This is a genomic window from Sphingomonas lutea (assembly GCF_014396785.1).
Lineage (GTDB): Bacteria > Pseudomonadota > Alphaproteobacteria > Sphingomonadales > Sphingomonadaceae > Sphingomicrobium > Sphingomicrobium luteum.
The window spans coordinates 1,119,498-1,173,319 of record NZ_CP060718.1; the positions used below are offsets into that span (position 1 = coordinate 1,119,498).

Here is a 53,822-nt window from a genome sequence, read left to right on the forward strand (position 1 = left end):
AGGCAAGCGCCATCGACCCCGCGATCCGCGTCATGTTCATCACCGGCTTTGCCGCCGTGGCGCTCCAGGGCGGCCGCACCGCGCCCGAGGCCAAGCTTCTGTCCAAGCCCTTCCACCTTAAGGATTTGGTGATGGAGGTCGACCGCATCTTCCAGACCGAGGACCAGCACGGACGCCTCTAGACGCCGTAACCGACGCGGTTGCGTGCCACAGGTCGCCAAGCCAGTCGTCAAGGTCAACGGGATCGAACGGGTCGAGGCCCGACCCCGGAAACAGGCAGAATTCGCCGAACTGATAGCGGCCATCGATGTTGAAGAAATCGGTGCGGATGAAATCGTGCCCGGCCCCCAGGCGCTCGGCGGCGGCGAACATCGCATCGAGGTTCGCTGGGGCTGATCGGCGGCTTCGTTGCCGGGACAGGATGCGCCAATCGCGGTCGAGCTGCGTCCAGCGGTGCTGCGCGGTGCCGCGGCCCTCGTGAAGCTGGATCATCTCCGCGCGCCCGCCGAAGACGTAGATTTTGTAGTCCAGCGGCAGCCGATCGGGGAAGAGAGATACGGTTCGACGAGCAGCGCCCGGCGCGCAATGCCATAATGCCATTCGCCGAGCGCCGCGCCGTAGGTGCTGCGCATCCACGCAAAGCTGCGGATCCGCGCGCGGCGCCAATCGGCCATGTTGCGCACGACGACAAACTGGCCGCAGCCGTGATTGGCCTTGACCACGAATGGCATCGGCCAATGCGGTGTGCCCGGCAGGCGCTGCCCGTGCCACAGGACTGGAACGACATGCTGATCGCCCAGGCGCTCGGCGGCGATGGCCTTGGCCTGCAGCTTGTCGGTCAGGCGCGCGAGGGCCACGCGGCGATCGTTGAGCTTGCGCCACTGCACCCATTCGGTGAAGCGGCGCGGCCGCTCAAGGTCAGGCCAGCGGCCGTGCCGCCACAAATATAATAGCGACAGTGCCCGCGCCGTCGGCGGCCTGTGCGCATCGCCCAAGGCCCGCGGCAGCGCGGCCGCGGGCATCGTCAATCGACCTGCCAGTGGATCGGCTTGAAGCTGCCGTTGTTCGACTGCAGCGCCGAGCAAGCAGTGAGGCCGATGATCAGGTCCATGCGTGCCTCGAACACGATCCGATCGCCGGCCTTCGACAACGGCGGATCGACGCTGATCGCGCCTGACGTGCCGTCGACCTGTACGTTCATGAAGCAATTGAAGGCGGCGGGGATCATATCCTCTTCAATAGCATAAGGTGCCAGCGCCTGCGCGAGGTTGCCGAAGCAGCCCTGATGCGGGTCGCTGTCGCCATAGATGATCCGGAACGTGTCCTTCGAGCAGGGCGTGAGCAGGAAATCATGCCGCCCGACGCTGTCTTCAACGATGTCGAGCATGATGTTCGAACGGTTGGAATAAAGTGGGTCGCCGGCGGTGAGGAAAATCTTGCTGGCATAATCGAACGTGCGCCCCGCGCTGATGACCTCCCGCACGTCGGCGCGGTTGAAGGCGAGGAGGTCGGCCACTTGCTCGCCCTGGGGATCGATGATCGTCAGCCGCTGCCCACGGTCGAGCGTAAACGCCACGCCCGAGCGCGGCGCGATCTCATGCGGCATCGCGCTTGCTCCGCCCGCTGAACGGGCAGGTCCAGCCCGGTTCGACCGCGCGGCCGCTATACTGCCGCGCCGCCGAGACCGAGCCATGCGGCGCAAGCATCGGATTGGGCGATCCGGCCAGCTTGACGTCCCGGTCGATGATCGTTTCGCGCAGCCGGTCGTAGCGGCCTTGCGCGCGCAACTGCTCGAACTGGTCGTGGAGGTTGAAGACCAGCGCGGGGTAGGCGAAGCGCCGCGCGGGCCGGCTTGCCTTGGGATGGAGGCCGACGACGAAAAAGGCCTCGCCGCCAAAGCTCATCGCGAAATGCGGATCCTCGGGGTCGTGCGCGACGCGCCGGTCGGGCTGCTGGCCGAGCCATTCGTCCTTGGCCGTCAGCGAGTTCAAGCGCGTCCACAGCAGGCGTTCGAAGGCCGCTTCATCGTCAGGGGCGCCGGACGCGAAGATCACCGCCAGCGACTGAAACAATTGCGGGTCGGCGCGGTAGGAGCGGGCAAGATCGAGCAGCGCGGGTATGATGCGCAAATCGTCCCACGCCGAGCCGAGGTCGCGCGCGACGACGAAGCGCATCCCGGCGCGGTTGAGCGCGGCCTTGGCGCCCACGCAAGGAAAGCCCGCGCCGGCGATGAAGTCGGTGAACCGCCCAACGAGCGGATGATCGAGGTCGTTTTCAGGGGAAAGCATGCCGCCTCTCAACGAGGCTCGCATGGGTAAGTTGCGAACCAGGACCTTTGCCCGTAGCGGCGGCGCGGCAGGGCCATGCGATCCGCACGCCGCGACAGGGTTGCGCCAGCCCGGCTCGCCGCTTAGATGCGCGTTCGAGTGGGCGTGTAGCTCAGTGGTAGAGCACTGTGTTGACATCGCAGGGGTCGCAAGTTCAATCCTTGCCACGCCCACCATTTTTCCCAATCAGCACAATCGCTTGAGCCGCGTTTAGCGGCCGCGTTCGGCCTGTGGCGGTGGGCTGCTCGCCGTCGCTGGCTTGACGAATTTCAGCGTCATCCGGTCGCTTTCGCCGATCGCGGCATATTTGGCGCGGTCCTGGTCCTTGAGCGCGAAGCTGGGCGGCAGCGTCCAGACGCCGTTGGGCCAGTCGGCGGTGTCCCTGGGGTTGGCATTCACTTCGGACGCGCCCGCGAACTGGAATCCGGCAGCCTCGGCCAGCCGGCGCACGGTCGACACCTTGATGTAGCCGCTCTTGCGCTCGCGCTCGGCGTCGGCGCTTTCGGGCAGGCGGTGGTCTTCGATCCCGAGCACGCCGCCGGGCTTGAGCATGGCGTAGATCTGCGCGAACGCCTGCGGGCTGTAATCCGCCTTGTCGTCGCGGCGATAGCCCATCCGCCAATTGTGGACGTTGCGGAAGGTCAGCACCGCATCCGCCGTCCCCGCGGGGATTTCCGCGGCCTTGCCGTCGAACACGGGGAAATCGGCAACGGGCAGCGATCCATAAAGCGCCGGATTGGCGGCCTTGAGCTTGTCGATCCCGCTACGGCCCCAAGCCGGGGCGGCGAGGATCAGCTTGCCGCCGCCCGACGCGAGATAGGGCGCAAGGATTTCGGTGTACCAGCCGCCGCCCGGCCAGATTTCGACCACCGTATGGTTCGGGCGGACGCCGAAGAAGGAGAGTGTCTCGGCGGGGTGGCGGTAGGGGTCGCGTGCGACATTTGCGACGGTGCGCGTCGGGGCCTTGATCGCAGCGGAGAGGGCTGCGGAGTCGTTTTCCGGTTGCGCGCTGGACGGTGCGGCGACGAGCGCGAGCAAGGCTGCTCCGGCGAGGCTGATCAGGGCACGGCGTGACGGCATGAGTTGCTCCCTTGTTTTCGGGGGTCGGTTTAGGCGGGGCGGTCATGCGAGTAAATCGTAGGACGTCGATCCTGTCCGCTGGCGCGGCAGGTCGGCCGGCTTTCGCGCTCTCTTCGACATAAGGCCGGCGTCGCTGCGCGCCGGCGGCCTTATGCTCGGGCGCTCAAGCTACAGGCATGCCTCCAAATATGGCTGGTCAAACCCGTACTGCTTGGCCTTCTCGAGCGTGTACGGGCGCAGGCCCATCGAGCGATATTCGCCGATGATCTTCCCGTCGGGCGTCTCGTCGAGATATTCGAACTTGAACAATTCCTGCGTGACGATGACGTCGCCTTCCATGCCGATCACTTCGGTGACGTTGGTGGTGCGGCGCGAGCCGTCGCGGAGGCGCTTGACCTGGACGATGAGGTCGACCGAATCCGCGATCTGACGGCTGATCGCCTCCTTCGGGATCTTGATGTCCGACATCATCACCATGTTTTCCATACGCGCCAGGCATTCGCGCGGGCTGTTGGAGTGGAGCGTCGCCATCGAGCCGTCGTGGCCGGTGTTCATCGCGGCCAGGAGGTCGAAACACTCCTGACCACGAATTTCGCCGAGGATGATGCGGTCGGGGCGCATACGCAACGCGTTGATGACGAGGTCGCGGATCGAGATCGCGCCCTGGCCTTCGAGGTTGGCCGGCCGCGTTTCAAGCGGGAGCCAGTGCGGCTGCTGCAAGCGAAGTTCGGCGGCGTCTTCGATGGTGATCACGCGCTCGCCCGGGTCGATCATTTTCGACAAAGCGTTGAGCATGGTCGTCTTGCCCGAGCCGGTACCGCCCGAGATGATGACGTTCATCCGGCTGGCGCCCGCGATCTTGAGTATGGTCGCCATCTTGTCCGACATCGAGCCGAAGCCCTTCATCATGTCGAGCGTGATCGGCTTTTCCGAGAACTTACGAATCGAGATTGCGGTGCCGCGCAGGCTGAGCGGCGGCACGATGACGTTGACGCGGCTGCCGTCCTGCAAGCGCGCGTCGCAGAGCGGCGTGGTCTGGTCGATGCGGCGGCCGACCTTATTGACGATGCGCTGTGCGATCTGGAACAGATGCTCTTCGTCGCGGAACTGGATCTGGGCGAGCTCGAGCTTGCCCTTGCGCTCGACGAAGGTCTGGTCGGGGCCGTTGACCATGATGTCGCTGATCGCCGGATCGGACAACAATTCCTCCAGCGGGCCGAGGCCAAGCAGCTCGTCCACCAGCACCTTTTCCAGCGCGAACTGCTCGCGGCGGTTGAGGTTGATCTTGAGCTCGGCAAGCACCTCGCTGATGATCGGCCGGAATTCCTCGGCCAGCTCATCCTTGCTCAGCGTCGCCGCCGCTTCCGGGTCGACGCGCTCGAGCAGGCGCGGGAGCACCTGTTCCTTGATGCGGTGAACCGCGGCCTCGAAGCCTTCTTGCTTGCTGCTGGCGGCATCGCCGCTGGCGTTCTGGCGCGCAGTGAGGCGGTCCATCGCGCCCATTTGGGCGGGTGCGGCCTGGCCGCTTTCGGCGAGGTCGATCGATTCCGGCAGTTCCTCGATCGGCGGGAATTGGTCGCCGCCGCCAGGAAGTTCGGGTCCCGGGATCACGGGCGCCGACGGCCCGCCTTTCATCGGCTTAGCAACGCCGAAGCTCGGCCGTCCTCCGCCGCTGATCCCACCACGCTTGCCGAATGCGCTCATGCCATCCCTACCATCGGTTTTTTCGCGGAAACGTGGGTGGTGAATAAGAGAGAAACTTTTAGAAAAGACTAACTCCGTTTAGTCGAGGTGTGCGGGAGGGCTGCACGATGTGGCTGATCGCGTTGGCGGCACTGGCCGCAAGCGAACCAGGGAACGCGATGCCAAGCTGGCTGGCTGGTGGCTGGACGACCGAGTCCGCGGACGGAAGCTGGGTCGAGGAATGGTGGACCCCGCCCAAGGCCGGCCTGATGATCGGCGCAGGCCGGAGCGGCAAGGCCGGCAAGCTGGACTGGTGGGAGCATACGCGGATCGAGCTGGCCGATGGCAAGCTTCGGTTCTGCGCGCTCCCGAAGGGCCAGGCCGGCGCGTGCTTTCCAGCGACCAGGGTCGCGGCGTCGGAAATCGTGTTCGAAAACCCGGCGCACGATTTTCCAAATCGCATCGCTTATCGGCGCGAGGGCAAGGCGTTGTTCGCCGAAGTGAGCGGAAAAGACGGCGCCAACGTCCAGCGCTGGCGCTTCCGGTTGGTCGATTAGGCGGTTTCGCCCGCGCTTTCGGCAAGAACCGTAAGGCCGCGCTCGCTGACCTCGGCGAAGCCACCGGTGACGGCGATCGTTTCGGGCTGCCCCGTGGCGCTGCGGTAAACCGCGATGTCGCCATTGCGCAGCGTCGTCATGTAGGGCGCGTGGCCGGCCATGATGCCCGACTGGCCCTCAGTCCCCGGGACGACCACCATGTGGACGTCGTCCGACATCACCAGCCGGTCGGGGGTGACGAGTTCGAAGTGCAGGTCGGCCATCAGTCCTTGCTTTCAATCGCACGGTCGAAGGCGCCTGTGGCGGCTTCGAACTTGTCGCGGCATCCGGGATTGCAGAAGCCGACCACCTTGCCGCGATAGGTCGTCAGGCTGTCGGCGCCGACCGGCTTGCCCGACCAGGGACAGACGTCGTTGACGCAGTCCGCAAGGTCAGGCGTGCCGGCCATGCCCTTACGCGTCCTCGGCCAGCTTTTCGGCCTTGGCGACGGCTTCTTCGATGCCGCCGACCATGTAGAAAGCCGCTTCCGGAAGATGGTCGTACTCGCCGTTCACGACCGCCTTGAACGAGCGCACCGTATCTTCGACCTGGACGAACTTGCCCGGGATGCCGGTAAACACTTCGGCGACGTGGAACGGTTGGCTCAGGAAGCGCTGGATCTTGCGCGCGCGGCTGACGGTGAGCTTATCTTCTTCGCTAAGCTCGTCCATGCCGAGGATGGCGATGATGTCCTGCAGGCTCTTGTACTTCTGCAGCGTCTCCTGGACGGCGCGGGCGACTTCATAATGCTCCTGGCCGACGACCGCGGGGGTCAGAACGCGGCTGACCGAGTCGAGCGGATCGACCGCCGGGTAGATGCCCAGCTCCGAAATCGCGCGGCTCAGCGTCGTCGTCGCGTCCAAGTGGGCGAAGGAGGTGGCCGGCGCCGGGTCGGTCAAGTCGTCGGCCGGCACGTAAATCGCCTGCACCGAGGTGATCGAGCCCTTGTTGGTCGAGGTGATCCGCTCCTGCAGCTGGCCCATGTCGGTCGACAGGGTCGGCTGATAGCCCACGGCCGAGGGGATGCGGCCGAGCAGCGCCGACACTTCCGAACCCGCCTGGGTGAAGCGGAAGATGTTATCGACGAAGAACAGGACGTCCTGGCCCTCGACGTCGCGGAAATATTCCGCCTGCGTCAGGCCCGACAAGGCGACGCGGGCGCGGGCGCCCGGCGGCTCGTTCATCTGGCCGAATACGAGCGCGACCTTCGAGCCTTCGGGCGTCGGATTGCCGTCAGCATCCTTGGCGATAACCCCGGCCTCGAGGAACTCGTGATAAAGATCGTTGCCTTCGCGCGTGCGCTCGCCGACGCCGGCAAACACCGACACGCCGCCGTGGCCCTTGGCGATGTTGTTGATCAGTTCCTGGATGAGCACGGTCTTGCCGACGCCGGCGCCGCCGAACAGGCCGATCTTGCCGCCCTTCGCGTAGGGGGCGAGCAGGTCGATGACCTTGATTCCGGTGACGAGGATGGCGGCTTCGGTCGACTGGTCGACGAAGGCCGGGGCCTCGGCGTGGATCGGGGCCGAAAGATCCGACCCGATCGGGCCGCGCTCGTCGATCGGTTCACCGACGACATTCATGATGCGGCCGAGCGTCTTGGGGCCGACGGGCACGCGGATCTGGCTGCCGGTGGCATTGACCACCTGGCCGCGGGTCAGACCGTCGGTCGAGTCCATCGCGATGGTGCGAACGACATTCTCACCAAGGTGCTGCGCGACTTCGAGGACGAGGCGATTGCCCTGATTCTCGGTCTCGAGCGCCGAAAGGATCGGCGGAAGCTCGCCTTCAAACGCGACGTCGACGACGGCGCCGATCACCTGCGCGACGCGGCCGGTCAGGTTGGACGTCGCTATCGGCGTCTTCGACGCGTCGCCGGCGGTCGCTTTCGGCGCGGCCTTCTTGCGGGGCTTGGTCTCGGGGGCAGCGGTGGCCATCTGTGTCTTCCTTGCCTTCGTGTCGGGTTAGAGCGCTTCGGCGCCTGAAATGATTTCGATCAGCTCGGTCGTGATGACCGCTTGGCGCTGCCGGTTGTACTGGATCGACAGCTTGTTGATCATGTCGCCGGCGTTGCGCGTGGCATTGTCCATCGCGGTCATTTGCGAGCCGTAGAAGCCCGCCTGATTCTCGAGCAGAGCGCGATAGATCTGGATTGCGATGTTGCGCGGCAGCAGGTCGGCGAGGATTTCCTCCTCGTCGGGCTCATATTCGATCGCCGCGAGGGAGGCATTGCCCTTGTTCTCATTGGCGGCGGCCGGCTTCACGGGGATGATCTGGTCGACCACCGGTTCCTGCACCAGCGTCGAGCGGAAGTTCGCGTAGGCGAGGTGGACCACGTCGATGCCGTCCGTCTGATAGCGGTCGATGACATCCTTCGCGATCTTCTGCGCGTCGGCGTAGGTCGGCGCCTTCATCTCGCTCGTATCGTACTGCGCGATGATTCCCTTGGGGTAGAAGCGCTGCAGCACCGGGCGGCCCTTGCGGCCGACGATGTAGAAGAACACCGTCTTGCCGGAAGCGGTCAGCTCGTCAGCCGCCTTGCGCGCGGCGCGCACCACGTTGGTGTTGAACGCACCTGCAAGACCACGGTCACTGGTCGCGACGATGATTAGATGCGTGTCGTCCTTGCCCGTGCCGGTGAGCAGCTTGGGGCTTTGCGGCCCCGGCGTGACGTTCGAGGCCAGCGAGGCGATGACGCCGCTCATCCGCGACGAATAGGGACGGCCGGATTCGGCATTCTGCTGCGCACGGCGCAGCTTCGCCGCGGCGACCATCTTCATCGCCTTGGTGATCTTCTGCGTCGACTTCACCGAGCCGATGCGAAGTTTGAGGGCCTTGAGTGAGGCCATCTTACGCGAACTGCTTCCCGAACGCGGTGAGCGCGTCCTTGAGCGCCTTGGCGGTATCGTCGTCGAGCGCCTTGGTGTCGCGGATCTTGGCGAGCACTTCGGGCTTTTCCGAGCGCATGTAGCTCAGCATCGCGGCTTCGTAGCGGACGACGTCCTTGGTATCGACGGGATCGAGGAAGCCCTGCGTACCGGCGAAGATCGAGGCGACCTGCTCTTCAACCGGCATCGGCTGATACTGCGCCTGCTTCAAGAGCTCGGTAAGCCGCGCGCCGCGGGCCAGCAGTCGCTGGGTCGAGGCGTCGAGGTCGGAACCGAACTGCGCGAACGCCGCCATTTCGCGATACTGCGCGAGCTCCAGCTTGATCGAGCCCGAGACCTTCTTCATCGCCTTGGTCTGCGCGGCCGAGCCGACGCGGCTGACCGACAGGCCGACGTTAATCGCCGGGCGGATGCCCTGGTAGAACAGGTCGGTTTCCAGGAAGATCTGGCCGTCGGTGATCGAAATCACGTTGGTCGGAATGTAGGCCGACACGTCGCCCGCCTGCGTTTCGATGACCGGCAGCGCGGTCAACGACCCGCCGCCGAGGTCGTCGTTCATCTTCGCCGCGCGCTCGAGCAGGCGGCTGTGGAGATAGAAAACGTCGCCGGGATAGGCTTCGCGGCCCGGCGGGCGGCGCAGCAGAAGCGACATCTGGCGGTAGGCGACGGCCTGCTTGGACAGATCGTCGTAAACGATGACCGCGTGCATGCCGTTGTCGCGGAAATATTCGCCCATCGCGCAGCCGGTGTAGGGCGCGAGGAACTGCAGCGGGGCCGGCTCCGACGCGGTCGCGGCGACGACGATCGAATATTCCATCGCGCCATTTTCTTCGAGCGCGCGGACGATCTGCGCGACGGTCGAGCGCTTCTGCCCGACGGCGACGTAGATGCAGTAGAGCTTCTGCTTTTCGTCGTCGCCGGCGTTGGCCTGCTTCTGGTTGATGAAGGTGTCGAGCGCGACGGCGGTCTTGCCGGTCTGGCGGTCGCCGATGATCAGCTCGCGCTGGCCGCGGCCAATCGGCACCAGCGCGTCGAGCGCCTTGAGGCCGGTCTGCACGGGCTCATGCACCGACTTGCGCGGGATGATGCCCGGGGCCTTCACTTCGACACGGCTGCGGGTCACGTCCGTGAGCGGACCCTTGCCGTCGATCGGGTTGCCGAGCGCGTCGACGACGCGGCCGAGGAGGCCCTTGCCGATCGGCACGTCGACGATGGTGCCGGTGCGCTTGACGGTCGAACCTTCGCTGATCTCCGAGTCCGAACCGAAGATCACGACGCCGACATTATCGGCTTCGAGGTTGAGCGCCATGCCCTTGGTGCCGTTGTCGAATTCGACCATCTCACCGGCCTGGACGTTGTCGAGGCCGTAGATACGCGCGATGCCGTCGCCGACGGACAGAACGGTCCCGACTTCGGAAACCTGCGCATCGGCGTCGAAGTTCGCGATCTGATCGCGAATAACGCGGGAGATTTCAGCGGCGCGGATGTCCATGGGTCTGCTTAGCCTTTCATCGGTGCGTTGGGCATATGGGCCTTCAGCCCTTCATTGCCTGGGCAAGTCGGTTGAGTTTGGTGCGGATGGAAGCGTCGATCATCTGGCTGCCCAGCTTGACCACGATGCCGCCGAGGATGGCAGGATCGACCTGGGCGTCGAGATTGACGTCGCGGCCGGCGCGGGTGCGGAGTTGCTGCTTCAGCTGGGTGAGCTGATCGTCGTTGAGGGGTCGCGCGGTGACGACTTCGGCGGTGGTTTCGCCGCGATGCTCCGACGCCAGGCGGCGGAAGGCGCGAATGACGGCGCGAAGCTGGTTCTTGCGGCCGTTGCGCGCAAGCACGCCGACGAAATTGGTGGTGATCGGGTCGAGCCCAAGCTGCGGCCCGAGCGCGGCGACCGCCTGGCCAGCCTCGTCGCGCGAAACCAGCGGGCTCGCGATCAGCTCTGCAAAATCCTTCGAGTCGAGCAAAGCCTGGTTCAGCGCATCAAGGCTGCGGCTGACCGAATCGATCTGTTTCTGGTCACGAGCAAGGTCGAACAGAGCGGAGGCGTAACGCCCCGCTAAGCTGGCTCGAATGCCGCCGGATGTCTCCACGCGCGAAAAGCTCCAGAACTGGAATTGCCCCGATGCGAAAAACGGGGCGTGAAACGGCTGACGCCGCACGCCCCCCATCGGTTGGCGCGGCCCCTAGCAAGGGGTCGCGCGCGATGCAAGGCGGTGGTCGCCCGGATCAGATTTCGCGTGTGAAAAATCGCGTGAACGGGGTGTCGGCGTAGCCGCCGAACGGCCCGCAGGGAACGAAGCCTTCTTGCGCGTAGAGGCGCAGCGCGGCGGCGAAGGGCGCGGTGCTGCCCGTTTCCAGGCTGAGCCGGCGATATCCACGGCGTCGCGCTTCGCCGATGATATGGTGCAGCAGCGCCCGCCCAACGCCGCGGCCGAGCGCGTCGGGCGCCGTCCGCATCGATTTCACTTCGCCATGGTCAGGCGACAATTGCTTGAGCGCCCCGACGCCGAGAAGCCGGCCATCCTCGCGCGCGGACCATAAGGTCACTTCGGCATCGCGCAGGCCGTCAATGGGAAGGACGTGACACGCATCCGGCGGCGAATTCGACCGCATCTGCGCGAAATGCGAGTCGAGCAGCGCTTGGACGTCGGGACTGTCGAGATCGTCCTGATGGAAGGAGAAGCCGGACATTTTTCTCTTTTGACCGCAAGCTTGTGGAAGCGGGGCCTAAACCCGGCGATTATGGTAGGTCCATATTGATGCGAAATCTTGACCTGGCGATCGACCCAGACACGGCGTGGACGGCCTTCATGGACCGCGACCGTCGATGGGACGGCCGCGTCATCGGCGCCGTGAAGACCACCGGCATCTATTGCAAGCCAAGCTGCCCCGCGCGCCGTCCGAGGCGCGAGAATGTCGAATTCTTCGGCTCGGCGGCGGAGGCCAGGAGCGCGGGCTATCGCGCCTGCTTGCGTTGCAAGCCCGACGAGGTCGGGCGCGACCGCGATGCGGTGGCGAAGGCGGTGAAGCTGATCGAACAGGCCGAGGAGGCGCCGGCGCTCGCCGATCTCGCCGCCGCCGTCGATTACGCGCCGCATCATTTCCAGCGGTTGTTCAAGCGCGACCTAGGCGTATCGCCGGCAGAATATGCGCGCGCCTTGCGCAACCGCCGCGCCGAGGCCGCGCTCAAGGGCAACGGACGGATCACCGATGCCGTGTACGACGCCGGCTACCAGAGCCCGAGCGGCTTTTATTCGGATGCGAAGGAACGGCTGGGCATGAAACCCTCGGCGTGGCGCGATGGTGGGCGCGGCGAAACGATCCGCTGGACTCAGTTCGACAGCCCGATCGGCCCGATGATGCTGGCCGCGACGCCGCGCGGCATCTGCCGGCTGACGTTCGACGAGGACGAGGCCGCGCTGCGCCGCCTATTCCCCAACGCCACGCTCACCAAGGACGATGGCGGGCTCCGCGAGCTGGTCGAAGGCGCGCTCGCGGCCATCGCGCAGCCGGCCAGCGCGCGCGAACTGCCGATCGACGTCGCCGGCACGGCGTTCCAGGAGGCCGTATGGCGCGAATTGCGCAAGATCCCGCTTGGTGAAACGCGCAGCTATGCGCAGATCGCCGCCGCGATCGGCCAGCCCAAGGCGGTGCGCGCGGTCGGGACGGCGAACGGCGACAATCATGTCGCGGTCCTCATTCCCTGCCATCGCGTGATCCGCAGCGACGGGTCGCTTGGCGGTTACGCCGGCGGGCTCGACCGCAAGCGGCACCTGCTCGCGGCCGAAGGGTGCGGCGAACGCGCGCCACAGCTGCCGCTGGTCGAATAGCATCTTGCCGCGTGCCATCCGATCGGCTGAAAACGCCGCTTCGGGGGGACGGCATGCACGACGACAGCGACGAGGACGACTTTCGGCCGAACTGGCACAAGATCGCCGATTTTCCACTTGTCACGCTGCTGATCGCCACGACCTTGTTCGCGCTTGCGCTGGGCGGCGGCATCCTCGCCGGGCGCGCCTTGCCGCCGATGGACCCCTTGCTGTCGCTGGTCATCCAGTCGCTGGTGACGATCACGCTGGCAATGATCGTCTACAAGGTCGTCATCGCGCACATCGGCTTCATCCATAAGGACGAACTGCGGTTCGATGGCGCGTTGCGCGAGACGGGGATCGGGCTGGCTTTCGGCGCGGGCTTGTTCACGCTGATCGTCGCGCTGGCTGCGCTTCTCGACGTCTACAACATCATCGGCATGGGCTCGGCGCGCCAGCTGCCCAACATCCTGCTGGCGACGACGATCGTCCCCGCGGTGATGGAGGAGATGTTCTTCCGCGGCATCCTGTTCCGCTGGGTCGAGGAATTTACTGGAAGCTGGGCGGCGCTGGTGCTGACCTCGGCGCTGTTCGGGCTGGCGCACATCGGCAACGACAATGCGACCTGGTTCTCGTCCTTCGCCATCGCGGTCGAAGCGGGGGTCCTGCTGGGCGGTGCCTACATGCTGACGCGCAGCCTGTGGATGCCGATCGGCCTCCACGCGGCGTGGAATTTTACGCAAGGCTTCATCTTCGACGTGCCCGTGTCCGGCATCGATTCGCAGGGCATCGTCGAAGCCCGCCTGTCGGGTCCAGAACTGCTGTCGGGCGGGCAGTTTGGGCTCGAAGCGTCGATCCTCGCCTTGCTTGTCGCGACCGCGGCGGGTGTTTGGCTGATCCGGCGCGCGATGCTGGAAGATCGGCTAGTCGAACCGTGGTGGGTGCGGCGGCGGCGGTCACAGGAAGCTGTACGGATCGACGTCGACGCTGACGCGGGTCTTTGACCCCCATTCGACGCCCGCCAGCCAGTCGCGGATGACGTCCTGCACGTCGAGGCTCCGCCGCGCATGGACGAGAATCCGTTGGCGATGGCGGCCGCGCAGCATGGCGAGCGGGGCGGGCGCGGGGCCGAATACCACCATCCCGTCCACCTCCGGGGCGGCATGGCCGATGCGGCGGGCGACCGCCTCGGCCTCGCTCGCATCCTCCGCCGAGACGACGATCGCCGCGAGGCGGCCGAAGGGCGGCATTGCCGCATCTTTCCGCGCTTCGGTCTCGGCGGCGTAAAAGCCGGGCGCGTCGCCCGACACCAGCGCGGCGATCACCGGCGCCTCCGGATCGTGCGACTGGATGAGAACGCGCCCCGGCTTGTCGCCGCGCCCGGCCCGGCCCGCGACTTGCTGGATCTGCTGGAAGCTGCGCTCGGCCGCGCGCAGGTCGCCGCCCGCGAGGCCAAGGTCGGCATCGACCACGCCGACCAGGGTCAGATTGGGGAAGTGATAGCCCTTGGTCACCAATTGCGTGCCGATGACGATGTCGATCTCACCCCCGTCCATCGCCGCGACGAATTCGGCGGCGCGCTGTGGCGACCAGATGGTGTCCGAGGTGACGATCGCGGTGCGCGCCTCGGGTAGCAATTCGGCCACCTCGTCGGCGATGCGCTCGACGCCAGGCCCGCAGGCGACCAGACTGTCCTCTTCGCCGCACTCGGGACACGCCTGGGGCGGCGGCATGACATGGCCGCAATGGTGGCAGGCAAGGCGCCGGGTCAGCCGGTGCTCGACCATCCACGCGGTGCAATTGGGGCATTGAAAGCGGTGGCCGCAGTGGCGGCACAAGGTCAGCGGGGCAAAGCCGCGGCGGTTGAGGAACAGCAGGCTCTGCTCGCCCGCGGCGAGATTGGCCTCGAGCTCGCCGACTAGCTCCGGCGCAAGCCAGCGGCCGCGCGGCGGCGGGTCCTGCGTCAGGTCGAGGGCGCGGATGCTGGGCAGCTGCGCGCCGGCGAAGCGCTGCGCCAGCGTAACTTCGCGGTAGCGGCCGATTTCGACCATGTGGCGGCTCTCGATCGCCGGAGTCGCCGACGACAGGATCACCAGAATGTCCTCGAACTTGCCGCGCATCACAGCCGTGTCGCGGGCGTGATATTGGACGCCGTCTTCCTGCTTGAAGGTCGGCTCGTGCGCTTCGTCGACGACGATCAGGCCGAGGTTCCGGTAGGGCAGGAACAAGGCCGAGCGCGCGCCGACGGTGACCTTTGCCTCGCCGCTGGCGATGCCGCGCCAGTTGCGCCGCCGCTCCGACGACCGCAGCCCCGAATGCCACGCGACCGGGGCACAGCCAAAGCGCGCTTCGAAGCGCTTGAGGAACGGCTCGGTCAGCGCGATTTCGGGGAGCAGCACCAGCGCCTGCCGCCCTTGGCGCAGGCATTCCGCAATCGCTTCGAAATAGACCTCGGTCTTGCCGGATCCGGTGACGCCGTCGAGCAAGACGGGGTCGAAACCTTGGCCGATGGCTGCGGAAAGGCTCTGCGCGGCGGCGGCCTGCTCGTCGTTGAGGTCGGGCGCGGCGTAATCGGGGTTCGGGCAGGCGAGCAGCCGGTCGGCATCGACCGCCACAGGTTCGAGCGCACCGGCGTTGACCAGCCCGCGCAGAACGGCATCGCTGACCTGCGCGATGTCGGCGAGTTCGCGGATCGTGCCCTGGCGGCCGTCAAGCGTAGCGAGTGCTCGTTCACGCTGCGGGGTCAGGCGATCCGGGATTTGGCCGGTCGGCCGATATTCCGTGAGCTGGCGCGGGCCGTCGAGCGCGGCGGACGAGGGCAGCACCATCCGCAGTACCGCCGCAAGCGGCGCGAGATAATAATCCGCGGTCCATTCGCACAGCCGCCGCAGCGGCGCGGCGATCGGCCGGACGTCGAGCATGCCGGCCAGAGGACGGAGGCGATTATCCCCGACCTCCTCGCTGGGCAGCCGATCCGCTTCCCATACGACGCCGAGCATTTGACGCGGGCCGAGCGGGGCAACGACCACCGACCCCGGCTCGACATTCATGCCATCAGGTACGCGGTAATCGAGCGGCCCAAGCGCGGCGTTCAAGGTGACGATGCGGGCGCGGGGAGGCTCACAGGCCCTCCCCCTCGATGGGGGAGGGTTGGGCGGGGGTGCGGTTCGAGACAGCCGCGGCCTGTCCGGAGACGTCACCCCACCCCAACCCCTCCCCATCGAGGGGAGGGGCCAGAATCACTTCCCCCGCTTCTTGCGGTGGCTGTCGAGGTCCAGCACCGCAAATTCTTCGTCGGGCTGGAGCAGGCCGAGGCGGCGGGCAACTTCCTGATAGGCTTCCTCGACATCGCCGAGGTCCTGGCGGAAGCGGTCCTTGTCGAGCTTGTGGTTGGTCTTCGTGTCCCACAGGCGGCAGCCATCGGGGCTGATTTCGTCGGCAAGGATGACGCGGGCGTAATCGCCGTCCCACACGCGCCCGAACTCCAGCTTGAAGTCGACCAGGCGGATGCCGATGGCCGCGAACATGCCGCACAGGAAGTCGTTCACGCGGATCGCCATGTCGGCGATGTCGTTCATCTCGTCCTGGCTGGCCCAGCCGAAACAGGCGATATGTTCGTCCGCGATCATCGGGTCGTTAAGCGCATCGTCCTTGTAATAATATTCGATGATCGTGCGCGGCAGCTGGGTGCCTTCCTCGATCCCGAGGCGCTTGGACAGCGAGCCGGCCGCGACGTTGCGGATCACGACCTCGATCGGGATGATCTCGACCTGGCGGATAAGCTGCTCGCGCATGTTGAGGCGGCGAATGAAGTGCGTCGGCACGCCGATCGTCGCCAGCGCCGTGAAGATATGTTCGGAGATGCGGTTGTTGAGGACGCCCTTGCCGGCGATGGTCCCGCGCTTCTGCGCGTTGAACGCCGTCGCATCGTCCTTGAAATATTGCACCAGGGTGCCCGGCTCGGGACCTTCGTAAAGGATTTTGGCCTTGCCTTCATAGATTTGGCGGCGGCGGGACATCTGGGTCGCTTCACTCCAATGGCGGGGAAGCGGCGGCTATAAGCGAGGAGCGCGGTGCGTGCTAGCCCGCGCTCCTCCTCATCTCGGCGATCCGCGGATCAGCCGAGGTGGGCCTTGTTCGCGCTATCCCAGGGCGCGCTCCACTGAACGCGATGAAGCGAGCGGAAGGTGGCGTCGATGCGGCGCGCGATCCGCTTCAGGCCGCGGTCGATGCCGGCGTTCAGCTCCGTCCGTCCGGACTGGTAGCTGCGGTCGAAAATCTCATCCATCATCACTCGGTCCTTTCTTCAGGCAATGCAGGCTCAAAGCGCCAGCGGGAATGCGTCGATCAGGTCGTTGGCGGGCGGGCGAAGCGCCTGCTCGACCAAGGCCAACCGACAGTCGTGGGGGATGGCGCGCCACGGGCGGGCCGAGCGCTCCTCAAGTGCCCGCGACGATTGCGCCTGGGGGCCGTTTTCGCCGAACGCACGCGTATCGAGGCCATAAAGCATGGCGCAGTCCCTTTCCTTGTCGTTGGCCGCCGGCGAGAGGGCTGGGGAGTGGAGGGTTTCGCGCTCCGCCAGCGGCTGATCCTGATGTACGAATGCCACCGTCGTTTCGCCAATCAAACGCTCGACAGAATCGATAAATGAGGCTTATGGAGTCGCATGGTTCGACGACTGCCGCCGCTCGCTGCCATCCGCGCCTTCGAAGCGGCCGCGCGGACCGAGAATTTCACCGCCGCCGCGGCCGAGCTTGGTATGACCCAGGCCGCGGTGTCCTATCAGGTGAAGAGCCTCGAAGAGCGGCTGGGCGCACCTTTGTTCGTGCGCGAGAAGGGGCGCGCGCGACTGACTCCACTGGGGGCGCGCCTGCTGCCGTCGCTGACCGGCGCATTCGACGCGATCGAGGCCGCCTTCGCCAGCCATCGCGAGGAGGATGAGACGCTCCTGACCGTCACCACCACCCACACCTTCGCCAATACCTGGCTGGCGTGGCGGCTGGGCGGCTTCCAGATGGAACACCCCGACCTGGCGGTGCGGATGACAACCAGCAACGACGTCGTCGACCTGCGCGCGGGCGATGCCGATATCGCCATTCGCGCCGGCACCGCCGAGTGGGAAGGGCTCGAACGCCACCGCCTGTTCGAATCGGGCTTTACGCCCGTCGCCAGCCCATGCTGCGTTGCGGAGGCGGAACGGCGCCTCGGCCGTCCGCTCGAGCCGCGCGACATGCCGAGCCAGACGATGATCAGTCCGAGCGATAGCTGGTGGCAGCAATGGTTTACGGACAATGGCGTCGCCGTCGACGACCAAGTCCAGCGCCGGCCCGGCGTCCTGCTCGATAACCAGGCGAACGAAGGCCACGCGGCGATGGGCGGGCAGGGCTTCGCGCTGCTGACGCCCCTGTTGTGGAAGGGCGACATTGCCGCGGGGCGGCTGGTCATGCCTTTCCCAGACCGCGTTTCCGCGCGGGGCTGGGCCTATTGGCTGGTCTATCCCAAGGAGCGGCGCATGGTGCCCAAGGTCAAGCGCTTCCGCGAATGGCTGTTGGCCGAAATGGCCATGGCGCTGGCCGAGGACGATGGCGGCTGGCGCCATGCACATACGGCGGCGGCCGCCGAATAATCCACGGCTTTCCGCAACCGCCCCTTGGAAGCATCGCTGCGGGGTTGCTAGTCAAGCGCCATGCCTGACTCCGATATGTCCTCGGTCATCGAAACGCCGTTCGATGCCGCGCTGTCCGAACGCTACCTTGTCTATGCGCTGTCGACGATCACCGCGCGGTCGCTGCCCGACGTCCGCGACGGGCTGAAGCCGGTCCACCGCCGCATCCTGTGGGGCATGCGGCTGCTCCGGCTCGACCCCGCCGGCGCATACAAGAAATCGGCGCGCGTGGTCGGCGACGTCATCGGCAAATATCACCCGCACGGCGACCAATCGGTCTATGATGCGATGGTCCGCCTCGCGCAGGATTTCGCGCTCCGCTACCCGCTCGTCGACGGGCAGGGCAATTTCGGCAACATCGACGGCGATAACGCCGCCGCCTACCGCTACACCGAAGCGCGACTGACGGCGGTGGCGATGCAGCTCATGGCCGGGCTCGACGAGGGCTCGGTCGACTACAAGCCGACCTATAATGGCGAAGAGGAAGAGCCCGAGGTTTTCCCGGGCCTGTTCCCCAACCTCTTGGCGAACGGCGCGAGCGGCATTGCGGTGGGCATGGCGACCAGCATCCCGCCGCACAACCTGACCGAGCTGGTCGATGCCGCGGTGCATCTGATCGACAACCCCAAGGCCGACGACCGCGAACTGCTGCAGTGGGTCAAGGGCCCGGACTTCCCGACCGGCGGAATCCTGGTCGACGACGAGGACGTCATTGCCCGCGCTTATGTCAGTGGACGCGGCGCGTTCCGCCTACGCGCGCGGATCAGTGTCGAGCGCGAAAAAGGCGGCGGCTGGCACCTGCTGGTCAGCGAGATCCCTTATGGCGTGCAAAAGGCCAAGCTCATCGAGCAGATCGCGGCGCTGATCGGCGACAAGAAGCTGCCGATCCTGGCCGACGTCAAGGACGAGAGCGACGAGCAGATCCGGCTGATCCTTGAGCCACGCGCGCGCACGGTCGATCCCGATCTGCTGATCGACAGCTTGCTGCGCCTGACCGACCTCGAAATCCGCTTCCCGCTCAACCTCAACGTGCTCGACGCCACGCGCACGCCGGGCGTGATGAGCCTGAAGGAGGCGTTGCTTGCCTGGCTGTCGTTTCAGATCGAGGTGCTGGTGCGCCGCAGCCAGGTGCGGATCGGCAAGATCGACGAGCGCGTCGAGCTGCTCGACGGCTATTTGATCGCCTTCCTCAACCTCGACCGGGTGATTGCGATCATCCGTAGCGAGGACGAGCCCAAGCCGGTGCTGATTGCCGAATTCGCGCTCAGTGACACGCAGGCCGAAGCAATCCTCAACATGCGCCTGCGCCGGTTGCGCAAGCTCGAGGAAATGGAAATCGGACGCGAGCGAACGGCGCTGGCCAAGGAGCGCGAGGACCTCGCCAAGCTGATCGAAAGCCCGGCGCGCCAGCGCACGCGGCTCAAGCGCGATCTTGCCACGCTGATCGAAAAGTTCGGCGATGCGCGGCGCACCAGCATCGAAGTCGCGGCGGCGACGCGCGAGATCGACTGGTCGGCGATGATCGAAAAGGAGCCGATCACCGTCATCCTGTCGCAGCGCGGCTGGATCCGGGCGATGAAGGGGCATTTGGCGCTCGACCAGGTCGGGGACCTCAAATGGCGCGAGGGCGATGGTCCATTCATTCACTTCCACGCCCAGACGACCGATCGGCTGGCGCTGTTTGCGTCCAACGGCCGGGTTTACACGCTGGCCGGCGACAAGCTGCCGAGCGCGCGCGGGTTCGGCGAGCCGGTGCGCTTGTTCATCGACCTCGATGCCGAGGTGGAGATCGTCCAGCTGTTGAAGCTTGCGCCGGACAGCCGCTTGCTGCTTGCGTCGAGCGACGGCAAGGGCTTCGTCGCCACGGGCGAGGCGACGCTGGCCGAAACGCGCAAGGGCAAGCAGCTGGTCAATCTGCGGCCAGGAGCGAGCGTCGCGGTGGTGCGCCCGATCCCGGACGCCGCCGATACCGTCGGGGTGATCGGCGAAAATCGCAAGATGCTGGTCTTCCCATTGTCCGAATTGCCCGAACTGGCGCGCGGGCAGGGGGTGACTCTGCAGCGCTATCGCGATGGCGGGTTGTCGGATGCCGTTGCCTTCGCACTCGCGGACGGGTTGAGCTGGCCCTTGGGCGGCGAAAGCGGACGGGTGCGGACCGAAACGGATTTGAGCCCGTGGCGCGCGGCGCGCGGGGCCGCTGGGCGGATGCCGCCGATCGGCTTTCCGCGGAGCAATCGCTTTTCGTAAGCGCGCAGCCGGTTAACGGCCCCGTCGAGAGGAGAAAATTAACCGGTCTTTCGGATAAAGCGCGCCATGCAGGTTGCATATTCACGTGCCGAAGAGCGCGCCGGCGCGCGCGTCGATGTGCAGCCAATCCTTGTCGCCCCATCCCACGGCGACGATCATTGCCTGCTTGATGCGCTTCCGCTCGCAGCCGGCATCTTCTGCATGAAGTCGGGCAAGCTTTGGGTTCAGGCGCTCAATAAGCAATTCTTCGACCTGGCCTACTGCCACGGCTGTCCCGAGAAATTCTCCGAACTCTTTCATCATTATTCCGATGGCCTCGGCGGTGATTTCATTCGTTCGTTCCTTGCTGATCCAGCGAACGCGGTGGATGAGCTTGAGCTGACCGAGGGAACTGGCTTGAACCGCCGGTTCCTCAAACTGAAGATTGCTGCCCTGACGCCGGCGGCGGACAGAACGCCGCGTTGCCTGTTGAGCGTGGTCGATCGCACGATCGAAATTCAGGCCGAAAACAACCTTCGCGCCGAGATGCTGCGCGACAGCCTGACCGGCCTTCCCAACCGTCTGGCCTTCACCGAGGCCGTCGAGAAGGCCGGGGAAACTCTTAGCCGCGATCTCGGACATGCCGTGCTGGTGGTCGATATGCTGCGGTTCAGCCGCATCAACGAAAGCATGGGCGGAATTGCCGGCGATGAGTTGCTCATCACCTTCGCGCGAAGGCTCGTCCTCGCGCTGCGCGCCGGGGACATCCTTGCCCGTACAGGCGGGAACGAATTCGGCATCCTGGTTTCCTTGCGGAGGGGAATTGGCGACGCGCTGAAGGCGGCCGAACGCATTCACAAGGTCATGGCCGCCCCATTCAAAATCTCCGAGCTGGAAATCCGCGTTGAATGCGCGATCGGCCTGGCGATGATGCACGCGGGGCAGGACCCCGAAGAGCTATTTCGTAACGCGCAATTCGCAGTCAAGCAGGCCAAGGGCGCGGGCAAGCCGCAGGTTTATGAGCCGCAGCAGGCGACGGAAGCGCGGCGCCGCTTTTCAATCGAGACCGAGCTTCGCCGCGCGATCGAGAAGGAAGAGCTGAAGCTGTTCTATCAGCCGCTGATCAACCTCAAATCCGGCGAGGTTGCAGGTTTCGAGGCGCTGGCGCGGTGGGAGCATGAGGATCGCGGCGAGATCAGCCCGTCGGAGTTCATCCCCGTCGCAGAAGAAAGCGGCCTCATCCTTCACCTCGGCCGCTGGGCGATGGACAAGGCGGCGCACACCCTGGCGGATTGGGACCGTAAGGCAGGCAAGCCACTGCCGCTTTACGTCGGGGTAAACCTATCCGCGATCCAGGTCGCCAGGGACGATGTTGCAGCCCTCGTTTCGAGCGCCCTCAAGTCCAGCGGGCTCGCCGGCAAACGGATCACGGTCGAGTTGACCGAAAGCTCGATCGTCCAGGATCCAGCCCGCGCGACGCGGGTGTTCGAAGCCCTGAAAGCGCTCGATGCGACCGTCGCAATGGACGATTTCGGTACCGGCTACTCCAGCCTGGCCTATCTCCAGCGGCTGCCGATCGACGTGCTGAAGATCGACCGCAGCTTCGTCACCGGCATGATGGTCGATCCGGACAGCGTTGCCATCGTTCGCGCGGTGCTTGGCCTTGCCGAGGCGCTTGGCATGTCGACGACGGCGGAAGGGGTCGAAACGGTCGAGCTTGCGACCACCCTCGCGGCACTTGGCTGCGCGTCGGGCCAGGGTTTCCATTTTGCAAGGCCGCTCGAGGCCGAAGCTGCGTTTGCCTATGCCGAATCCCGGCGTCAGTGATGCAAAAATGTCCCGCTGCGGACCAAGAATTCCGGTGCCGGAACCCGCTCTGAATCCCGGAAGTTGAGCCCCTGAAACAGGGGAGAATGTCCGGCTATGACGCGATGGCGGGCGACACTCAGCATCTTGGCCGTCATTGCGGTCCCGGGCGCCGGCCAAGCGCAAAGTTTCGAACGTCACGCCGCATCGGATGCAGGCTCGAGCCGCCCCAAGCTCGATTTTCGACTGGTCGAAGAACCGCGCTATTCGAGCCGGCCGATCCACAATAGCGGAATGATCGCGCAGACTTCGGTCGCACCCAACGCGGCGATCGGCATCGGCTTGTTCAAGAGCAGCCAGCGCAAGCTGGATGCGGGGGAGTGGCGGGTGGACGGCCGTGCGAGCGGATCGCGCAAGGCCGCGGTTCGTTTCTCGCTCAAGTTCTGACCTGCGGCACGGCTTAATCTGGGAGATTGGGCGAACGCCGCTTGTGTGCGACTAATGGGTGATGCCCGAGTCCTCGAGTGACGTGCTGAAATCGATCATGGCTAGCCCGCTAGCCATGGTGCTGACCAACCCGCGCAAGCCCGACAATCCGATCGAAGTCGCCAATCGCGCGTTCCTCGACCTGACGGGTTATGCCGCGTCCGAAGTCGTCGGGCGCAACTGCCGCTTCCTTGCCGGCGAGAAGACCGAGCCGTGGATCAGCGCGCAGATCCGCAACGCGGTGGGAAATCAACGCCCGGTGTTGGTCGACATTCTCAACTACCGCCGCGACGGATCGCCCTTTCGAAACGGGGTCATGGTCGCGCCGCTGTTCGGCGAGGACGGGACGCTAAGTTACTTCCTGGGTTCGCAAGTCGATTTGGGGATGGACGAGCCGATGGCGCTGTCGGCGCTTCACGCGCGCGCGGCCGAGCGCGTCAAGGCGCTTCCGCCACGCCAGCGGCAGGTCCTGAAGGGCATGGCGTCCGGCCTCCTCAACAAGCAGATCGCCTATCAGCTTGGGATCGCCGAAAAGACCGTGAAGATGCACCGCGCAATGATGCTCGATCGCCTTGGCGTCGGAACCAGTGCCGAGGCGGTACGGATCGCAGTCGAAGCTGGGATCTGACTTTAAGGCTTGGACAGCGCCGCAGCGACTTCCGAATCGACGATTTCCGCGAACAGCGCGCCGGTCGGGAATCCGGCCTCGATCCACCGTTCCTCAATCTGCTTCAGCGTCGTCGCCACCAGCGGACCTTCGCGAAGGCCGCGCGCGATCAACGCGCCTCCGCTGGTCGGCAGCCGCGGCGCCTTCCAGCCGGCCAGCGACGCTGCTGCGGCACTATCGCCTGCAAGCAGCAACCGGTCGATCGCGCAATCGCTGCCCACTCGGTACGCCAGCACGCGCGGCGCGGAGCCGAGGTCGCGCTCGGCGGCGCAAACGAGGCGCTTTCGCGCCTTGTTGGACAGTCGCAGCCGGCCGCCGATCTTGTCGGCCAAGCCAGGATCGCGCGGCAGCAACGCCGCGAGCCGGCGAAGCGCATCGGGTACGACCGCAGCCGATTGCTCGGCCGCGATCAGCGCCCGCAGATCGGCAATGCGCGCGGGGTCGATCTCGGGCAGCACCGGGCGCAGGATCGCGCGGTCGAGCATGATTGCAAGCGTTGGCGCGGGATTGGGCAATCCCAGCAATTTCATGAGTTCGTCGGCGATCCGTTCCCGTGACAGCGCCATCAGATCGTTGGCGCGCGCGGTGCAGGCGTCGAGCGCGGGGCCGTCGGGCTCGGTCGCGCCAAAGCGGGCATGGAAGCGAAAGAAGCGCAGGATTCGCAAATGATCCTCGGCAATGCGCTGCAAGGGATCGCCGATGAAGCGGATGCGGCGCGCCTTGAGATCGTCGAGCCCACCGAAATAATCGTGGATCTGGCCCGTCAGCGGATCGGCCGAGAGCGCGTTGATGGTGAAGTCGCGCCGCGCCGCGTCCTCCTTCCAATCGTCGGTGAAGGCGACCGTCGCGCGGCGGCCGTCGGTGGAAACGTCGCGGCGCAGCGTGGTGATCTCGACCGGGTGCCCGTCGCTGACGGCGGTAACGGTGCCGTGGGCGATGCCGGTCGGCACGGCCTTGATGCGCGCCGCCTCGAGCCGGGCCACGACCTCCTCGGGCTTTAGGCGCGTGGCGAGATCGACATCGCTGACCGGCAGGCCGAGCAGGTCGTCCCGCACCGCGCCGCCAACGAAGCGCGTCAGCCCCTCATCGGCCCCGAGCGCGTCGAACAGGCGCTGCATGCCGCGGCGCTTGCGCCATTTGGCGGCGTCGAGCGTCATGAGGCGTGGAGCCGCCGCGCAAGGTTGATGGTCATTGCAGCCGTCGCCCCCAGATCCTGCGGCCGTTCCAGTCGATTTCGTAATAGTGGCGCTCCTGGCCTTGGAACAAGGCGCTGCGCCGCTGGTGGTTCGCGGGATCGAGCAGGAAGGCGAGCGGCGCTTCGAACCAGTCGGCGACCTCGGCCTCTTGCGCTTGCAGCGGAAGGTCCGGCGCCATGACTCCGATGACGGGCGTCACGGCATATCCGGTAACGGTGCGGTACGGCGCAAGATCGCCGATGACGTCGACGCGCGCCGGGTCGAGCGCAAGCTCCTCCTCGGCTTCGCGCAATGCTGCCTCGATGGCGGATTCGCCGGGGTCTATCCGTCCGCCGGGAAAGGCGATCTGCCCGGCATGCGTGCGCATGTGGTCGCGGCGGACGGTGAGGATGACGCCTGGGTCGCTGCGGTCGGTGACGGCGATGAGGACGGCGGCGGGGATGGCGGGTTCGAACCGTTCGCCGGGAAGATCGCTTTCCAGCAGGCGATTGGCGCCCGGAGCGGCGAGCGCCCGGCGAAGCTGGTCGTGGATGTTCATGCGCCGGGCATCAGCGTGAAGAAGGTCCCGTCGCTCCAGACTCCGGGCGGATCATTGCCTTCGGCCAGGGCGATTTCGGCCAGCTCGTAGTAGATCGCGCGGCTCAACTCGGCCTCGAGCCCGTGGCGCACGAGCACGCGCGGGGAGGGGCCGCCAGCCCCGTCCTCCGCAATCCGCAGCGGATGATCCGCGCCCAGGATGAGCGCGTCGCCACTGTCCAGGGTCAGGCCGATCTTGCGGTCGCGGCGCGTTCCCTCGCTCTGCATCTCGACCGCACGAAATGCCGTCGCCTCGACCTCGACGGTCAGCTTCTCCACGGGGGTGACGAGCACGTGTGACCCATCCGGCTCGCGCCGAAGGATGGTCGAAAACAAGCGCACCATTGCCGAACGGCTGATGGGCGCGCCGTCGTGATACCAGGTGCCGTCGCGCGCTATGCGCATCCGGGAATCGCCGCAGTGCGTCGGATTCCACCTGTCGACCGGCGGCAGGCGACGCATGTCGATCGCCGCTTGCAGCTCGGCCAGGCTGATTCCCTGCAGTTCGATCGGTGGTTGGCGCTCAGGCATTGGGGCGTCCTTGGATTGCTTCGCGCTGCGGCTCAAGGCAGGAGCCTCCCGATGCAACCCGAACAAGACCGTACGGCAATCGTCACCGGCGCCGCGAAAAGAGTCGGCGCGGAGATTGCCGGGGCTCTCCAGGCCGACGGCTGGACGGTGATCGCGCACGTCCGCGATCCAGGCGACACCGTGCCGGCGGGCATGCACAAGGTCGTCGCGGATCTAAGCCAGCCCGATTGCGCAGAGAGAATCTTCGCTGCGGCAGCGGGGCTTCCGACGGTTCGGCTGCTGGTCAACAATGCCGCGCGTTTCGCCGAGGATTCGATCGGCGCATTCAACCCGACCGAATTTGATGCGCACATGGCAGTCAACGCGCGCGCCCCGGCCTTGCTCATCGATCGGCTGGCGCGAGCGCACGACGGCGGCGACGCCCTTGTCGTAAACATTCTCGACTCCAAGCTGCTTGCGCCTAACCCCGATTTCGCAAGTTATACCGTGTCGAAGCAGGCGCTTGCAGGACTGACCGGGATCGCCGCGCGCGCATTGGCGGGGCGCGGCATCCGGGTGAACGGCATCGCTCCGGCGCTAATGCTGCGTTCCAGCGGCCAGTCGGCGGAAAATTTTGCGGAAATGCACCGCCGCAACCCGCTTCGCCGCGGCGTCGAGCCGAAGGATGTCGTCGACGCACTGCGCTATTTTATCGATTCCCGCTGCGTCACCGGCCAGACGATTACCATCGATTCGGGCCAGCATTTCCTGAACCTCGAGCGCGACGTGCAATTCCTGGAGACGTGATGGCTGACGACGACGCTCGCTTGTCCGGGATGGTGCCCGACCATCTCCAAGTCCGCTCGGCGCGGATCATTCTCGATTCGCTCGCTCTCGACGCCGATATCGGCTTTCACGATTTCGAGATTGGAAATCCGCAGCGCCTTCTCGCGACGGTGGAGATCTGGCTCGACGACGCGACGGCGCCTGCCAATGACGATCCCGCCGGCGCATGGGACTATGATTTCGTTCGCTCGCAAGTGCGCGAAATCGCGATGTTGCGACGGTACAATCTGCAGGAAACGCTCGCCCATGCCATCTTCGATCGGCTTGCAGCCCTGCATGGCATCCGGGATTTGCGGGTTCGTTTGTCTAAGCCGGATATCTATTCCGATGCGCGAGGGGTCGGCGTTGAGATTGCATCGTTTCACGCAGCTTGGCCGAACCGCTAGCAGCCTTCCGCCTGTGGAACAAAATTCGTTGCACGGCCTTTGAGCGAGGGATAAGGAAGCGCGCTTGTGGCCGATGATATGTTGATACATCGGTAGCAGGAATCACGAGACGGGGCGTCTGGGTCGCCCGGTCTGCGCCGTGGCCCCCACGGCTCGTCGAGGAGAATTGCGGGTTAATGTCTTACGCCCAACGCAAAGAGATCAGCGGCAACCGGACCCTGGCGATCATCCTGGTTCTCGTCCTTCAGGGCGCGCTTGGATATGCGATCGTTACCGGCCTTGCGTATAATGTCGTCAAGCAGGCCGTCGAAGATTTGAAGACCTTCGATGTGGAGGAAGAGCCGCCGCCACCCGAGGAACCGCCGCCACCGCCGGAAGACATGCCGGATGTTCCGCCTCCGCCGGTGACACCGCCGCCGTTGGTTCGGATGCAGGCGCCGGAACCGCCGATCGCCGTTGTGGAGACCCCGGCGCCGCCGCCCGTCATCCCGCCGGTCGTTCAGCGTCCGCCGCCTCCGCCGCCTCCGCCGCCGCCGCCGCGCAAGGTTGAATCAGCGCGTTCGCGCGGTAGCTTGGTGGGCCTTTTCAGTGCGGATGATTATCCGTCGTCGGCCGCTTCGGCGGGTGCAGAAGGTACGGTCCGCGCGTCGATTTCGGTCGGTCCCGATGGGCGGGTGACCGGTTGCAACGTCACGCAATCCAGCGGCAACAGCGCGCTTGATGCCGCGACGTGCAACATCATCCGCCGTCGAGCCAAGTTCACGCCGGCTCGTGACAGCAACGGCCAGCCCACTTCGGACACTGTTACGTCGCCGCCGATTACCTGGCGGTTAGAAGGTTAAAGCCACTTCATTCGGTTCAGGACTTCAAAAAGGAAAGCACAGTTATGCAAGCTCATGGCGGAGAAAACCCATACGGCCTGATCCCGGCACTTCAGCAGGGCGGTATCATCGCGTGGTCGGTGTTCGTCATCCTCGTCGGAATGTCGGTCATCTCCTTCTACATTCTCTTCACCAAGCTGATGCAGCAGCAGAAGATCATCAATCAGGGTCGGAAGGTCCGCTCCAGTTTCTGGAACTCGCCGAACCTTCGTGAAGCGGCGACCAAGCTCGAGGCGAAGAGCGCCTATCGCGCCATCGTGGATGACGCGCTCGTCGCGCAGGAACAGCACGGCAAGCTGACCGACCCGATCGACCAGCATGACTGGATGACCAATAGCCTGGCACGCAGCCAGGGCGCGATCGGCGCCCGGCTCGGCGAAGGTCTTGCCTTCCTTGCCACCGTCGGTTCGACGGCGCCGTTCATCGGCCTGTTCGGTACCGTCGTCGGCATCTACCGCGCGTTGATCAAGATCGGCTCGGCCGGTCAGGCGTCGATCGACGCCGTCGCCGGTCCGGTCGGTGAAGCTCTCATCATGACCGCGCTCGGCCTGGTCGTCGCGGTTCCGGCGGTGTTGGCCTACAACTGGCTGATCCGTCGCAACAAGTCGATCATGGAAGATCTGGCGGCGTTCACGAACGACCTTCACGGCTATCTGATGTCGAACGGTGCGGTGAAGCCGAACCTCGGCGGGACCACCGGTCCGGCGGTGCGCAACACGGCGCAGACCCGCACGGGTGCAGCGCCGACGCAGCCGGGCAGCGAGCCGGTTCGCCCCGGCCTGACGCCGACGGGTGCCCAGGCGACGCCGACGACCGCGAAGTAATCATCGAACCCGGGCCGGCGTTCGTGCCGGCCCGGTGTCGAGCCTGACGCAAGCGAAAGATTTGTCCCCATGGGAATGAGTGTAGGCCCCGCAGACGGTGACGACGACGTCGCCATCTCCGACATCAACGTCATCCCGCTCGCCGATACCATGTTGGTGATGCTGATCATCTTCCTGGTCACCGTTCCGGTCATCATCCAGACGGTGCCGGTGAAGCTGCCCAACGTGCGCTTCGAAGCGACCACGACCAAGCCGGAAAACGTCTCACTGACGGTCCGAAACGGGCCGGGCGGGTCCTGCGAGGTGTATTGGAACATGACCAAGGTCTCGCAGAAAGAGCTGCTCGACCGTGCGGTGAACAAGCTCGAGACGCTGGTCAAAGATGTTGGCGGCGTCGAGAACGTCACAGAAGAGAACATGCCCGAAGCGCACATCCGCGGCGACGTCGATACGCGGTACAAGTGCATCGGCGCGGCGATCATCACGATGCAGCAGGCGGGCTTCCAGCGCGTCGGCTTCATTTCCGAGCCCCCGCCGTTGGCCGGTGTGCGGTCTTAAGTAGGAGTATCTCGCCATGGCTATGCAAATGACGGGTGACAACACCCAGGGCGAGCCGATGATGGACATGAACGTCGTCCCTCTCATCGACGTGCTCCTTGTGCTTCTCATCATGTTCATCATCACCATTCCCGTGCAGTCGCACGCGGTGAAGCTGGATCTTCCGGTCAACGACCCCAACCAGGTGCAGCCGCCGCCGATCGACCCGGTCAAGAACAAGGTCGTCGTGAGTGCGGCTGGCCAGGTGCTGTGGAACGGTTCGCCGGTGAACCTTCAGCAGCTGCGCAGCTACCTTGACGTGACGCAGCAGATGAATCCGATCCCGGAGCTTCACATGCAGCCCGACGCTACGGCGCGCTACGAACTTGTCGACCAGGTTCTTGCCGTGACGAAGCAGGCCCGGGTTCAGAAGATGGGCTTCGTCGGCAACGAATATTATACGAACGTCTTCTAGAACGTTTGGTATTGATCCGAAGGAGGGCGGTCCTGCTTGGGCCGCCCTTTTTCATGCGAGGCTGGCGCAGGGACGGACCCCATGCCATTGCGAGAAAACATGACCGCTTCACGGAATTTCGCCGTCGTCATCCTGGCCGCGGGCAGGGCACGCGCATGCGATCCGATACGCATAAGGTTCTGCACCCGATTGCCAGCCGGCCCTTGCTGCTGCACCTGCTCGACCGCGTCGACGGTTTGGGTGCGGACAGGAAGATTGTCGTCGTCGGGAAGGGGCGCGAGCAGGTCGAAGCGGCGATCGCCGGCCACGGGGCGGAGATTGCCGTGCAAGCCGAGCAGCGAGGCACAGGCCACGCGGTTCAACAGGCGGCCAGTGCCCTTAAGGCTTACGAGGGTCCCGTCGTCATCCTTTATGGCGACACGCCGTTCGTGAAGGCGCAAACGCTGACGCGGATGCTCGATCGCCTCGACCAGGATGACCGGCCAGGTGTCGTCGTCCTGGCGTCGACTCCGCCCGATCCCCTGAAATACGGCCGGATCATCCTCGGCGCAGGGGATCGCATCGCGAAGATGGTCGAGTTCAAGGATGCCAGCGAAGCCGAACGTGCGGTCCGCTTGTGCAATTCGGGCATGATGGCGGTACGCGGCGCGGACCTCTTCCGGTGGCTTGACCAAGTGGGGAACGACAATGCCGCGGGCGAATATTATCTGCCCGACATCGTCAATATCGCGGGGGACGAGGGGCACGCCGCCGTGGTCATCGAAGGCGATCCCTATGAGACCGCTGGCGTAAACAGCCGCGCCGAGCTCGCCCATCTCGAGCTCGAATGGCAGCGCCGCCGCCGCGAGCAGGTGCTCGAGGAAGGCGCGACACTGATCGATCCCGAAAGCGTCTGGTTTGCTTATGACACCAAGCTCGGCCGCGACGTGACGGTTGAACCGCATGTCGTATTCGGGCCGGGCGTGAAGGTTGCCGACGGCGCGACGATCCACGCCTTCAGCCATATCGACGGCGCGTCGATCGGCGCGGGCGCAAGCATTGGCCCGTTCGCCCGGATCCGCCCTGGAACGCGCCTCGCCGCGCGCACCAAGGTCGGCAATTTCGTCGAGCTTAAGAAGGCCAGCGTGGGCGAAGGCGCCAAGGTCAATCATTTGTCTTACGTCGGCGACGCCGAAGTGGGCGCAAAGGCCAACATCGGCGCGGGCACGATCACCTGCAATTACGACGGCTTCGGCAAGCACCGCACCGTGATCGGCGCGGGCGCCTTCATCGGCTCCAACACTGCGCTGGTGGCGCCGGTCAACGTCGGCGACGGCGCGATCGTCGGGGCGGGATCGGTGATCACCGAAGATGTTGCCGCAGACAGCCTGGCGGTCGAACGCGCCGAACAGCGCGGCGTCGCCGGCTGGGCGAAGCGTTTTCGGGAGCGAATGACACGAAAGGCCACGCAATAGCTTGACGCGATATCATGATATGATATCGGTATATCATGACTCGCATTCTCGTGGATTTGCCAGACGACGATATCGAATGGCTTGATCGACTCGCGGCGGAGCAGGCAAAATCTCGGGCGTCGGTGCTGCGGGAGGCGGTTTCGGCTTACCGCGCCGACGCGCCCAAGGATTGGATCGACGCCGGCTTCGGCTTGTGGGCCCGGCACGGAATATCGATCGATCCTGCGACGTACGACCGGCAGCGTCGCGCGGAATGGACCCGGCCTTGGGACGACGATTATGAGGAAGTTCGCGCCGAATCCCCCGAAATGTTCACGGCGGAAGATGACCGCGAACGCGCGCATTATCTTGCCCTTGCCGCCAAGGCGGCCGGGCGGCGCAAGAAGTCCGCGGGATGAGCGGATATAGCTTCGACGCCAACATCCTGATCGATGCGCTGATGGATCACCGTCCGGCGCATACCGAGATTCGCCGCGCGACGGAGAGCGGCGCCCAGGTGTGGTTGAGCCGAATGGCATGGATCGAGGTCATGTCGAAGGGCACGGATGACATGCTGCGGGAGGCGCTGCGTTTCCTCGGCCGCTTCGGGATCGATGAGATCGACGAGGAGACGTCTCAGCGCGCCGCAGCTTTGCGCCGCGAGCGGCCGCGCCTGAAAGCGCCTGACGCGCTCATTCTGGCGTCGGCGCAGGTGCGCGGACGTGTCCTAATCACTCGAAACGTACGCGACTTCCCAGCCGTGATGCCGGGAATTCGCGTTCCCTACACCCTCTAGCAGGCGCTCTTGTCATGTGCGGAATTGTCGGAATTGTCGGAACGTCGGATGTCGCGCAGCGGCTGTTCGACGGGCTCAAGCGGCTTGAATATCGCGGTTACGATTCCGCGGGCATCTGCACCATTGAAGACGGCAGTTTGAAGCGTAGACGTGCCGAGGGAAAGCTCGACAATCTCGCGCGCGAGCTCAAATCCCATCCGCTTCACGGCGTCACGGGAATTGCCCACACGCGCTGGGCGACACACGGCGCGCCGACCGTCGGCAATGCGCACCCGCACATCGTCGGGCCGGTGGCGCTGGTGCACAATGGCATCATCGAGAATTTCAAGCCGCTCCGCGACGAACTGATCGCGGAAGGGCGCAAGTTCGAAAGCGAGACCGACACCGAAGTCGTCGGCCACCTGGTCGCGCGCGAGGTGGAAGGCGGGGCATCGCCGCAGGACGCCGTGGCGGCGGTCCTGCCGCGGCTTCACGGCGCATTCGCGATCGCCATCCTGTTCCGCGATCACCCCGACCTCATCATCTGCGCGCGGCGCGGCGCACCACTGACGGTCGGCTATGGCGACGGGGAGAATTATCTGGGATCGGACGCGCTTGCAGTCGCGCCGTGGACGCAACGCATCGCCTATCTCGACGAGGGCGACTGGGCGATCATCCGCCGCGACGGAATTGAGATTTTCGATCGCGACAACCAGCCGGTCGAGCGCGACATCGTCCAGTCCGGCGCATCCTCGGCGCCGGTCGAGAAGGGCAATTACCGCCACTATATGCAGAAGGAGATTTTCGAGCAGCCGATCGTGGTTGCCCAGACGCTCCAGACCTATGTCCGCCCGTTCGAGGGCGAGGTCGCATTGCCCGATGCGGATCTCGACCTGGCCAAGGTCGACCGCGTGACGATCGTCGCGTGCGGAACGAGCTTTTATGCCGGCCTCGTTGCCAAATATTGGATCGAGCAGTTCGCGCGCGTGCCCGTCGACATCGATGTCGCATCGGAATTCCGTTACCGCCAGCCGGTGCTCGAGCCGGGCGGGCTCGCGCTGTTCATCAGCCAATCGGGCGAGACGGCGGACACGCTCGCCGCGCTGCGTCACGCGCGTGATGAGCAGCAAAGGATCGCAGTGGTCGTCAACGTGCCGACCAGTTCAATGGCGCGCGAGGCGGATCTTCTGCTACCGACCCACGCCGGTCCCGAAATCGGCGTTGCGTCGACCAAGGCCTTCACCTGTCAGCTCGCGGTGCTGGCCGCGCTCGCCGCCAACCTTGCCCGCGCCAAGGGCCGGTTGTCGCGCGAGGAGGAAATCGACATCGTCGCGCATCTTCAGGAGGCGCCCGCGGCGCTCAACGCGGCGCTGGGGCATGACGATGACATCGCCGCGATGGCGTACCTCATCGCGCCGGCGCGCGACGTGCTCTACCTCGGCCGCGGGCCCGATTATCCGATGGCGCTGGAAGGCGCGCTCAAGCTCAAGGAGATCAGCTACATCCACGCTGAAGGCTATGCCGCGGGCGAGATGAAGCACGGGCCGATTGCGCTGATCGACGAAGCCGTGCCGGTGATCGTCATCGCGCCGTCCGGGCCGTTGTTCGAAAAGACCGTGAGCAACATGCAGGAGGTGCGCGCGCGGGGCGGGAAGATCGTCCTGATCAGCGACGCCAAGGGCATCGCCGAGGCGGGCGAAGGCTGCATGGCGACGATCGAGATGCCCGAAGTGCATCCGCTGATCGCGCCGCTGGTCTATGCCGTTCCCGTCCAGCTGCTCGCCTATCACGTCGCCGTGCTCAAGGGCACCGACGTCGATCAGCCGCGCAACCTGGCGAAGAGCGTCACGGTCGAATGAAGCATATCGGCATCCTCGCCCACAGCTTCGAGGGTGCGGGCCTGTGTTTCCGCACCGCGTGCCTGGCGGGTGTCGAGCGCCTGGGCGCGCACATGCACCCCGAGATCAGCATGACCTGCAGTCCGATGGCGCTGGCGATGCCGGCGTGGGAAAGCGGGGATCACGCGCCGTTGCGGACGATGTTCGGCAGCGAAGCGGCCAAGCTTGCGGCGGCGGGCGCCGACTTCTTCGTCTGTCCCGACAATACGGCGCATATCGCGCTGGAGCAGGACGGCGCGCCGTTCGCCATTCCCGCACTGCATATTGGCGAAGTCGTTGCCGAGGAGGCGCGGCGGCAGGGCTTCGCCAAGGTCGGGATCCTGGGCACCAAATATACGATGACCGGCCCGGTCTATCCCGCTGCCTTGGCGCGGCGCGGGATTGGCTACGCCGTGCCGTCGGGGGTGACCGAACCTTGGTCAACGACATCATCTTCGACGAATTGTGTCTTGGCCAATTCACCGACGAGGCGCGCAGCACCTATTGCGACATCATCGGCAAGTTGGCGGAGGAAGGGTGCGACTCGGTCGCGCTGGTGTGCACCGAAATCCCGCTGTTGATCACGCCCGACGTGTCGCCGCTGCCAACGCTCGATTCGACGCGGCTGCTCGCCCGCGCGGCGGTCGATGTGGCCCTGGGCGATGCGACCATGCCGATGTGGCGCGGAGGCCTGCCGAGCTAGGCCGCGGCGGCAGTTCGCGTCGCCTCAAGCTGCTGCACATGGCGGCTGAGGCGTTCGTAGAGGAAATCGATCACTGTGCGCACGCGTGGCGTGTGACGCACGCGTTCATGGGTGAAGAGCCACAGGACTCGCTCGTGATCGTGGCGCGGCGCCATGCAACGGATCAGGTCGGGATCGGCATCGGCGACGACGCAGGGCAGGACGGCGATGCCGAAGCCTGCGCGGACACCCGACAGCAGCCCGCCGGACGTCGCGTGATGCATCGCCACCTGCTGCTCCAGCCCCAACGCCTGGAGCCAGGCCTGGTAGTGGATCCACAAATTGCCGCCGCCGCCACCGATAAAGGAGTGCGATCGCAACTCCTCGATCGTCGTCGGCACGCCGTGGCGCTCGCCATAAGCGCGACTGCAATAAAGCGCCCAATCGTCGATGCACAGCCGCCGCCCGACCAGTCCGGCCGGTTGCGCCATCGCGGTGCTGCGGAGCGAAACGTCCGCTTCGCCGGCACCAAGATCGCGGACCTTCTGCGACGTGTCGAGTTCGATCACGATGTCGGGGAAGCGTTGGTGCAATTCGGTCAGCAGCGGCGTAAGCAAAGTGATGGCGTAAATTTCCTCGGTCGTGATCTTGACCGTGCCGCGCACTGCGCGCGCCTGCCCCGAGGCCGCGCCGGCAAAGTCGTCGATGGCCTGTTCGACCGCCCCCGCCTTGGCCAGCAATTCCTCGCCCGCGGGGGTCAGCGCGTAGCCCGCCTGCCGCTTCTCGAAGAGAGGGAAGCCGAGCGCCTGTTCGAGCGCGGCGATGCGCCGCGCCACGGTCGTCTGGCTGGTGCGCAGCGCCCGGCCCGCGCGCAGGGTACTGCCTTCACGCGCGACCGCGAGGAAGTAGCGGAGGTCGTCCCAATCCATCAGGCCTTGCCCTAGCTCCATTTTGCCGGTGCAGGTTCTGCAAATTTGCAGAACCATAGCACGACATCGTGGCTTACGTAAGTTGCATTTCAGGACTAATTGGACGGTCGCACTCGGAACAGGGAGACGCGACATGAAGGCCATTCACATCATCATCGCTTCGGCGCTCATTACGGCGACCGCACTCAAGGCCGTCCCGGCTTTGGCCGACCCCGTTGCCGACGATGTCGCGGTCAGCTTCGTGCGGACTGCTGACCTCGACCTCAACAGCCCGGTGGGGCAGCGCCAGCTCGACCGCCGCCTGGTCACTGCCGCGCGGGAGGTTTGCGGAAGCGTGTCGTCCGCCGACCTCGAAGGCCGCAACGCGGTGCGGTCCTGCGTCGATACGGCGCTTGCCAAGGCGCGCAGCGATGGCGCGCAAATGGCGTCGGCGCAGCGCGACATCATCGCCGTCACCGCCGCGCGCTAGACGTTACGATCTCTCCCAGAAGGGCGTCGTCAGCGGTGACGGCGCCCTTCGCTTGTGCGCGTCGCGGCGCTTGATTAGGCCAAGGCGATGGAAGTCACCGGCGGCTGTCATTGCGGTGCGGTCCGCTTCACGGCGACCCTGCCGGAGGCGCCGGTTCCTGCGTTGGACTGCAATTGTTCGGTGTGCCGGATGACGGGCTTCCTGCACATTGTCGTACCGCATGAGGACTTCGAGCTCCTGACCGGACGTGACTCGCTCGCCAGCTATCGCTTCGGCAGCGGTACTGCCGAGCATCTGTTCTGCCGTATTTGCGGAGTGAAGAGCTTCTACCAGCCGCGCAGCCACCCTGATGCCTGGAGCGTGAATGCGCATTGTCTGGACGCGCCGCCGGCCCTGGCGATCGAACCGTTCGACGGGCGCAATTGGGAAGCGGCAAAGGCCAACCTCGACGCACAGGACTAGCGCGGTTACGGCAGTCGCCGATGCACCATAATCTGCGCCTGACCGTCGACCGATCGGCACTGACCGCCAATTACCGCTGGCTCGCCGAGCGCGCGGGCGTTCCTGCTGGCGCGGCGATCAAGGCCAACGGCTATGGCCTCGGCGCGCGCGAGGCCGCGCAGACGCTGTACAAAGCCGGTTGCCGCGACTTCTTCGTCTCGACCTGGGCAGAAGCCGAGGCACTTGGCCCGTTCCCGATCGGCAGCAGCCTGGTGGTCCTTCACGGCGTCGGGCCGAAGGACATGAAAGCGGCGCTGGCGTCGACCGCGCGGCCCGTGCTCAACACCGCCGAACAGGTCGCCCGCTGGAAGGACAGCGCGCGCGACCGGCCGTGCGACGTGATGGTCGACACCGGCATGAACCGCCTCGGGCTGAGGCCGGACGAACTGGCGTCGCTCGACGGCCTGACGATCGAGACGCTGCATAGCCATCTTGCCTGCGGCGACGAGGATCATGCGATGAACCGGGCGCAGCTCGACCGCTTCCGTGGCATTGCGGCGGAGGTGCCTGCGAAGCGCTACAGCCTCGCCAATTCGGCCGGGATCTGCCTTGGCCGCGACTTCAGCTTCGACCTCGTTCGCCCCGGGCTCGCGCTCTACGGCGGCGTGCCGCGCGAGGAGGCGGAGGGAAATATCCGCAGCGTCATCCGCGTCGATGCAGAGATCGTGCAGCGGCGCACGATCCGCGCGGGTGAAAGCTGCGGCTATGGCGCGACCTTCGTTGCGCCGGCCGACACCGAGGCGGCGATCGTGAACATCGGTTATGCCGACGGCTATTTGCGCGGCTTCTCGTCGCGCGGATCGGCGTTTGCGAAGGAATTCGCGCTGCCGGTCATCGGCCGCGTGTCGATGGATCTGATCGCCGTGGATTGCGATGCGGTGCCGTCGCTCAAGGAAGGCGACTGGCTGGAGATCGACTACGACTTGCCGAGCGCGTCACGCCAGTCCGGGCTTTCGCAATACGAGCTTTTGACGGCGCTGGGCGCGCGCTTCGAGCGGCTTTGGGTCTAGCCTCGGGCGCCCGGGTCTTGGGCTGGTAACGGCACAGGTCCGCGACCGGGCAGCGCCAGCATTCTGGCAGCCGCGCCTTGCATGTGTAGCGGCCGTGCAGGATCAGCCAGTGATGCGCGTCGCGGCGGAACGGCTGGGGCACGATCTTCTCGAGCCTGGCCTCGACCGCTTCGACGGTCTTGCCGGGCGCGAGGCCGGTGCGGTTCGACACGCGAAAAACGTGCGTATCAACCGCGAACGTTTCCTCCCCAAAGGCGGTGTTGAGCACGACATTGGCGGTCTTGCGCCCGACGCCGGGCAGCGCCTGCAGTTCGTCGCGGGTCCGCGGAACCGCGCTGCCGTGGTCGCGGATCAGCGCCTGCGACAAAGCGATGACGTTCTTGGCCTTGGTGTTGAACAGGCCGATCGTCTTGATCGCCTCGCGCAGGTTCTCCTCGCCAAGTTCCACCATCTGCTCGGGCGTGTGGATGCGGGCGAAGAGCGGGCGGGTTGCGATGTTGACGCCGGCATCGGTCGCTTGCGCCGACATCACCACGGCGACGAGCAATTGGTACGGATTGTTCGATTCAAGCTCGGTCTGCGGCGACGGGTTTGCCTCGGCCAGCCGCCGGAAGAATTCGAAAATCTGGTCGCGGGTCACAGCGCCGACACGACATCCCGCATGGAATAGAGCCCGGCCGGCTTGCTCGCGAGGAAGCGTGCCGCGGCCAGCGCGCCGCGCGCGAAGATCATGCGACTTTCGGCGCGGTGCGACAGGATGATCCGCTCTTCCGGGCCGAGGAACAGTACGTCGTGATCGCCCGCAACGGTGCCCCCGCGCAGCGCGGCATAGCCGATCGCGCCGACTGCCCGCTCGAGTCCGGTCCCGTCGCGGCCGCGTTCGGCCTTGACCTGACCGCCACGCCCGCGCGCTGCCGCATCGCCGAGCAGGAGCGCGGTGCCCGATGGGGCGTCGGCCTTGTGACGATGGTGCGTCTCGGCGATCTCGATATCCCAGTCGGGTCCAAGGACTCGGGCGGCGCGCTCGACCAGATCGGCGAGCAGCGCAACGCCGAGCGAGGTGTTGGACGCGCGCAGCACCGCCACGCTCTTGGCCGCTTCCGCGAGCTGGGCGTCCGCGTCTGGGCCAAGGCCCGTGGTGCCGACGAGGATCGGGACGCCTGCAGACGTTGCCCGATCGAGGCTGTCCTGAAGTGCATTCGGCACCGAAAAATCGATCAGCACGTCGCCGCTGTCGCTGCTGAGCGCGAACCCGGTATCGTCGGCAATGGCGGCGGCGATCGCCTTCCCCATGCGGCCGTCGGGCGCGAACAGGGTGATGCGGATCGGCTGATCGGCGGTGCGCATAGGCAAGCGGCTTAGCGAAGCCGTTCCTGCAGGGCCAGCGCTGCGGCGGGCGCCCGCACCTTGGCGCCGTTGATGAAAAAGACGTAGGCGTCGCGGCCGGCGGCCTGCCACGCCCGCGCCTGCTCGGCGAAGCCGTCGAGCGCGGCATCATCGTACCCCGTGACGACTTCCTCGCGCATGCGCTGGAGGCGGGCGTAGCGGAAGCTCGCGGTGTCGACGTCGATCGTCGGATAGACGTCCGAATCCTCGAGCACGACCGCGATGTCGCGCGCGCGGCAGAGATCGAAGAATGCCTCGTCGTCGAAGCTGGCGTGGCGCGGCTCGAACGCGTGGCGCAGTTTGAGATCGCCGATCTGGTCGGGGATCAGGTCGATGAACGCGGCAATGTCGTCGCGGTCGAAGGTCTTGCGCGGCCCAAACTGCCACAGGATGGGGCCGAGCTTGGGCCCAAGCACCTCGAACCCCTGGCCCAAGAAATTGGCGATGCTTTCGCCGCCCTCGGCAAGTTTGGAGCGGCTGACGCAGTAGCGCGAGGCCTTGATCGCGAACTGGAAGCCGTCGGGCGCGGCATTGCCCCATTTCTCCCAGCTTTTCGCGCTTTGCCGCCCGTAGAAGGTGGCGTTGATCTCGATCGCGCCAAGGTGGCTTACGGCATAATCAAGCTCCTTCGCCTGCGGATGCTTGTCGGGATAGAAGACGCCGCGCCAGGGCGGGAAGGTCCAGCCGCCGATCCCGGCGCGAATGGTTGCGTCGCTCATGCCTTGCGGCTCTATGCTGTCGTCATGGAGGTGCGCAACATTGTCATCCTGACGGGCGCCGGCGTGTCCGCCGAAAGCGGGCTTGCCACCTTCCGCGGGCCCGACGGCCTGTGGGAGGGGCATCGCGTCGAGGATGTGTGCACGCCCGAGGCGTTCGCCCGCGATCCGGCGCTGGTGCATCAATTCTACGACGCCCGCCGCGCGCGGCTAGCGGAGGTGGAGCCCAACTCCGCCCATCACGCGCTCGCACGCCTCGACGCCGAATGGCCGGGCGAGCTTCTGCTGGTCACGCAGAATGTCGACGACCTCCACGAGCGCGCGGGATCGGCGCGGCTGATTCACATGCATGGCGAGCTGACGAGCGGCTGGTGCCTAGCGTGCAACAATCGCTTCCCGTGGGCCGGAGAGATGAACGCAAGCTCGTCCTGCCCGACCTGCACCGCGCCGGGCATGGTTCGGCCCGACATCGTCTGGTTCGGCGAGATGCCCTACGCGATGGAACGGATCGAAGAGGCGCTGCAGCGCTGCGACCTGTTCGTGTCGATCGGAACGTCAGGCGCGGTTTACCCCGCCGCGGGCTTCGTCCAGACCGCGCGCTACCGCGGTGCGCGGACGCTGGAGATGAACCTGGAGCCGAGCCAGGGCAGCTACTTTTTTCACGAAAGCCGGATCGGCCGCGCGGGCATCCTCGTGCCCGCATGGGTCGACGAGATGCTCGCCGCTCAGTCTGCCCAATCGAGGCCGATGCCCTCGTAGAGTCCACGGTCCTCGCTCCAGCGGGGGGCGACCTTGACGTGGAGGTAGAGGTGCACCGGATGCCCGAGGTGCGCGGCGATTTCCCCGCGCGCGGCTTCGCCGATCGCCTTGAGCCGCGATCCGCCCTTGCCGATGACGATGCCTTTCTGGCTGTCGCGCTCGATCAGCACCTGCGCCATGATCTCGGTCGATCCGTCGGACCGTTCGCTCCATTTTTCGATCTCGACCGCGGAGGCGTACGGCAGCTCCTGATGAAGCTGGAGGAAGATTTGCTCACGCACCAGCTCGGCCGCGACCATGCGGTCGGTCGCGTTGGACACTTCGTCTTCGGGATAGAGCCACGGACCTTCAGGCACGGCCGCGGCAAGTGCCGTCTTGACGTCATCGACCCCGTCGCCGGTCAGCGCGCTGATCATGAACAGCTGCTGGGGGCAATGGCGTCGGTAATCTGTTGCGCTAGGCCGAGCAGCTTGCCCTTGTCCGCGCGATCCACCTTGTTGAGCGCGACCATGACGGGCGACTTGCGCCCCTGCAGCCCGTCCACGATCCGCTCGACGCCGGCGCGCATGCCCGCCTCGGCGTCGATCACGAGAAGGGTCAGTTCGGCGTCCTCGGCCCCGGTCCAGGCGGCGGCGACCATCGCCCGGTCGAGCCGTCGCTTCGGCTCGAAGATGCCGGGCGTGTCGACCAGCAGGATCTGCGCGCGGTCGTGGATGGCAATCCCCATCAGCCGCGCGCGCGTGGTCTGCGCCTTGGGGCTGACGATCGCGACCTTCTGCCCGACCAGCGCATTGACCAGTGTCGACTTGCCGGCGTTGGGCGCACCGATCACGGCCACGAAGCCGGCGCGGGTGCCGTCTTCGCTCATTGCAACTGCGCCAGCAGTGCGGTGGCGGCTTCCTTTTCGGCTTCCTGCTTGCTTGCACCTTGCGCACTCGCTTCACCCAGGCCGGGGACGCGGACCTGGACGGTGAACAACGGCGCGTGGTGCGGGCCGGTGCGCGACACGAGCGCATATTCGGGCGGCTTGCACCCGCGCGCGGCGGCCAGTTCCTGAAGGCCTGACTTGGGATGTTGCGGCGCGCGGCCCTGGCCGGCGAGCAGTTCGCCCCACGCGTCGAGAATGAAGGCCTGCGCCACGTCGAGCCCGCCGTCTAGCCATAGCGCGCCGATCAAAGCCTCGACCACGTCGCCGATGACATTGTCGCTGCGGTTGGCATGGTCTTCGCGCGCCTGACGGCCGAGCCGGATGAGCGGCGGAAGCCCGATCGCGCGGCCAACTTCGGCGCAGGTTTCGCGCGCGACGAGGGCGTTGTAGCGGCGCGACAGCTTGCCTTCCGGCTCGTCGGGATAGCGCTCGTACAAGGCGCGGGCGATGACCACGCCGAGCACCCGATCGCCGAGGAATTCAAGGCGTTCGTAGCTTTCACCGCCCACGCTCGAATGGGTCAGCGCCATGTCGAACAAATGTTTGTCGCGCGGCTGGTGGCCGAGCGCGTCGCGAATGAACCCGGCTACATCGTCCTTCATTGCCGGCCGTCCACATAACCATTGCCGATGCGGTCCCAGCGGAGCGCAGTGAACCAAGTCCACGGCAGGACATAGGAGGCGCTGCCGTCGGTCGACCAGAACGTCACCATCGCCCGGCCGATCAGATGATCGAGGGGGACCAGGGCAATCCCGCCCTCGGCGCTCGAAAAGCGACTGTCGAGGCTGTCGTCGCGATTGTCGCCCATCAGGAACACATGGCCCGCGGGGACGGTGACGGGCCCGAAGTCGTCGGCAGGGCCGCCGCTCACCTGGTCGAGCACCGTATAGGACGGTCCGCCCGGCAATGTTTCGCGGTAGGCGCGATAGCTGCACATGATCTGGTCGCCAGCCTGGGCGAGTTGGGGCGCAGCCGGCGGGACGGTTTTGCACGGGGTGTTGGGGCTGACGGGCATGCGCGCGGGCGCGATCGGCACTTGGGCGAGGGCACGACCGTTCAGAATAGCGCGGCCGCCGCTCACTGCGATCGTGTCGCCGGGTACGGCGATGACTCGCTTGATGAGGTCGGCGGGATCGGTCGGGTGGCGGAAGACCACGACGTCGCCGCGCTTCGGCGTGCCTTCGAGAACGCGCCCATCGAAGCTCGGAATGCCGAACGGGAAGCTGACGCTGGCATAGCCGTAGGGCCATTTCGCGACCATCAGATAGTCGCCGATGTAGAGCGTCGGCAGCATCGACCCCGACGGGATGCTGAATGGCGCGAAGAGGAAGCTGCGCACCGCCCAGGCGAGCAGTGCGAGCCCCAGGACGAAGCGTACGGTGCCCCAGGTTCCGCCGTCATCCCCGCTCGAGGTGTCAGGCTTGGAGCGGCGGGTGAAGGCCTTAAGCATGTGCGCGCGCTTCTTCTCGCCCGCTCGCCTCAGGTCAAGCCGGGGTGGCATTTGCCGGGGCGCCGTTTATGTGGCTGGCGCAATGGATGAGCATCGGCAGCAAGGCGGCACGCAAAGGCTCGACGAGCTGTTCAGGGCCGAGCCTGACCGGCTGAGCCGCCTGACGTTCGAAGTTGCCGGCGTCTATTTCGACTGGTCGAAAACGCACCTCGACCGAGCGACGATTGAGCGCTTCGAGGACCGCGCCGAAGCTGCGGGCGTCGCGAAGGCGCGCGATGCTTTGTTTGCCGGGGACATCGTCAATCCCAGCGAGGGCCGCGCCGCGACTCATGTCGCCGAGCGTGGAAGCGGCGCGGCGGGCGATAATGCCGAGGCCGCCGCGCGGCGAGGGCGTGTGCGCGCGCTGGTCGACGCGATCGAGGGCGGCGCATTCGGCGATATCACCGGAGTGCTGCACATCGGTATTGGTGGATCGGTCCTCGGGCCCGCGTTGCTCACCGACGCGCTGGGCCGGAGCCGCTCGCGGATCGATGTCAGCTTTCTTTCCAACATTGACGGCGGCGCCTTTGAAGAAGCTACCGACATGCTCGACCCGGTGACGACCCTGATCGTCGTGGCGTCGAAGACGATGACCACGGCGGAGACGCTGGCCAACTATGGCGCGGCGCTCGACTGGCTGCGTGACGCCGGCGTCGAGGACCCGCACGGACGGGTGATCGCGGTCACCGCCAAGCCCGAAGCTGCGGTTGCAGCCGGGATCGACGAAACCCGCGTGCTCGTCTTCGGGGAGGGCGTCGGCGGCCGCTACTCGCTGTGGAGCGCGGTCGGCGTATCGGCTGCGCTGGCGCTGGGTTGGGATGCGTTCGAAGAGCTTCTCGAAGGCGCGGCTGAGATGGACCGGCACTTTCGCTTCGCCGCCCCGGCGGAAAACGTGCCCCTGATCGCCGCCTTCGCCGACCGGCTTTATGCCGAGGAGTATGGTTGCGGGACGCGCGCCGTCTTTCCCTATGACGAGCGTTTGCGGCTGCTGCCCTTCTACCTTCAGCAACTCGAGATGGAATCGAACGGCAAGTCGGTGCGGATCGACGGGTCGGCGGTGACCGCGCCGAGCGCGCCGGTCACGTGGGGCGGGACGGGGACCGATGCGCAGCATGCAGTGTTCCAGTTGCTCCATCAGGGCACGGCGATCGTGCCGGTTGAATTTGTAACGGTTCGCGAGGGCGAGGACAGCCAGAGCCCCGAGCACCGCCGCGCGCTTCTCCTCAACGCCATCGGCCAGGCGGCGGCCTTGATGCACGGCAAGGCGAGCGACGATCCGCAGCGGGCCTATGCCGGCAACCGGCCCAGTGCGACCATCCTGCTGTCCCAGCTCGACCCGCGTTCGCTGGGGGCGCTGCTGGCCTTCTACGAGCACCGCACCTTCGCCAATGCCGCGCTGCTCGGAATTAACCCGTTCGATCAATGGGGCGTGGAATTGGGCAAGCAGATCGCGGGCAAGCTGGCCGATGGCACGAGCGAAGAGAAGCTTGACGCCTCCACGCTCGCACTCATGGAACGAGCGGGGCTCTGATGGCGGATTTCGACCTGTTCGTGATTGGCGCCGGGTCGGGCGGCGTCCGCGCGTCGCGCGTGTCCGCCGCTTATGGCGCGCGCGTCGGCATCGCCGAGGAGCATAAGATCGGCGGCACCTGCGTCATCCGCGGCTGCGTGCCCAAGAAGTTGCTCGTCTACGGGGCGCACTTTGCCGAGGATTTGAACGACGCGGCGATGTTTGGCTGGGACATTCCCAACTGCCGCTTCGACTGGCCCGTCCTGCGCGACAATGTCCTGGCCGAGGTCGGGCGGCTCGAGGGCGCCTATGCCGACACGCTGACCAACCATAAGGTCGAAATCTTCCGCGAACGCGCGGTGCTGACCGGGCCCAATTCGGTCCAGCTCGCCGGTGGGCGGACGATCACCGCAGACAAGATCCTCATCGCCACCGGCGCGCGCCCGCTGATGCCCGATATTGAGGGCATCGAGCATGCGATCAGTTCGAACGAGGTCTTCCACCTTGACAAGCTGCCCGAGCGAATCGTGATCGTCGGCGGTGGCTACATCGCCAATGAATTCGCCGGCATCTTCCTCGAATTCGGAACGCAGGTCACGTTGGTCAACCGCACCGACGTGCTGCTGCGCCATTACGACCAGCAGATCGTCGACCGTCTGATTCAGATCTCCGTGAAAAAGGGCATCAGCTTCGAATTCAACACCCGCATCGACCGAATCGCGCGGCTCGACAGCGGGCGTCTGCAGATATCGATGACCGGCTGCGACGACATGGAAGCGGATCAATTGCTGTTCGCGGTCGGGCGCCGGCCCAATATCGAGGGCATTGGGCTCGACGCGGCGGGCGTCGAGCTGGGTGAGAACGGCCAGATCAAGGTCGACGACGACAATCGCACCAACGTCGGGTCGATCTTCGCCGTCGGCGACGTCACCGATCGCGTCCAGCTCACCCCCGTCGCGATCCGCGAAGGCCAAGCCTTCGCCGACACCTTCTTCGGCAAGAAGCCGTGCCGGGTCGATTACGGTTGCATCCCCTCGGCAGTGTTCAGCCATCCGCCGCTCGCCGCGGTGGGCATGACCGAGGGCGAAGCGCGCAACCGGCTGGGCAGCGTCAAGACCTACGTCTCGGACTTTCGCCCGATGAAGAACGTGCTGGCGGGGCGCAACGAGCGCTCGCTGTACAAGATGGTGGTCGACGAAAGCACCGACGAGGTGGTCGGCATGCACATGATCGGTCCCGATGCGCCCGAAATTTTGCAAGCGGCGGCGGTGGCGGTGAAGGCCAAGCTCAAGAAGGCCGACTTCGACGCGACCGTGGCGCTTCATCCGACGATGGCCGAAGAATTGGTTTTGATGCGATAATCCCGTCCGCTCGACACGAACGGTGAGGGAATCAGCAAGCTAGTGGGGACGTACTTGCACGACGCGGTGATCATTGGCGCCGGCCACAACGGCCTGACCTGCGCTTATTACCTTGCGCGCAAGGGTCTTAAGGTCGCCATCCTCGAAGCGGGGCCGGTCGTCGGCGGCGCGGCGGTTACGGACGAATTCCTGCCGGGTTTTCGCAATAGCGCGGCGAGCTACACGGTCAGCCTGCTCAACCCCAAGGTCATTGCCGACATGCAGCTCGAACGGCACGGGCTGAAGGTCGTGCTGCGCAAGACCGACAACTTCCTGCCGGGCCACGGCGATTATCTTTTGTCCGGGCGTGGCGGCCTGACGCGCAAGGAGATTGCGCGCCATTCGAAGGCCGATGCCGCGGGATATGACCGCTACATCGCCGATCTCGATGTCGTCGTCCGACTGCTCAAGAAGTGGCTACTCCAGGCGCCGCCCAATGTCGGCACGAAGCTAAGCGCGCTGCCAAAGTTGCTCGGCCTTGGGCGCGACATGGCCGGGCTGTCGCTCGAAGAGACGCGAATCGTGCACGATTTCGCGCTGCGCAGCGCGTCCGAATTGCTCGACCGCTATTTCGAAAGCGACATCGTCAAGGCACTGTTCGCGTTCGACGGGATCGTCGGCAACTTCGCCTCGCCCCATTCGTCCGGAACGGCCTACGTCCTGCTCCACCATCTGTTCGGGGAGGCGGCGGGGGTGCCGGGTGCATGGGGCCATGCGATCGGCGGCATGGGGTCGATCACTCAGGCCATGGCCAAGGCGTGCCGCGAGGCGGGCGTCGACATCCTGCTCAACACGCCGGTCGAAGAGGTGATCGTCACCAACGGCCGCGCCGCGGGCGTCGTTGCCGACGGCAAGGCGTGGCGCGCCACGTCGGTGGTGGCGGGCGTCAATCCGCGCCTGTTGTTCGATCGGCTCGTGCCCGGCGGGGCGGTCGATGCCAAGGTCGCGGCGCGCATGGCGGGGTGGAAATGCGAAAGCGCGACCTTCCGCATGAATGTCGCCTTGTCCGAACTGCCGCGCTTCACCGTCCTGCCCAAGCGCGGCAATCACCTGACCGCGGGCATCATCATGGCGCCGAGCATGGCCTACATGCACCGCGCCTACCTCGACGCGGAAACTCACGGCTGGTCGAAGCAGCCGGTGATCGAGATGCTCATCCCCTCGACGCTCGACCCAAGCCTCGCCCCCAAGGGCAAGCATGTCGCGAGCCTGTTCTGCCAGCATTTCCGCTACGACTTAGGTCCGGGGCGAAGCTGGGATGATGAGCGCGAAAAAGCCGCCGACACTGTCATCGCCACGGTCGAAGCGCACGCGCCGGGCTTCGCCAAGTCGGTGATCGGGCGGCAGATCCATTCGCCGCTCGACCTCGAACGGCGTTTCGGGCTGATCGGGGGCGACATCTTCCACGGCAAGATGGGGCTCGACCAATTGTTCAGCGCGCGGCCGATGCTCGGCGCCGCCGACTATCGGATGCCGCTCAAGGGATTGTACCTGTGCGGGTCGGGCGCGCATCCCGGTGGCGGTGTGACCGGCGCGCCAGGACATAATGCGGCGCGCGCGGTGCTTGCCGACCGCCGTTTCTGGAAACGCCGATGAAGGCGCCGCTCGCTGGCATCAAGGTGCTCGACCTCAGCCGCGTGCTCGCCGGGCCGTGGTGCACCCAATTGCTCGCCGACCTCGGTGCCGATGTGATCAAGATCGAGCGGCCGGGGGCGGGGGACGACACGCGTCACTGGGGCCCGCCATGGCATGGGCAGGGCGACCGGCGCGTCGCGGCCTATTTCCTCAGCGCCAACCGCGGCAAGAGATCGGCGGCGATCGATTTCGCCCAACCCCAGGGCGCGGCGCTGGTGCGGCAGCTTGCGGCGCAGTGCGATGTCGTGGTCGAGAATTTCCGCGTCGGCGGACTCGCAAAGTTCGGCCTCGATGCCACGAGCTTACGCGGCGGCCACCCACGGCTGATCTACGCCTCGATCACCGGCTTCGGCCAGGACGGGCCTTATGCCGACCGCGCGGGCTACGACTTCATCATCCAGGGCATGGGCGGGATGATGAGCGTAACTGGGCTTCCCGACGATGCGCCGGGGGGCGGGCCGCTACGCGCCGGGGTCGCGATCGCCGATCTGTTCACCGGCATGTACACGTGCACCGCGATCCTTGCCGCGCTCTACAGGCGGGAGAAGAGCGGGGAAGGCGCTACGATCGACATGGCGTTGTTCGACACGCAGATCGCGGTCATGGCCAACCAGGCATCGAACGCGCTCGTGTCGGGCAAGGACCCGCCGCGCCAGGGCAACACCCACCCCAATATCGTGCCCTATCAACCGTTCGACGCCGCCGATCAGCCGATCATCATCGCCGTCGGCAACGACCGGCAGTTTGCGCGGCTGGCCGACATTTGCGGCCATCCCGAATGGACCGCCGATGCGCGCTTCGCGAGCAACGCTGCGCGCGTTGCCAATCGCAACGTGATCGTGGCGCTGGTCAGCGAGGTGATTGCGCAAAAGTCCGCGGCGGAGTGGCTCGATCAGCTTAAGCGTGCGGGCATTCCTGCAGGCCCGATCAACCGCATCGGCCAGGCCCTGACCGACGTCCAGGCACAGCACCGCGCCATGGTGCGCACAATCGCGGGGATGCCGCTGGTCGGCTCACCGGTGCGCATGGACGGCGTGCGCGCCGACGCGGAACTTCCGCCCCCGCGCTTGGCGAGCATAGCGACGAGATCCTTGCGGCGATGGGGATCGCGCCGGGCGACATAGCGCGGCTGCGATCCACCGGGATCGTTGGCTAGCGCCTACTTCGGGCCCTTGCTCGCGCTCTCGACGAGCAGCTCGAGCTGGTTCTGGCAGCCCTTTTCAATCAGCACCTGCGCGGCGCCGACCATGTCGGCGGGCGCGTTGGTGACGGTGATGAACTGCACTGAGCTCTTCTCACCCGACGAAGGCCATTCGATCTGATATTCGGCATCCGCCAGCGGCATTGCCGCGGGCCAGGCGATCGCGGTCTTGCCCGGGGCGAAGTCGACGGCCTGCACCTTGCCATCCGCCGAACGGATGTTGAGCTTCGCCGCCGCCTGCGCATCGGGGCGCCACAGGTTGAGCTTGCCGCCCTTGGTCACGCACATCTTGCCGCTCTGGGTCACGTCGAGGTCCCAGATGCTCGGGTTGCGCACGACATCGGCGGTACGTAGCGCGCCGAAGCGGCCGCGCTTGCCGGCGGCGGAAGCCAGCGTCACCGACTTGGCGTTGAAATTGCCGGGTCCGCGCAGGGTCTGCGCGCTGCTCGGCCCGAGCAGCGTGACGACGTCGCCGCCCTTCAAGGAAATGCTGGCGCTCTCCGGCAGGGTCTTGCCCGGCGGATAGGCCTTGGCCGACGGCCCGAGCGAGCGAACCACGACGACGCTGGCCATGGCCGCCGTCGAACTCAATGCCACCGCCGCGGCGGTGCCCACCAGCCAAAGCTTCGATCGCATTTGCATTACTCCCTACTGCGCGTTCGCTACGTTATATTTCACAGTCTCCGCCGCGGTCAGGCAGCGGCGCGTCGATTGGTCTTCGGCGCCCTCGGCAACCGCTTTCTGCTGGTACATCACTTCGGTCAGCAGCTTGCGCGAGACGCCCATTCGAATCAGGAAGTCATTATCCTCACTCGCGAGTAAAGCCGAGTCCTGCTCGACTTCGCCGATCAGGCCGAGGGCATTGTCATGGCCCTTGGCAAGTTCGGAGCGCACCGCGTCCTTGTCGCCAAGGTGGGTGAACATATGCACCACGAAGTGACCCGCGGGATCGACGTAGCGCACGGCGCCGCCCATGAACATGAAGTTGCAGGCCGAAAAGCAGGCCCAGCCCGCGGGGATGCGCGTGGGAATGCCCGTCTGCCGAATGATCTTGCCCGCTTCGTTGCCGGCACGCGCAGCGCCACCGGGGGAGCGCAGCCAAATCTCGTCAATCGGATCGTTGGCCTGCAGCGCCTCGCTCAAGCGCGCCGGCATGTCCTCGTCGATCATTCCCTCAGCGCGCAGCACGCGTTGCCCGTTCGACTGATCGAGCGTGAAGCGCATCTGCCGATAGGTCGACCAGTTAAGCTGGTCAGGGCAGGTAGGGTTCCTGGGATCGGTCGCCGCCACCGCGTTGCTGCCGATCAGCATCAGGCAGGCAACGAGTGCCGCTCTGGTGGCGCCTGCGGTCATGCCTAGACCTTCGCGAAGCCCTTCGCGCCGCGCGCCTTGCACATCCGCTTGGGCACGGTCGTCTCCTCACCGTCGACGATCACGACATCGGTGACGGTCAGGCACTGCCCGCCGTCGGCAAGTTGCTGCGACGCGGTCACGGTCGACTTGCCGGTGACGTTGGGCCGGCTCTCGCTCTTCCACGCGACTTCGGTGCCGACTCCGCCGCGCATCGCCTGGTCGGTCGCCTGCGCCGCCTGCACCTGCTCCTTGCAGTCGAGGACACGAAGCAGCTCCTCGCCCAGGTAGGACGCCGCGGGCATGGCCAGCGAGGCGACCGTGCCAGCGGTCCCGCCCATGCTTCCGAGCAAGCTTCCACCGATGCTTCCAAGCATGCTTCCGAACATCGACCGGCGCGCCTTTTTCTGCGAATTGTCCTCGCACTTTTGCCCGGCGCCCTGCGCGAAAACGGGATCGGCATGAAGAACGGTTGCGACCGGCGCGACGGCCAGCAGCCCGGCCAAAACCAAGGCACGTGACATTGATGAACCCCCAAGTCCGCTATTGCCGCGTAAATTATGCTTTGATTTGAAGCACGTCAATGAAATCGGCGATAACCATGACGGCTCACGCCGGACCGGGTGCTTGCTTCAGCGTCGGCGACGAGCGCCCGGCGAGCAGGGCTTCCAGCGCCTCAATCCTGCGCGCGTTTGCCTCGATCCGGTCCATCACCAGCCGCTCGCGGGCCTCGCGCTTGATGACGTTGCGGATGCCGCGCGCGATCGATTCGGAAATCTCGTTGAGCGCGTTCTGCTCGTCTTTGCTGGCGATCGTCCCGTCGGGCCGCGGGCCGACCAGGATGTAGCCGATCGGCGCGACATCGTCCGAGCTGGGGACGAGCGGCAGGCGCACCGGAAACAGCCGGTCCTTGGATTCGGCGCTGTCTTCCTCAAGCGACTGGCCCTCGCGGCTTTGCCGCCATTCCTCGACCTCCTCGGCGGAAACGCCGCGCGTGCTGACCACCTTGCCGTTGACGATCGCTGCGCTGCGCACGGCGCGCACGCCGCGCTCGATCCGCAAGAGCACTTCCTCGATCAGTTCGTTGGTCGTCGCCGTCTCGCGCAGGTCGCGCACGCATTCCGGCAAGTCGTCGCGCAGCAGGAACAGGTTGCGCTGGAACTTCTTGGCCGACCAGGTCTGGATCTTGTCGTACAGCGGCGTCACCGCGACGGTCGCAACGGCGGCGGCGAAAATGCCCGGGGAATTGCCGGCGTCGGGCCCATAGAGCCCCTGGACGAACACCTTCACGCCCTCGTTCGCCGCGGCAAAGATGCCGCCGATCAGGACCGTGATGAGCGCGAAATTGGCTGACCGGCTGATGACGACCTCGGCGTCGTACAGGCGATAGCGCAAGAGCGCGATCAGCAGGCCGAGCTGCAGGACGAGGACGCCGGCGGCGAAGGACAGGCCGGCGACAACCTCGACCAGCATTTGCGTGGCGAACGTCTCGGTCCACCACTTCATCGAATCCGCGAGGATCGAGACGCCGCGCAGCAAGGCATAGCCGCTGAAGCCGAGCAGCGCCCAGCGGATCTGCTGGCGCAGGTCGCTCGAGGGTGTCTGCCGCAGGCACCGCAGGAGCAGCAGCACGGCGATGATCATGAAGCCGATGAACACCGACTGGTAAAGCTGCCCGTGAAGGAACAGCAGCACCGGCAGGAAGGCGAGCAGGACCGCCAGCCGGACCGACAATCGGCCGTGCGGGAACAGGAGGATGCCGGCGAGCAGGCAGATGTTGCCAAGGTCGAACAAGCCGACGTTGACCACGCGCGGCACGCCGATCGCCGCCAGGAAGAAGGATGACGGCTGCTCCGCGCTGATCGTCAGCAGCACTGCCAGCGACAGGATCGAACTGACCGCGTCGCGCGCGTTGCGGCGGTGAAGGATCCACGCCGCCCACAGCAGGAAGGGATAGAAAAGCACGTGAAGGATATCGATGAAGCTCAACAGCTTCGGGCCCAGCCCAACCGATCGGGCGGCGGAATCGATATGCTGCTCGCCCGTGACGACCACGACCTCGCGCGTGCGGCCATCGGTTCCGCGTACGGTCAGCGGCACCTCCGATGAGCTGTCGGTGCCGTAGAGCAAATTGCCCATCGCGATGTAGGCGGGGTCTTCGGCATTGTCCGCCAGCGCCTGTTCGGACACCGGCATGACAGCAGGCAGCGGGAGCCCGTAAATCGCGATGATGTCGTCGCCGGGGCGGATACCGCTCCGGCGCGCTTCGGGGCCGACGGCGAAACGGATCTTGGTCGCATCGCCAGGCGCCACGCCGAAGCCGGCGCGGCTGCCGAGCACGAGCTGCGAATTATTGTCCGCCGCCGCATAGCGATAATAGATGCCCATCGCCGGCCCGACGATCGCCAGCAGCAAGGCGGTCATCCAGATCAGGGTGAAGATGCGGTACGTGCGCGTGCTGAACGGCGGCACCGCAGGCGGCAAGCGAAAGCGCCCGCGTTTCTCCTGCGCAGCACTGGCGAGGGCAAGCTGCATCCGCGTCAGCTCCGGCGGGTCCTACTGGCGCGTATCATGGGCCGCGCGGCGCGACAGGGCAATGTGCGCCGAGTCCCCATCAAGCGGCGCCATCCGTGTCGCCGTTCGCCTTCTGCCGGCGGCGATCCATTGCGTCGGAGAAGGACGCGGCGAAAATGCCGGTGGGGAGCGCAATGACGGTTACGCCGGTGATGGCGATGAGCCCGGCAAGGACGCGTCCTAGCACGGTGACCGGATAGGCATCGCCATAGCCGACGGTGGTCAGGGTTACGATCGCCCACCACAGCGCCCGTGGGATACTCCCAAACTTGTCGGGCTGCGCTTCGGCCTCGGCGACGTAAAGCAGCGAGCCCGACACCAGGATCGTGAGCATGAGCAGCCCGAGGATCAGCCCAAACTCGTGGCGCCGCTCGTAGATAGATTCCCGAATGTCGTGCCACGCGTCGGAGGTACGGCCGAGCTTCGCCAGCCGCAGCATGCGCAGCACGCGGAAGAAGCGCAGTGCCAGGCTCGGCGCGCCGCCGAACGCGAAGAAGGTGGGGATGACGGCGAGCAGGTCGATGATCGCAAGCGGGCTGACCATGTAGCGCAGGCGTGGATAACGCGCCTTTGCGAAGCGCGGATTATCGACCGCCACCCACACCCGTGCGAGATATTCGACCAGGAAAACCACGCCAAGGCCAAGCTCGAGGTATTTGAAGAAATCGTCGTTGCCCGAAGCGATCATTGGCTCCGTTTCAAGGACGGCCGAGATAACGGCGATGACGATCAGGACGACAAGAAACAGATTGACCGGCGACAGGCCCTTCTTCGGCCATGCCGACGGCTCAAGTTGCCGATATGCCGCCTTTCGCAGTGCGTGCGCCGCCATGACCGCCCCCAGTCGTTCTTTGGCCAGAAGGTGCCGTGCCGCGCGCCGCTCCGCAATGGCCTTGCGGTGTTAGCGGTCGATCGCCGATTCGCCGTAACGCGAAGTGATGAAGCGGCCCTGCGTTTCGAATGCCGCCATGTCGGCCTTGGCCAGCCGCTGCGAAATCTCGCCCAGCGCGGCGCGGCTTGCAGCCAGCCCTTCAACCAGCCGCTGATCGACGGTCTTGCCTTCGCCATCGATTTCGCCGCGATAGGCCGGGGGGACTTTCTGGTAACGGTCGATCAGGCCGGGCAGATGGATCGACATCAGGCGTCGCGCATCCTGCGCAGACGGGTCGAGCGTTTCGACGCGCGCAATCGTTTCGCGCAAGGCGGGCAATGCGGCGCTGAGCGCGTCGATCTCGGCTTGCGCGGGCGCGGGCAGCGCGCGGCGGGCACGGAACAAATAGGAATCGAATTGCTGCACCATCTCACCATTGGGCAAGTCGGCCGATGGCGCGGGGAGGGCGCCGCCGCCGCGCGCGGGCATGAAGCCGAGCAGGCCGGCCGCGCCGACCGCCAGGCCGACCGCCGCCAGAAACCCGAACATGCCGATGGGCATGATCAGTCCGATGATGATCGTCACCAGGCTGATCAGGCCGACTGCGACCGCGACGCGGGCAAAGCGGCGACCGAGGTCGGCATTGAGCCGCTGGCGCTCCCGCCGCGCGGCATCGCGCACCGGCCCCTTGCGCTCGTCCAGCTGGCGTGTGACTCGCTCGAACCGCGCGACCGCGCGCTCAACCTTGTCGTTGACGTTGGTCATTTGCTCTCAATGGGCGCGAACGGGGAGGCGGTGTTCTCCAGCTTGGCCTGGTTCACGCCTTCCGCCCGCGCAATGTAGCCGCGCGATTTCTCGACTTC

Annotated in this window: 59 protein-coding genes, 1 tRNA gene and 4 pseudogenes (2 of these 64 cut by a window edge); 30 read left to right on the forward strand and 34 right to left on the reverse strand. The window is 65.8% G+C overall.

All coding sequences use genetic code 11. From position 1 onward, the window contains the following. Positions 1-182, forward strand: the 3' portion of a protein-coding gene (gene cpdR / locus H9L13_RS05735; RefSeq protein WP_187539808.1) for a cell cycle two-component system response regulator CpdR. 196 nt of this gene lie to the left of the window's left edge; only the last 182 of its 378 coding nucleotides appear in the window; its start codon lies off the left edge, out of view; the stop codon is at positions 180-182. Here the strand turns inward: cpdR and H9L13_RS13040 are convergent. Genes H9L13_RS13040 through gntA form a run of 4 tightly spaced genes read right to left on the reverse strand, consistent with a single transcriptional unit; the run spans position 118 to position 2,288 of the window. Beyond that, on the reverse strand, positions 118-600 hold the full coding sequence (locus H9L13_RS13040) for an ATP-grasp fold amidoligase family protein (RefSeq protein ID WP_187539810.1): 483 nt from the start codon (positions 598-600) through the stop codon (positions 118-120). The two genes, cpdR and H9L13_RS13040, sit on opposite strands and share 65 nt — an antisense overlap. Further along, positions 489-1,028 carry an ATP-grasp domain-containing protein gene (locus H9L13_RS05745; protein WP_223176486.1) on the reverse strand — a complete coding sequence of 180 codons (540 nt, stop codon included), beginning with the start codon at positions 1,026-1,028 and terminating at the stop codon, positions 489-491. Before H9L13_RS05745 ends, H9L13_RS13040 begins: the two co-directional genes overlap by 112 nt. After that, positions 1,025-1,606 carry a DUF1989 domain-containing protein gene (locus H9L13_RS05750; RefSeq protein WP_187539814.1) on the reverse strand — a complete coding sequence of 194 codons (582 nt, stop codon included), beginning with the start codon at positions 1,604-1,606 and terminating at the stop codon, positions 1,025-1,027. The genes H9L13_RS05745 and H9L13_RS05750 overlap by 4 nt, the downstream gene beginning before the upstream one ends. After that, a complete protein-coding gene (gntA, locus tag H9L13_RS05755) occupies positions 1,596-2,288 on the reverse strand; it encodes a guanitoxin biosynthesis heme-dependent pre-guanitoxin N-hydroxylase GntA (RefSeq protein ID WP_187539816.1) in 693 nt (230 codons plus the stop codon). Before gntA ends, H9L13_RS05750 begins: the two co-directional genes overlap by 11 nt. Positions 2,289-2,428: 140 nt before the next feature. Here gntA and H9L13_RS05760 point away from each other — a divergent pair. Continuing rightward, positions 2,429-2,503: transfer RNA gene (locus H9L13_RS05760), tRNA-Val, on the forward strand. 34 nt (positions 2,504-2,537) lie between these two features. On the opposite strand, the gene H9L13_RS05765 is transcribed toward H9L13_RS05760, so the two are convergent. Together H9L13_RS05765 and H9L13_RS05770 are read right to left on the reverse strand one after the other, a co-directional pair. Then, positions 2,538-3,407: a class I SAM-dependent methyltransferase gene (locus H9L13_RS05765; protein ID WP_187539818.1), complete on the reverse strand. Its 870-nt coding sequence runs from the start codon at positions 3,405-3,407 to the stop codon at positions 2,538-2,540. Positions 3,408-3,575: 168 nt separating this feature from the next. Next, the gene (locus H9L13_RS05770) at positions 3,576-5,111 is read right to left on the reverse strand and encodes a TadA family conjugal transfer-associated ATPase (RefSeq protein WP_187539820.1); all 1,536 of its coding nucleotides are present in this window, start codon (positions 5,109-5,111) and stop codon (positions 3,576-3,578) included. 158 nt (positions 5,112-5,269) lie between these two features. Between H9L13_RS05770 and H9L13_RS05775 the strand changes: the two genes are divergently transcribed. Further along, positions 5,270-5,647, forward strand: a complete 378-nt coding sequence (locus H9L13_RS05775; RefSeq protein ID WP_223176487.1) for a DUF6265 family protein — start codon at positions 5,270-5,272, stop codon at positions 5,645-5,647. Here H9L13_RS05775 and H9L13_RS05780 read toward each other — a convergent pair. The 7 genes from H9L13_RS05780 to H9L13_RS05810 form a co-directional block, all read right to left on the reverse strand. Further along, positions 5,644-5,910 carry an ATP synthase F1 subunit epsilon gene (locus H9L13_RS05780; protein ID WP_187539824.1) on the reverse strand — a complete coding sequence of 89 codons (267 nt, stop codon included), beginning with the start codon at positions 5,908-5,910 and terminating at the stop codon, positions 5,644-5,646. The genes H9L13_RS05775 and H9L13_RS05780 overlap by 4 nt on opposite strands. Further along, entirely contained in the window at positions 5,910-6,095 is a 186-nt protein-coding gene (locus H9L13_RS05785) for an eL24 family ribosomal protein (RefSeq protein ID WP_187539826.1), read from the reverse strand. The genes H9L13_RS05780 and H9L13_RS05785 overlap by 1 nt, the downstream gene beginning before the upstream one ends. Before the next feature lie 4 nt (positions 6,096-6,099). Continuing rightward, a complete protein-coding gene (gene atpD / locus H9L13_RS05790) occupies positions 6,100-7,623 on the reverse strand; it encodes a F0F1 ATP synthase subunit beta (protein WP_408022126.1) in 1,524 nt (507 codons plus the stop codon). Positions 7,624-7,650: 27 nt separating this feature from the next. After that, positions 7,651-8,535 (reverse strand): F0F1 ATP synthase subunit gamma, encoded by an 885-nt coding sequence (locus H9L13_RS05795; RefSeq protein WP_187539828.1) that lies wholly within the window; start codon positions 8,533-8,535, stop codon positions 7,651-7,653. 1 nt (position 8,536) lies between these two features. Beyond that, positions 8,537-10,066, reverse strand: a complete 1,530-nt coding sequence (atpA, locus tag H9L13_RS05800) for a F0F1 ATP synthase subunit alpha (RefSeq protein ID WP_187539830.1) — start codon at positions 10,064-10,066, stop codon at positions 8,537-8,539. A gap of 43 nt (positions 10,067-10,109) precedes the next feature. Continuing rightward, the gene (locus H9L13_RS05805; protein ID WP_187540183.1) at positions 10,110-10,664 is read right to left on the reverse strand and encodes a F0F1 ATP synthase subunit delta; all 555 of its coding nucleotides are present in this window, start codon (positions 10,662-10,664) and stop codon (positions 10,110-10,112) included. Positions 10,665-10,800: 136 nt separating this feature from the next. Continuing rightward, positions 10,801-11,265, reverse strand: coding sequence for a GNAT family N-acetyltransferase (locus H9L13_RS05810; RefSeq protein ID WP_187539832.1), 465 nt, complete (start codon positions 11,263-11,265; stop codon positions 10,801-10,803). A 68-nt stretch (positions 11,266-11,333) separates the two neighbouring features. Here H9L13_RS05810 and H9L13_RS05815 point away from each other — a divergent pair, with 68 nt between their 5' ends. Then, positions 11,334-12,404 (forward strand): bifunctional transcriptional activator/DNA repair enzyme AdaA, encoded by a 1,071-nt coding sequence (locus H9L13_RS05815; RefSeq protein ID WP_187539834.1) that lies wholly within the window; start codon positions 11,334-11,336, stop codon positions 12,402-12,404. Positions 12,405-12,457: 53 nt separating this feature from the next. Continuing rightward, positions 12,458-13,387, forward strand: coding sequence for a CPBP family intramembrane glutamic endopeptidase (locus tag H9L13_RS05820; protein ID WP_187539836.1), 930 nt, complete (start codon positions 12,458-12,460; stop codon positions 13,385-13,387). Here the strand turns inward: H9L13_RS05820 and H9L13_RS05825 are convergent. From H9L13_RS05825 to H9L13_RS05840, 4 genes are all read right to left on the reverse strand, one after another. After that, entirely contained in the window at positions 13,340-15,478 is a 2,139-nt protein-coding gene (locus H9L13_RS05825) for a primosomal protein N' (protein ID WP_244954828.1), read from the reverse strand. The two genes, H9L13_RS05820 and H9L13_RS05825, sit on opposite strands and share 48 nt — an antisense overlap. A 144-nt stretch (positions 15,479-15,622) precedes the next feature. Beyond that, positions 15,623-16,402 carry a phosphoribosylaminoimidazolesuccinocarboxamide synthase gene (gene purC / locus H9L13_RS05830; protein ID WP_187539840.1) on the reverse strand — a complete coding sequence of 260 codons (780 nt, stop codon included), beginning with the start codon at positions 16,400-16,402 and terminating at the stop codon, positions 15,623-15,625. A gap of 98 nt (positions 16,403-16,500) precedes the next feature. Further along, positions 16,501-16,674, reverse strand: a complete 174-nt coding sequence (locus H9L13_RS05835) for a hypothetical protein (protein WP_187539842.1) — start codon at positions 16,672-16,674, stop codon at positions 16,501-16,503. A 30-nt stretch (positions 16,675-16,704) separates the two neighbouring features. Then, a complete protein-coding gene (locus H9L13_RS05840) occupies positions 16,705-16,992 on the reverse strand; it encodes a hypothetical protein (RefSeq protein WP_187539843.1) in 288 nt (95 codons plus the stop codon). A 57-nt stretch (positions 16,993-17,049) separates the two neighbouring features. Between H9L13_RS05840 and H9L13_RS05845 the strand changes: the two genes are divergently transcribed. The 5 genes from H9L13_RS05845 to H9L13_RS05865 all read left to right on the forward strand — a co-directional run bounded on the left by H9L13_RS05845 (position 17,050) and on the right by H9L13_RS05865 (position 23,194). Continuing rightward, the gene (locus H9L13_RS05845) at positions 17,050-18,009 is read left to right on the forward strand and encodes a LysR substrate-binding domain-containing protein (protein WP_187539845.1); all 960 of its coding nucleotides are present in this window, start codon (positions 17,050-17,052) and stop codon (positions 18,007-18,009) included. Between the two features lie 60 nt (positions 18,010-18,069). Beyond that, on the forward strand, positions 18,070-20,295 hold the full coding sequence (gene parC / locus H9L13_RS05850; protein WP_187539847.1) for a DNA topoisomerase IV subunit A: 2,226 nt from the start codon (positions 18,070-18,072) through the stop codon (positions 20,293-20,295). Positions 20,296-20,820: 525 nt separating this feature from the next. Then, positions 20,821-22,101 (forward strand): putative bifunctional diguanylate cyclase/phosphodiesterase, encoded by a 1,281-nt coding sequence (locus H9L13_RS05855; protein ID WP_235091301.1) that lies wholly within the window; start codon positions 20,821-20,823, stop codon positions 22,099-22,101. 96 nt (positions 22,102-22,197) lie between these two features. Next, positions 22,198-22,527 carry a hypothetical protein gene (locus tag H9L13_RS05860; RefSeq protein WP_187539851.1) on the forward strand — a complete coding sequence of 110 codons (330 nt, stop codon included), beginning with the start codon at positions 22,198-22,200 and terminating at the stop codon, positions 22,525-22,527. 61 nt (positions 22,528-22,588) lie between these two features. Next, on the forward strand, positions 22,589-23,194 hold the full coding sequence (locus H9L13_RS05865) for a LuxR C-terminal-related transcriptional regulator (RefSeq protein WP_187539853.1): 606 nt from the start codon (positions 22,589-22,591) through the stop codon (positions 23,192-23,194). A gap of 2 nt (positions 23,195-23,196) precedes the next feature. Here H9L13_RS05865 and H9L13_RS05870 read toward each other — a convergent pair whose 3' ends face one another. The 3 genes and pseudogenes from H9L13_RS05870 to H9L13_RS05880 form a co-directional block, all read right to left on the reverse strand. Then, the gene (locus tag H9L13_RS05870) at positions 23,197-24,390 is read right to left on the reverse strand and encodes a CCA tRNA nucleotidyltransferase (RefSeq protein ID WP_187539855.1); all 1,194 of its coding nucleotides are present in this window, start codon (positions 24,388-24,390) and stop codon (positions 23,197-23,199) included. Beyond that, positions 24,387-24,967 (reverse strand): annotated as a pseudogene (locus tag H9L13_RS05875) (CoA pyrophosphatase). Before H9L13_RS05875 ends, H9L13_RS05870 begins: the two are co-directional and overlap by 4 nt. Then, positions 24,964-25,536 carry a DUF1285 domain-containing protein gene (locus H9L13_RS05880; RefSeq protein ID WP_187539857.1) on the reverse strand — a complete coding sequence of 191 codons (573 nt, stop codon included), beginning with the start codon at positions 25,534-25,536 and terminating at the stop codon, positions 24,964-24,966. Before H9L13_RS05880 ends, H9L13_RS05875 begins: the two are co-directional and overlap by 4 nt. 51 nt (positions 25,537-25,587) lie before the next feature. On the opposite strand from H9L13_RS05880, the gene H9L13_RS05885 reads away from it, so the two are divergent. The 12 genes and pseudogenes from H9L13_RS05885 (at position 25,588) to H9L13_RS12610 (ending at position 34,252) form a co-directional block, all read left to right on the forward strand. Continuing rightward, positions 25,588-26,322 carry an SDR family oxidoreductase gene (locus tag H9L13_RS05885; protein WP_187539859.1) on the forward strand — a complete coding sequence of 245 codons (735 nt, stop codon included), beginning with the start codon at positions 25,588-25,590 and terminating at the stop codon, positions 26,320-26,322. After that, a complete protein-coding gene (locus H9L13_RS05890) occupies positions 26,322-26,747 on the forward strand; it encodes a dihydroneopterin aldolase (protein WP_187539861.1) in 426 nt (141 codons plus the stop codon). Before H9L13_RS05885 ends, H9L13_RS05890 begins: the two co-directional genes overlap by 1 nt. Positions 26,748-26,923: 176 nt before the next feature. Next, positions 26,924-27,589: an energy transducer TonB gene (locus H9L13_RS05895; RefSeq protein WP_187539863.1), complete on the forward strand. Its 666-nt coding sequence runs from the start codon at positions 26,924-26,926 to the stop codon at positions 27,587-27,589. A gap of 44 nt (positions 27,590-27,633) precedes the next feature. Next, complete coding sequence (locus H9L13_RS05900; RefSeq protein WP_187539865.1) at positions 27,634-28,452, forward strand: MotA/TolQ/ExbB proton channel family protein; 819 nt, start codon at positions 27,634-27,636, stop codon at positions 28,450-28,452. Positions 28,453-28,521: 69 nt separating this feature from the next. Beyond that, positions 28,522-29,010, forward strand: coding sequence for an ExbD/TolR family protein (locus tag H9L13_RS05905; RefSeq protein ID WP_187539867.1), 489 nt, complete (start codon positions 28,522-28,524; stop codon positions 29,008-29,010). Between the two features lie 16 nt (positions 29,011-29,026). Then, on the forward strand, positions 29,027-29,464 hold the full coding sequence (locus H9L13_RS05910; protein ID WP_187539869.1) for an ExbD/TolR family protein: 438 nt from the start codon (positions 29,027-29,029) through the stop codon (positions 29,462-29,464). Positions 29,465-29,563: 99 nt separating this feature from the next. Next, positions 29,564-30,918, forward strand: a pseudogene (gene glmU, locus H9L13_RS05915) (bifunctional UDP-N-acetylglucosamine diphosphorylase/glucosamine-1-phosphate N-acetyltransferase GlmU). Between the two features lie 35 nt (positions 30,919-30,953). Beyond that, a complete protein-coding gene (locus H9L13_RS05920) occupies positions 30,954-31,316 on the forward strand; it encodes a ribbon-helix-helix protein, CopG family (protein ID WP_187539873.1) in 363 nt (120 codons plus the stop codon). After that, entirely contained in the window at positions 31,313-31,693 is a 381-nt protein-coding gene (locus tag H9L13_RS05925) for a PIN domain-containing protein (RefSeq protein ID WP_187539875.1), read from the forward strand. The genes H9L13_RS05920 and H9L13_RS05925 overlap by 4 nt, the downstream gene beginning before the upstream one ends. Positions 31,694-31,707: 14 nt before the next feature. Further along, a complete protein-coding gene (glmS, locus tag H9L13_RS05930) occupies positions 31,708-33,531 on the forward strand; it encodes a glutamine--fructose-6-phosphate transaminase (isomerizing) (protein WP_187539877.1) in 1,824 nt (607 codons plus the stop codon). Further along, positions 33,528-34,130, forward strand: coding sequence for an aspartate/glutamate racemase family protein (locus tag H9L13_RS05935; RefSeq protein ID WP_223176488.1), 603 nt, complete (start codon positions 33,528-33,530; stop codon positions 34,128-34,130). Before glmS ends, H9L13_RS05935 begins: the two co-directional genes overlap by 4 nt. Further along, a complete protein-coding gene (locus H9L13_RS12610; protein ID WP_223176489.1) occupies positions 34,106-34,252 on the forward strand; it encodes a hypothetical protein in 147 nt (48 codons plus the stop codon). The genes H9L13_RS05935 and H9L13_RS12610 overlap by 25 nt, the downstream gene beginning before the upstream one ends. Here H9L13_RS12610 and H9L13_RS05940 read toward each other — a convergent pair. Continuing rightward, a complete protein-coding gene (locus tag H9L13_RS05940; protein WP_235091227.1) occupies positions 34,249-35,160 on the reverse strand; it encodes a LysR family transcriptional regulator in 912 nt (303 codons plus the stop codon). The two genes, H9L13_RS12610 and H9L13_RS05940, sit on opposite strands and share 4 nt — an antisense overlap. 133 nt (positions 35,161-35,293) lie before the next feature. Here H9L13_RS05940 and H9L13_RS05945 point away from each other — a divergent pair, with 133 nt between their 5' ends. From H9L13_RS05945 to alr, 3 genes and pseudogenes are all read left to right on the forward strand, one after another. Then, positions 35,294-35,629: a UrcA family protein gene (locus H9L13_RS05945; protein WP_187539879.1), complete on the forward strand. Its 336-nt coding sequence runs from the start codon at positions 35,294-35,296 to the stop codon at positions 35,627-35,629. Between the two features lie 87 nt (positions 35,630-35,716). Further along, positions 35,717-36,091, forward strand: coding sequence for a GFA family protein (locus H9L13_RS05950; RefSeq protein WP_187539881.1), 375 nt, complete (start codon positions 35,717-35,719; stop codon positions 36,089-36,091). 20 nt (positions 36,092-36,111) lie between these two features. After that, a pseudogene (gene alr, locus H9L13_RS05955) lies at positions 36,112-37,134 on the forward strand (alanine racemase); the annotation flags it as partial. Here the strand turns inward: alr and nth are convergent. From nth to H9L13_RS05970, 3 genes are read right to left on the reverse strand one after another with little or no spacing between them, the layout of a single operon-like run. Beyond that, positions 37,019-37,780 carry an endonuclease III gene (gene nth / locus H9L13_RS05960; RefSeq protein WP_187539883.1) on the reverse strand — a complete coding sequence of 254 codons (762 nt, stop codon included), beginning with the start codon at positions 37,778-37,780 and terminating at the stop codon, positions 37,019-37,021. The pseudogene alr and the gene nth overlap by 116 nt on opposite strands. Further along, positions 37,777-38,487 carry a 4-hydroxy-tetrahydrodipicolinate reductase gene (dapB, locus tag H9L13_RS05965; protein WP_187539885.1) on the reverse strand — a complete coding sequence of 237 codons (711 nt, stop codon included), beginning with the start codon at positions 38,485-38,487 and terminating at the stop codon, positions 37,777-37,779. Before dapB ends, nth begins: the two co-directional genes overlap by 4 nt. Before the next feature lie 11 nt (positions 38,488-38,498). Next, on the reverse strand, positions 38,499-39,245 hold the full coding sequence (locus H9L13_RS05970; RefSeq protein ID WP_187539887.1) for a DUF72 domain-containing protein: 747 nt from the start codon (positions 39,243-39,245) through the stop codon (positions 38,499-38,501). Positions 39,246-39,269: 24 nt separating this feature from the next. Between H9L13_RS05970 and H9L13_RS05975 the strand changes: the two genes are divergently transcribed. Then, positions 39,270-40,001, forward strand: coding sequence for an NAD-dependent deacylase (locus tag H9L13_RS05975; protein WP_187540187.1), 732 nt, complete (start codon positions 39,270-39,272; stop codon positions 39,999-40,001). Here the strand turns inward: H9L13_RS05975 and era are convergent. From era to lepB, 3 genes and pseudogenes are all read right to left on the reverse strand, one after another. Further along, a pseudogene (gene era / locus H9L13_RS05980) lies at positions 39,968-40,869 on the reverse strand (GTPase Era). The gene H9L13_RS05975 and the pseudogene era sit on opposite strands and share 34 nt — an antisense overlap. Beyond that, positions 40,866-41,531, reverse strand: coding sequence for a ribonuclease III (gene rnc / locus H9L13_RS05985; RefSeq protein ID WP_187539889.1), 666 nt, complete (start codon positions 41,529-41,531; stop codon positions 40,866-40,868). Before rnc ends, era begins: the two are co-directional and overlap by 4 nt. Beyond that, on the reverse strand, positions 41,528-42,379 hold the full coding sequence (lepB, locus tag H9L13_RS05990) for a signal peptidase I (protein ID WP_187539892.1): 852 nt from the start codon (positions 42,377-42,379) through the stop codon (positions 41,528-41,530). The genes rnc and lepB overlap by 4 nt, the downstream gene beginning before the upstream one ends. A gap of 82 nt (positions 42,380-42,461) precedes the next feature. Between lepB and pgi the strand changes: the two genes are divergently transcribed. From pgi to H9L13_RS06010, 4 genes are read left to right on the forward strand one after another with little or no spacing between them, the layout of a single operon-like run. After that, the gene (gene pgi / locus H9L13_RS05995; protein ID WP_187539894.1) at positions 42,462-43,949 is read left to right on the forward strand and encodes a glucose-6-phosphate isomerase; all 1,488 of its coding nucleotides are present in this window, start codon (positions 42,462-42,464) and stop codon (positions 43,947-43,949) included. Continuing rightward, the gene (gene gorA / locus H9L13_RS06000; RefSeq protein WP_187539896.1) at positions 43,949-45,289 is read left to right on the forward strand and encodes a glutathione-disulfide reductase; all 1,341 of its coding nucleotides are present in this window, start codon (positions 43,949-43,951) and stop codon (positions 45,287-45,289) included. Before pgi ends, gorA begins: the two co-directional genes overlap by 1 nt. A gap of 42 nt (positions 45,290-45,331) precedes the next feature. Continuing rightward, positions 45,332-46,924 carry a phytoene desaturase family protein gene (locus tag H9L13_RS06005; RefSeq protein ID WP_235091234.1) on the forward strand — a complete coding sequence of 531 codons (1,593 nt, stop codon included), beginning with the start codon at positions 45,332-45,334 and terminating at the stop codon, positions 46,922-46,924. After that, positions 46,921-48,087: a CaiB/BaiF CoA transferase family protein gene (locus H9L13_RS06010; protein ID WP_187539898.1), complete on the forward strand. Its 1,167-nt coding sequence runs from the start codon at positions 46,921-46,923 to the stop codon at positions 48,085-48,087. Before H9L13_RS06005 ends, H9L13_RS06010 begins: the two co-directional genes overlap by 4 nt. A gap of 35 nt (positions 48,088-48,122) precedes the next feature. Here H9L13_RS06010 and H9L13_RS06015 read toward each other — a convergent pair whose 3' ends face one another. From H9L13_RS06015 to H9L13_RS06045, 7 genes are all read right to left on the reverse strand, one after another. Beyond that, a complete protein-coding gene (locus tag H9L13_RS06015) occupies positions 48,123-48,800 on the reverse strand; it encodes a hypothetical protein (protein ID WP_187539900.1) in 678 nt (225 codons plus the stop codon). Between the two features lie 12 nt (positions 48,801-48,812). Next, complete coding sequence (locus tag H9L13_RS06020; protein ID WP_235091237.1) at positions 48,813-49,517, reverse strand: COG3904 family protein; 705 nt, start codon at positions 49,515-49,517, stop codon at positions 48,813-48,815. A gap of 2 nt (positions 49,518-49,519) precedes the next feature. Then, entirely contained in the window at positions 49,520-50,038 is a 519-nt protein-coding gene (locus H9L13_RS06025; RefSeq protein ID WP_187539902.1) for a hypothetical protein, read from the reverse strand. An 85-nt stretch (positions 50,039-50,123) separates the two neighbouring features. Continuing rightward, on the reverse strand, positions 50,124-52,049 hold the full coding sequence (locus tag H9L13_RS06030) for a PDZ domain-containing protein (protein ID WP_187539904.1): 1,926 nt from the start codon (positions 52,047-52,049) through the stop codon (positions 50,124-50,126). A 79-nt stretch (positions 52,050-52,128) separates the two neighbouring features. Then, positions 52,129-52,920 carry an ion transporter gene (locus tag H9L13_RS06035; RefSeq protein ID WP_187539906.1) on the reverse strand — a complete coding sequence of 264 codons (792 nt, stop codon included), beginning with the start codon at positions 52,918-52,920 and terminating at the stop codon, positions 52,129-52,131. Positions 52,921-52,989: 69 nt separating this feature from the next. Further along, entirely contained in the window at positions 52,990-53,724 is a 735-nt protein-coding gene (locus tag H9L13_RS06040; protein WP_187539908.1) for a hypothetical protein, read from the reverse strand. Further along, a protein-coding gene (locus H9L13_RS06045; RefSeq protein WP_187539910.1) for a toxic anion resistance protein crosses the window boundary here: on the reverse strand, positions 53,721-53,822 show its end. The gene runs 1,104 nt beyond the window's last position; only the last 102 of its 1,206 coding nucleotides appear in the window; the start codon falls outside the window, past its right edge; its stop codon occupies positions 53,721-53,723. The genes H9L13_RS06040 and H9L13_RS06045 overlap by 4 nt, the downstream gene beginning before the upstream one ends.

Bases quoted from the DNA above. Each gene is read 5' to 3' on its own strand.
- H9L13_RS05765 (WP_187539818.1), bottom strand. From the start codon at position 3,407: ATGCCGTCACGCCGTGCCCTGATCAGCCTCGCCGGAGCAGCCTTGCTC.
- H9L13_RS05780 (WP_187539824.1), bottom strand. From the start codon at position 5,910: ATGGCCGACCTGCACTTCGAACTCGTCACCCCCGACCGGCTGGTGATG.
- H9L13_RS05770 (WP_187539820.1), bottom strand. From the start codon at position 5,111: ATGAGCGCATTCGGCAAGCGTGGTGGGATCAGCGGCGGAGGACGGCCG.
- gntA (WP_187539816.1), bottom strand. From the start codon at position 2,288: ATGCTTTCCCCTGAAAACGACCTCGATCATCCGCTCGTTGGGCGGTTC.
- H9L13_RS05785 (WP_187539826.1), bottom strand. From the start codon at position 6,095: ATGGCCGGCACGCCTGACCTTGCGGACTGCGTCAACGACGTCTGTCCC.
- H9L13_RS05920 (WP_187539873.1), top strand. From the start codon at position 30,954: ATGACTCGCATTCTCGTGGATTTGCCAGACGACGATATCGAATGGCTT.
- H9L13_RS05795 (WP_187539828.1), bottom strand. From the start codon at position 8,535: ATGGCCTCACTCAAGGCCCTCAAACTTCGCATCGGCTCGGTGAAGTCG.
- H9L13_RS05865 (WP_187539853.1), top strand. From the start codon at position 22,589: ATGCCCGAGTCCTCGAGTGACGTGCTGAAATCGATCATGGCTAGCCCG.
- H9L13_RS05890 (WP_187539861.1), top strand. From the start codon at position 26,322: ATGGCTGACGACGACGCTCGCTTGTCCGGGATGGTGCCCGACCATCTC.
- H9L13_RS05905 (WP_187539867.1), top strand. From the start codon at position 28,522: ATGGGAATGAGTGTAGGCCCCGCAGACGGTGACGACGACGTCGCCATC.
- glmS (WP_187539877.1), top strand. From the start codon at position 31,708: ATGTGCGGAATTGTCGGAATTGTCGGAACGTCGGATGTCGCGCAGCGG.
- pgi (WP_187539894.1), top strand. From the start codon at position 42,462: ATGGATGAGCATCGGCAGCAAGGCGGCACGCAAAGGCTCGACGAGCTG.
- H9L13_RS05900 (WP_187539865.1), top strand. From the start codon at position 27,634: ATGCAAGCTCATGGCGGAGAAAACCCATACGGCCTGATCCCGGCACTT.
- H9L13_RS06010 (WP_187539898.1), top strand. From the start codon at position 46,921: ATGAAGGCGCCGCTCGCTGGCATCAAGGTGCTCGACCTCAGCCGCGTG.
- H9L13_RS05945 (WP_187539879.1), top strand. From the start codon at position 35,294: ATGAAGGCCATTCACATCATCATCGCTTCGGCGCTCATTACGGCGACC.
- H9L13_RS05940 (WP_235091227.1), bottom strand. From the start codon at position 35,160: ATGGATTGGGACGACCTCCGCTACTTCCTCGCGGTCGCGCGTGAAGGC.
- H9L13_RS05860 (WP_187539851.1), top strand. From the start codon at position 22,198: ATGACGCGATGGCGGGCGACACTCAGCATCTTGGCCGTCATTGCGGTC.
- rnc (WP_187539889.1), bottom strand. From the start codon at position 41,531: ATGAAGGACGATGTAGCCGGGTTCATTCGCGACGCGCTCGGCCACCAG.
- H9L13_RS05910 (WP_187539869.1), top strand. From the start codon at position 29,027: ATGGCTATGCAAATGACGGGTGACAACACCCAGGGCGAGCCGATGATG.
- H9L13_RS05935 (WP_223176488.1), top strand. From the start codon at position 33,528: ATGAAGCATATCGGCATCCTCGCCCACAGCTTCGAGGGTGCGGGCCTG.
- H9L13_RS05750 (WP_187539814.1), bottom strand. From the start codon at position 1,606: ATGCCGCATGAGATCGCGCCGCGCTCGGGCGTGGCGTTTACGCTCGAC.
- H9L13_RS06035 (WP_187539906.1), bottom strand. From the start codon at position 52,920: ATGGCGGCGCACGCACTGCGAAAGGCGGCATATCGGCAACTTGAGCCG.
- H9L13_RS06030 (WP_187539904.1), bottom strand. From the start codon at position 52,049: ATGCAGCTTGCCCTCGCCAGTGCTGCGCAGGAGAAACGCGGGCGCTTT.
- H9L13_RS05810 (WP_187539832.1), bottom strand. From the start codon at position 11,265: ATGTCCGGCTTCTCCTTCCATCAGGACGATCTCGACAGTCCCGACGTC.
- H9L13_RS05775 (WP_223176487.1), top strand. From the start codon at position 5,270: ATGCCAAGCTGGCTGGCTGGTGGCTGGACGACCGAGTCCGCGGACGGA.
- dapB (WP_187539885.1), bottom strand. From the start codon at position 38,487: ATGCGCACCGCCGATCAGCCGATCCGCATCACCCTGTTCGCGCCCGAC.
- purC (WP_187539840.1), bottom strand. From the start codon at position 16,402: ATGTCCCGCCGCCGCCAAATCTATGAAGGCAAGGCCAAAATCCTTTAC.
- H9L13_RS05845 (WP_187539845.1), top strand. From the start codon at position 17,050: ATGGTTCGACGACTGCCGCCGCTCGCTGCCATCCGCGCCTTCGAAGCG.
- H9L13_RS05835 (WP_187539842.1), bottom strand. From the start codon at position 16,674: ATGATGGATGAGATTTTCGACCGCAGCTACCAGTCCGGACGGACGGAG.
- H9L13_RS05975 (WP_187540187.1), top strand. From the start codon at position 39,270: ATGGAGGTGCGCAACATTGTCATCCTGACGGGCGCCGGCGTGTCCGCC.
- H9L13_RS06020 (WP_235091237.1), bottom strand. From the start codon at position 49,517: ATGACCGCAGGCGCCACCAGAGCGGCACTCGTTGCCTGCCTGATGCTG.
- H9L13_RS06025 (WP_187539902.1), bottom strand. From the start codon at position 50,038: ATGTCACGTGCCTTGGTTTTGGCCGGGCTGCTGGCCGTCGCGCCGGTC.
- H9L13_RS05925 (WP_187539875.1), top strand. From the start codon at position 31,313: ATGAGCGGATATAGCTTCGACGCCAACATCCTGATCGATGCGCTGATG.
- lepB (WP_187539892.1), bottom strand. From the start codon at position 42,379: ATGCTTAAGGCCTTCACCCGCCGCTCCAAGCCTGACACCTCGAGCGGG.
- H9L13_RS05855 (WP_235091301.1), top strand. From the start codon at position 20,821: ATGCTGCGCGACAGCCTGACCGGCCTTCCCAACCGTCTGGCCTTCACC.
- H9L13_RS05885 (WP_187539859.1), top strand. From the start codon at position 25,588: ATGCAACCCGAACAAGACCGTACGGCAATCGTCACCGGCGCCGCGAAA.
- H9L13_RS06015 (WP_187539900.1), bottom strand. From the start codon at position 48,800: ATGCGATCGAAGCTTTGGCTGGTGGGCACCGCCGCGGCGGTGGCATTG.
- parC (WP_187539847.1), top strand. From the start codon at position 18,070: ATGCCTGACTCCGATATGTCCTCGGTCATCGAAACGCCGTTCGATGCC.
- atpD (WP_408022126.1), bottom strand. From the start codon at position 7,623: ATGGCCACCGCTGCCCCCGAGACCAAGCCCCGCAAGAAGGCCGCGCCG.
- H9L13_RS05870 (WP_187539855.1), bottom strand. From the start codon at position 24,390: ATGACGCTCGACGCCGCCAAATGGCGCAAGCGCCGCGGCATGCAGCGC.
- H9L13_RS05970 (WP_187539887.1), bottom strand. From the start codon at position 39,245: ATGAGCGACGCAACCATTCGCGCCGGGATCGGCGGCTGGACCTTCCCG.
- H9L13_RS13040 (WP_187539810.1), bottom strand. From the start codon at position 600: ATGGCATTATGGCATTGCGCGCCGGGCGCTGCTCGTCGAACCGTATCT.
- H9L13_RS05895 (WP_187539863.1), top strand. From the start codon at position 26,924: ATGTCTTACGCCCAACGCAAAGAGATCAGCGGCAACCGGACCCTGGCG.
- H9L13_RS06040 (WP_187539908.1), bottom strand. From the start codon at position 53,724: ATGACCAACGTCAACGACAAGGTTGAGCGCGCGGTCGCGCGGTTCGAG.
- atpA (WP_187539830.1), bottom strand. From the start codon at position 10,066: ATGGACATCCGCGCCGCTGAAATCTCCCGCGTTATTCGCGATCAGATC.
- H9L13_RS05820 (WP_187539836.1), top strand. From the start codon at position 12,458: ATGCACGACGACAGCGACGAGGACGACTTTCGGCCGAACTGGCACAAG.
- H9L13_RS05815 (WP_187539834.1), top strand. From the start codon at position 11,334: ATGCGAAATCTTGACCTGGCGATCGACCCAGACACGGCGTGGACGGCC.
- gorA (WP_187539896.1), top strand. From the start codon at position 43,949: ATGGCGGATTTCGACCTGTTCGTGATTGGCGCCGGGTCGGGCGGCGTC.
- H9L13_RS05950 (WP_187539881.1), top strand. From the start codon at position 35,717: ATGGAAGTCACCGGCGGCTGTCATTGCGGTGCGGTCCGCTTCACGGCG.
- H9L13_RS05880 (WP_187539857.1), bottom strand. From the start codon at position 25,536: ATGCCTGAGCGCCAACCACCGATCGAACTGCAGGGAATCAGCCTGGCC.